At 31.6% G+C, this 57,671-nt stretch carries 52 protein-coding genes and 1 pseudogene (1 of these 53 only partly in view); 42 read left to right on the top strand and 11 right to left on the bottom strand.

All coding sequences use genetic code 11. The annotated features are described in order from the left end of the window. Nucleotides 1–78 precede the first annotated feature (78 nt). Both ACREVX_RS12710 and ACREVX_RS12705 read right to left on the bottom strand, forming a co-directional pair. Entirely contained in the window at nt 79–459 is a 381-nt protein-coding gene (locus ACREVX_RS12710; RefSeq protein ID WP_431544551.1) for a DUF4363 family protein, read from the bottom strand. Further along, a complete protein-coding gene (locus ACREVX_RS12705; RefSeq protein ID WP_431544550.1) occupies nt 456–1,145 on the bottom strand; it encodes a DUF421 domain-containing protein in 690 nt (229 codons plus the stop codon). Before ACREVX_RS12705 ends, ACREVX_RS12710 begins: the two co-directional genes overlap by 4 nt. A 127-nt stretch (nt 1,146–1,272) precedes the next feature. Between ACREVX_RS12705 and ACREVX_RS12700 the strand changes: the two genes are divergently transcribed. The 5 genes from ACREVX_RS12700 to ACREVX_RS12680 all read left to right on the top strand — a co-directional run bounded on the left by ACREVX_RS12700 (nt 1,273) and on the right by ACREVX_RS12680 (nt 6,378). Continuing rightward, the gene (locus tag ACREVX_RS12700) at nt 1,273–2,931 is read left to right on the top strand and encodes a nucleoside kinase (protein ID WP_431544549.1); all 1,659 of its coding nucleotides are present in this window, start codon (nt 1,273–1,275) and stop codon (nt 2,929–2,931) included. A 176-nt stretch (nt 2,932–3,107) separates the two neighbouring features. Further along, nucleotides 3,108–3,785 (top strand): L-serine ammonia-lyase, iron-sulfur-dependent subunit beta, encoded by a 678-nt coding sequence (gene sdaAB, locus ACREVX_RS12695; RefSeq protein WP_431544548.1) that lies wholly within the window; start codon nt 3,108–3,110, stop codon nt 3,783–3,785. A gap of 74 nt (nt 3,786–3,859) precedes the next feature. Beyond that, nucleotides 3,860–4,735 (top strand): L-serine ammonia-lyase, iron-sulfur-dependent, subunit alpha, encoded by an 876-nt coding sequence (gene sdaAA / locus ACREVX_RS12690; RefSeq protein WP_431544546.1) that lies wholly within the window; start codon nt 3,860–3,862, stop codon nt 4,733–4,735. Between the two features lie 149 nt (nt 4,736–4,884). Then, a complete protein-coding gene (gene cax / locus ACREVX_RS12685; protein WP_431544544.1) occupies nt 4,885–5,931 on the top strand; it encodes a calcium/proton exchanger in 1,047 nt (348 codons plus the stop codon). Nucleotides 5,932–6,048: 117 nt separating this feature from the next. After that, on the top strand, nt 6,049–6,378 hold the full coding sequence (locus tag ACREVX_RS12680; RefSeq protein WP_431544543.1) for a hypothetical protein: 330 nt from the start codon (nt 6,049–6,051) through the stop codon (nt 6,376–6,378). Nucleotides 6,379–6,489: 111 nt separating this feature from the next. Here the strand turns inward: ACREVX_RS12680 and ACREVX_RS12675 are convergent, their stop codons facing one another. Continuing rightward, nucleotides 6,490–6,714, bottom strand: a complete 225-nt coding sequence (locus ACREVX_RS12675) for a hypothetical protein (RefSeq protein ID WP_431544542.1) — start codon at nt 6,712–6,714, stop codon at nt 6,490–6,492. A gap of 11 nt (nt 6,715–6,725) precedes the next feature. Continuing rightward, nucleotides 6,726–7,265: a rubrerythrin gene (gene rbr, locus ACREVX_RS12670; protein ID WP_431544541.1), complete on the bottom strand. Its 540-nt coding sequence runs from the start codon at nt 7,263–7,265 to the stop codon at nt 6,726–6,728. 155 nt (nt 7,266–7,420) lie between these two features. Here rbr and hypF point away from each other — a divergent pair, with 155 nt between their 5' ends. The 4 genes from hypF to hypE all read left to right on the top strand — a co-directional run bounded on the left by hypF (nt 7,421) and on the right by hypE (nt 12,205). Continuing rightward, the gene (gene hypF, locus ACREVX_RS12665) at nt 7,421–9,697 is read left to right on the top strand and encodes a carbamoyltransferase HypF (RefSeq protein ID WP_431544540.1); all 2,277 of its coding nucleotides are present in this window, start codon (nt 7,421–7,423) and stop codon (nt 9,695–9,697) included. A gap of 137 nt (nt 9,698–9,834) precedes the next feature. Beyond that, on the top strand, nt 9,835–10,059 hold the full coding sequence (locus ACREVX_RS12660; protein ID WP_431544569.1) for a HypC/HybG/HupF family hydrogenase formation chaperone: 225 nt from the start codon (nt 9,835–9,837) through the stop codon (nt 10,057–10,059). Continuing rightward, the gene (hypD, locus tag ACREVX_RS12655) at nt 10,046–11,137 is read left to right on the top strand and encodes a hydrogenase formation protein HypD (RefSeq protein WP_431544539.1); all 1,092 of its coding nucleotides are present in this window, start codon (nt 10,046–10,048) and stop codon (nt 11,135–11,137) included. The genes ACREVX_RS12660 and hypD overlap by 14 nt, the downstream gene beginning before the upstream one ends. A 60-nt stretch (nt 11,138–11,197) precedes the next feature. Next, nucleotides 11,198–12,205, top strand: coding sequence for a hydrogenase expression/formation protein HypE (gene hypE, locus ACREVX_RS12650; protein WP_431544537.1), 1,008 nt, complete (start codon nt 11,198–11,200; stop codon nt 12,203–12,205). Nucleotides 12,206–12,208: 3 nt separating this feature from the next. Here hypE and ACREVX_RS12645 read toward each other — a convergent pair whose 3' ends face one another. Both ACREVX_RS12645 and ACREVX_RS12640 read right to left on the bottom strand, forming a co-directional pair. Further along, entirely contained in the window at nt 12,209–13,954 is a 1,746-nt protein-coding gene (locus tag ACREVX_RS12645; RefSeq protein ID WP_431544536.1) for an ABC transporter ATP-binding protein, read from the bottom strand. Beyond that, nucleotides 13,944–15,686: an ABC transporter ATP-binding protein gene (locus ACREVX_RS12640; RefSeq protein WP_431544535.1), complete on the bottom strand. Its 1,743-nt coding sequence runs from the start codon at nt 15,684–15,686 to the stop codon at nt 13,944–13,946. Before ACREVX_RS12640 ends, ACREVX_RS12645 begins: the two co-directional genes overlap by 11 nt. 235 nt (nt 15,687–15,921) lie before the next feature. Here ACREVX_RS12640 and hypA point away from each other — a divergent pair, with 235 nt between their 5' ends. From hypA to ACREVX_RS12610, 6 genes are all read left to right on the top strand, one after another. After that, nucleotides 15,922–16,263 carry a hydrogenase maturation nickel metallochaperone HypA gene (hypA, locus tag ACREVX_RS12635; protein ID WP_431544534.1) on the top strand — a complete coding sequence of 114 codons (342 nt, stop codon included), beginning with the start codon at nt 15,922–15,924 and terminating at the stop codon, nt 16,261–16,263. Between the two features lie 3 nt (nt 16,264–16,266). Continuing rightward, nucleotides 16,267–16,923 carry a hydrogenase nickel incorporation protein HypB gene (hypB, locus tag ACREVX_RS12630; RefSeq protein ID WP_431544532.1) on the top strand — a complete coding sequence of 219 codons (657 nt, stop codon included), beginning with the start codon at nt 16,267–16,269 and terminating at the stop codon, nt 16,921–16,923. Nucleotides 16,924–16,968: 45 nt separating this feature from the next. Next, on the top strand, nt 16,969–17,802 hold the full coding sequence (locus ACREVX_RS12625; protein WP_431544530.1) for a hydrogenase small subunit: 834 nt from the start codon (nt 16,969–16,971) through the stop codon (nt 17,800–17,802). 67 nt (nt 17,803–17,869) lie between these two features. Continuing rightward, nucleotides 17,870–19,270, top strand: a complete 1,401-nt coding sequence (locus tag ACREVX_RS12620; RefSeq protein ID WP_431544529.1) for a nickel-dependent hydrogenase large subunit — start codon at nt 17,870–17,872, stop codon at nt 19,268–19,270. A gap of 56 nt (nt 19,271–19,326) precedes the next feature. Continuing rightward, nucleotides 19,327–19,992 carry a hydrogenase nickel incorporation protein HypB gene (hypB, locus tag ACREVX_RS12615; RefSeq protein WP_431544527.1) on the top strand — a complete coding sequence of 222 codons (666 nt, stop codon included), beginning with the start codon at nt 19,327–19,329 and terminating at the stop codon, nt 19,990–19,992. A 50-nt stretch (nt 19,993–20,042) separates the two neighbouring features. Then, nucleotides 20,043–20,477 (top strand): hydrogenase maturation protease, encoded by a 435-nt coding sequence (locus ACREVX_RS12610; RefSeq protein WP_431544526.1) that lies wholly within the window; start codon nt 20,043–20,045, stop codon nt 20,475–20,477. A gap of 15 nt (nt 20,478–20,492) precedes the next feature. Here the strand turns inward: ACREVX_RS12610 and pssA are convergent, their stop codons facing one another. Then, nucleotides 20,493–21,005, bottom strand: coding sequence for a CDP-diacylglycerol--serine O-phosphatidyltransferase (pssA, locus tag ACREVX_RS12605; RefSeq protein WP_431544525.1), 513 nt, complete (start codon nt 21,003–21,005; stop codon nt 20,493–20,495). A gap of 260 nt (nt 21,006–21,265) precedes the next feature. Between pssA and ACREVX_RS12600 the strand changes: the two genes are divergently transcribed. From ACREVX_RS12600 to ACREVX_RS12590, 3 genes are all read left to right on the top strand, one after another. Further along, on the top strand, nt 21,266–21,697 hold the full coding sequence (locus ACREVX_RS12600; RefSeq protein WP_431544524.1) for a CBS domain-containing protein: 432 nt from the start codon (nt 21,266–21,268) through the stop codon (nt 21,695–21,697). Between the two features lie 127 nt (nt 21,698–21,824). Beyond that, nucleotides 21,825–22,712 (top strand): YegS/Rv2252/BmrU family lipid kinase, encoded by an 888-nt coding sequence (locus tag ACREVX_RS12595; RefSeq protein ID WP_431544523.1) that lies wholly within the window; start codon nt 21,825–21,827, stop codon nt 22,710–22,712. Nucleotides 22,713–22,778: 66 nt separating this feature from the next. After that, the gene (locus tag ACREVX_RS12590) at nt 22,779–23,438 is read left to right on the top strand and encodes a hypothetical protein (protein ID WP_431544522.1); all 660 of its coding nucleotides are present in this window, start codon (nt 22,779–22,781) and stop codon (nt 23,436–23,438) included. A gap of 52 nt (nt 23,439–23,490) precedes the next feature. On the opposite strand, the gene ACREVX_RS12585 is transcribed toward ACREVX_RS12590, so the two are convergent. Beyond that, nucleotides 23,491–25,479, bottom strand: coding sequence for a YgiQ family radical SAM protein (locus ACREVX_RS12585; protein WP_431544568.1), 1,989 nt, complete (start codon nt 25,477–25,479; stop codon nt 23,491–23,493). Nucleotides 25,480–25,977: 498 nt separating this feature from the next. Between ACREVX_RS12585 and ACREVX_RS12580 the strand changes: the two genes are divergently transcribed. Together ACREVX_RS12580 and sleB are read left to right on the top strand one after the other, a co-directional pair. Then, nucleotides 25,978–27,240, top strand: a complete 1,263-nt coding sequence (locus tag ACREVX_RS12580; RefSeq protein ID WP_431544521.1) for a magnesium transporter — start codon at nt 25,978–25,980, stop codon at nt 27,238–27,240. A gap of 178 nt (nt 27,241–27,418) precedes the next feature. After that, complete coding sequence (sleB, locus tag ACREVX_RS12575) at nt 27,419–28,087, top strand: spore cortex-lytic enzyme (protein ID WP_431544567.1); 669 nt, start codon at nt 27,419–27,421, stop codon at nt 28,085–28,087. Nucleotides 28,088–28,137: 50 nt separating this feature from the next. Here sleB and ACREVX_RS12570 read toward each other — a convergent pair whose 3' ends face one another. Further along, nucleotides 28,138–29,178 carry a M42 family metallopeptidase gene (locus ACREVX_RS12570; protein ID WP_431544520.1) on the bottom strand — a complete coding sequence of 347 codons (1,041 nt, stop codon included), beginning with the start codon at nt 29,176–29,178 and terminating at the stop codon, nt 28,138–28,140. 379 nt (nt 29,179–29,557) lie between these two features. Here ACREVX_RS12570 and ACREVX_RS12565 point away from each other — a divergent pair, with 379 nt between their 5' ends. The 20 genes and pseudogenes from ACREVX_RS12565 to ligA all read left to right on the top strand — a co-directional run bounded on the left by ACREVX_RS12565 (nt 29,558) and on the right by ligA (nt 53,876). Beyond that, nucleotides 29,558–30,385, top strand: coding sequence for a Cof-type HAD-IIB family hydrolase (locus ACREVX_RS12565; protein ID WP_431544519.1), 828 nt, complete (start codon nt 29,558–29,560; stop codon nt 30,383–30,385). A gap of 754 nt (nt 30,386–31,139) precedes the next feature. Then, nucleotides 31,140–32,693 carry a MutS-related protein gene (locus ACREVX_RS12560; RefSeq protein WP_431544518.1) on the top strand — a complete coding sequence of 518 codons (1,554 nt, stop codon included), beginning with the start codon at nt 31,140–31,142 and terminating at the stop codon, nt 32,691–32,693. 15 nt (nt 32,694–32,708) lie between these two features. Continuing rightward, complete coding sequence (locus ACREVX_RS12555; protein WP_431544517.1) at nt 32,709–33,176, top strand: tRNA (cytidine(34)-2'-O)-methyltransferase; 468 nt, start codon at nt 32,709–32,711, stop codon at nt 33,174–33,176. 28 nt (nt 33,177–33,204) lie between these two features. Further along, nucleotides 33,205–34,131: a thioredoxin-disulfide reductase gene (gene trxB, locus ACREVX_RS12550; protein WP_431544516.1), complete on the top strand. Its 927-nt coding sequence runs from the start codon at nt 33,205–33,207 to the stop codon at nt 34,129–34,131. A 10-nt stretch (nt 34,132–34,141) separates the two neighbouring features. Further along, nucleotides 34,142–34,369: pseudogene (locus ACREVX_RS12545) on the top strand (glycine/sarcosine/betaine reductase complex selenoprotein A); the annotation flags it as partial. Between the two features lie 133 nt (nt 34,370–34,502). After that, complete coding sequence (locus tag ACREVX_RS12540) at nt 34,503–35,609, top strand: BMP family lipoprotein (RefSeq protein WP_431544514.1); 1,107 nt, start codon at nt 34,503–34,505, stop codon at nt 35,607–35,609. A 154-nt stretch (nt 35,610–35,763) separates the two neighbouring features. Then, a complete protein-coding gene (locus ACREVX_RS12535) occupies nt 35,764–37,305 on the top strand; it encodes an ABC transporter ATP-binding protein (protein ID WP_431544566.1) in 1,542 nt (513 codons plus the stop codon). After that, on the top strand, nt 37,298–38,404 hold the full coding sequence (locus ACREVX_RS12530; protein WP_431544512.1) for an ABC transporter permease: 1,107 nt from the start codon (nt 37,298–37,300) through the stop codon (nt 38,402–38,404). Before ACREVX_RS12535 ends, ACREVX_RS12530 begins: the two co-directional genes overlap by 8 nt. Continuing rightward, nucleotides 38,397–39,329: an ABC transporter permease gene (locus tag ACREVX_RS12525; protein WP_431544511.1), complete on the top strand. Its 933-nt coding sequence runs from the start codon at nt 38,397–38,399 to the stop codon at nt 39,327–39,329. The genes ACREVX_RS12530 and ACREVX_RS12525 overlap by 8 nt, the downstream gene beginning before the upstream one ends. Nucleotides 39,330–39,453: 124 nt before the next feature. Next, nucleotides 39,454–40,824: an RNA polymerase factor sigma-54 gene (rpoN, locus tag ACREVX_RS12520; protein WP_431544565.1), complete on the top strand. Its 1,371-nt coding sequence runs from the start codon at nt 39,454–39,456 to the stop codon at nt 40,822–40,824. A gap of 144 nt (nt 40,825–40,968) precedes the next feature. Further along, on the top strand, nt 40,969–42,003 hold the full coding sequence (locus ACREVX_RS12515) for a sugar-binding transcriptional regulator (RefSeq protein ID WP_431544509.1): 1,035 nt from the start codon (nt 40,969–40,971) through the stop codon (nt 42,001–42,003). Between the two features lie 79 nt (nt 42,004–42,082). Further along, entirely contained in the window at nt 42,083–43,090 is a 1,008-nt protein-coding gene (gap, locus tag ACREVX_RS12510; RefSeq protein WP_431544508.1) for a type I glyceraldehyde-3-phosphate dehydrogenase, read from the top strand. A gap of 104 nt (nt 43,091–43,194) precedes the next feature. After that, complete coding sequence (locus tag ACREVX_RS12505; RefSeq protein ID WP_431544507.1) at nt 43,195–44,391, top strand: phosphoglycerate kinase; 1,197 nt, start codon at nt 43,195–43,197, stop codon at nt 44,389–44,391. Between the two features lie 48 nt (nt 44,392–44,439). Next, a complete protein-coding gene (gene tpiA, locus ACREVX_RS12500; protein WP_431544505.1) occupies nt 44,440–45,186 on the top strand; it encodes a triose-phosphate isomerase in 747 nt (248 codons plus the stop codon). A gap of 171 nt (nt 45,187–45,357) precedes the next feature. Then, nucleotides 45,358–46,887, top strand: a complete 1,530-nt coding sequence (gene gpmI / locus ACREVX_RS12495) for a 2,3-bisphosphoglycerate-independent phosphoglycerate mutase (protein ID WP_431544504.1) — start codon at nt 45,358–45,360, stop codon at nt 46,885–46,887. A gap of 83 nt (nt 46,888–46,970) precedes the next feature. Continuing rightward, the gene (gene eno, locus ACREVX_RS12490; RefSeq protein ID WP_431544502.1) at nt 46,971–48,266 is read left to right on the top strand and encodes a phosphopyruvate hydratase; all 1,296 of its coding nucleotides are present in this window, start codon (nt 46,971–46,973) and stop codon (nt 48,264–48,266) included. A 210-nt stretch (nt 48,267–48,476) separates the two neighbouring features. Continuing rightward, nucleotides 48,477–48,710, top strand: a complete 234-nt coding sequence (gene secG, locus ACREVX_RS12485) for a preprotein translocase subunit SecG (protein WP_431544501.1) — start codon at nt 48,477–48,479, stop codon at nt 48,708–48,710. Nucleotides 48,711–48,812: 102 nt separating this feature from the next. After that, complete coding sequence (locus tag ACREVX_RS12480; protein ID WP_431544499.1) at nt 48,813–49,118, top strand: YerC/YecD family TrpR-related protein; 306 nt, start codon at nt 48,813–48,815, stop codon at nt 49,116–49,118. A gap of 392 nt (nt 49,119–49,510) precedes the next feature. After that, complete coding sequence (gene pcrA, locus ACREVX_RS12475) at nt 49,511–51,751, top strand: DNA helicase PcrA (protein ID WP_431544498.1); 2,241 nt, start codon at nt 49,511–49,513, stop codon at nt 51,749–51,751. A gap of 133 nt (nt 51,752–51,884) precedes the next feature. Beyond that, nucleotides 51,885–53,876, top strand: a complete 1,992-nt coding sequence (gene ligA, locus ACREVX_RS12470; RefSeq protein ID WP_431544496.1) for an NAD-dependent DNA ligase LigA — start codon at nt 51,885–51,887, stop codon at nt 53,874–53,876. Between the two features lie 14 nt (nt 53,877–53,890). On the opposite strand, the gene ACREVX_RS12465 is transcribed toward ligA, so the two are convergent. Then, the gene (locus ACREVX_RS12465; RefSeq protein ID WP_431544495.1) at nt 53,891–54,160 is read right to left on the bottom strand and encodes a hypothetical protein; all 270 of its coding nucleotides are present in this window, start codon (nt 54,158–54,160) and stop codon (nt 53,891–53,893) included. Between the two features lie 221 nt (nt 54,161–54,381). Between ACREVX_RS12465 and ACREVX_RS12460 the strand changes: the two genes are divergently transcribed. Beyond that, nucleotides 54,382–55,998 (top strand): peptide ABC transporter substrate-binding protein, encoded by a 1,617-nt coding sequence (locus ACREVX_RS12460; RefSeq protein WP_431544494.1) that lies wholly within the window; start codon nt 54,382–54,384, stop codon nt 55,996–55,998. 31 nt (nt 55,999–56,029) lie between these two features. Here ACREVX_RS12460 and ACREVX_RS12455 read toward each other — a convergent pair whose 3' ends face one another. Further along, nucleotides 56,030–57,409 carry a hypothetical protein gene (locus tag ACREVX_RS12455; protein WP_431544493.1) on the bottom strand — a complete coding sequence of 460 codons (1,380 nt, stop codon included), beginning with the start codon at nt 57,407–57,409 and terminating at the stop codon, nt 56,030–56,032. A gap of 93 nt (nt 57,410–57,502) precedes the next feature. Here ACREVX_RS12455 and ACREVX_RS12450 point away from each other — a divergent pair, with 93 nt between their 5' ends. Continuing rightward, nucleotides 57,503–57,671, top strand: the 5' end (the start) of a protein-coding gene (locus ACREVX_RS12450) for an AIR synthase family protein (protein ID WP_431544492.1). The gene runs 806 nt beyond the window's last position; the window shows 169 of its 975 coding nt (coding positions 1–169); the start codon lies at nt 57,503–57,505; the stop codon falls past the right edge of the window.

Here is a 57,671-nt window from a genome sequence, read left to right as displayed (position 1 = left end):
CGATATAAGATAATTATAAGCTATAAATGGAATATATTCTACCTTTTTTCTATAAATGATACCTATAAGTATAAAATTTTAAAAAATATTACTTATAGATACTTTTTCATGAGATATTATATGAGCTACAACATATTTTAAAACATGTACTGTTGCTAGTCCTTCTGATTTATCTTTCATTTTAATATATTGAGTTAATTTTAATATCTCACTATCTACATGGTCTATGTCTTCATGATGTATAAATATAGTTAAAAATTTAGAATCTTTTTTCCACTCAGCTATATAATCTAAAGATAAATCGTATGCATCTTGATAGTCCTCTTTAATTATATAACTTTCGAGAGTAGAATTCAAATCCTGAAGATGATTACATTTATGGTTTATAATACTTACAGAACAAAATATTCCTATAATCATTAAAATAAATAAGATAATGGCTACCCAAACATTTTTCATTTATTCTTACCTCTTTCTTCCTTAAGCTGGTAATAAAACTTATTCTTAGAGTCAAGCGTTCCTATGAAAACATTGCGACTACTTGAAATTCTATGTTTTTTTAAAAGATTATCTAACCAAAGTTCATCTTTTTCTAAAAGTTCTAAGTTTTTATAATTTATATTGCCATCCATAATTAGAGGTACAGGCAAAGACTCTTGAGTTATAGCTATATTTAAATCATCTTTAGTGGCACTGCCTTGACCAGTTTTGGGCAATACTGACAACTCGCCACTAGTCTCGAGTATTGCATATTGAATATCTGATAAGTTAAAATATCCTTTTAATCTAAGTTCTTCCAGTAAATCGTTAATATTAAATCTTTGGTATTTGAGCTCTTGAATATCAATTTTACCATCTTTTATTAATATACTGGGATTGCCTGTTAATATTTTTCTTGCTCTTTCGCTTTTAAGTTCAAGGTATGACGTAGTTACTTGAAGAAATAGCAACGTAATTATAGGTATCACTGAGTGGAAAATGGGTATTCTTATATCTTCCATGGGTAAAGTTGCAAGATCTGAAATCATTAATGCAATTACAAGCTCGAAAGGTTCAAGCTCACCTATTTGTTTTTTTCCCATCATCCTCATAATAAAAATTACCGCAAAGTATAAGAAAAAAGTTCTGATTACTAAAATGAGCATAATATCACCTCTTTACTATATAATGTATATGGTTTGTTTAAATTCAGAAATTATAAGGGGTACATGATACATTTTTTGAAAATTAACGTATAATAATATTAATCACTAAAAAATAGGGGATGATTATATGAGCAGCTTCAATATAGCACTTAAAAATGGTAGACATATTTTAGCTCTAGAAGGAACTATGTTAAATGATATTATTAAAGAAAATAATTTATTAAATGGGTTACCAATAGTTTTATGTAAATTAAATAATAAATTTTATGAACTTGGCACCACTATCTCGCAGGGAGGCGATTTTGAACCAATAGATATTACAAGTAGAATCGGAATGATGACGTATGTTAGAACACTTCAATTTGTATTAATAAAAGCGATATCTGAATTGTTCCCTAAAGCTAAGATTTCTATTGAACATTCTTTAAGCAAAGGCTTATTTGGAATAATTAATAAAGATACAACACTAGATATTGATGATATATATGAAATAAAAAATAGAATGAGTGAAATAATAAAAGCAGATATTCCTATAAGGAAAATATCTTTTTCAAAAGCGGATGCTGTAGAAATTTTTATGGGATATGATATGCAAGATAAAGTTAAGCTTTTAAAATATGTTACTGCCGAGGAGATAAAACTTTATGAATTAAATGGTAGATATGACTATTTTTATGGCCCTATGGCTTACTCTACGGGGGTACTTGCGACATTTGATATAATGTATTATGAACCAGGTTTTATCTTAAGATATCCAACTAGTGAAGAACCTGAACGGATTCCTAAATTTTATAAACACGAAACACTAGCTAAAGTATTTAATGAGGCAGCACAGTGGGGCGAAATACTAGGGGTTGGAAGTGTTGGTGCATTAAATGATGAGGTAGTAAACGGTGATGTTGTTGATCTAATTAGGGTGGCTGAAGCACTTCACGAAAAGAAAATTGCATACATTGCGGATATGATTCATCAGAAAGAAAAGGTAAAATTAGTGCTTATTGCAGGTCCTTCTTCTTCAGGCAAAACTACATTTTCAAGAAGACTTGGAATTCAACTAAGAGTAAATGGATTAATGCCTACATTTATTTCGCTTGATGATTATTTTGTTAATAGAGAATTCACTCCAAGGGATGAACAAGGTGAATATGATTTTGAATCTATATATGCTTTGGATTTGAAACTTTTCAACAAGGATTTAGAATTATTGATGTTGGGTCAGGAAATAGAAATACCAAGTTTTAATTTTAAAACAGGAAAAAGAGAATGGTTTGGAAATAAAATTAAAATGCCTGAAAATGGAGTTATAATTGTAGAGGGAATACATGGACTTAATGAAATATTAACTGCCTCAATACCTTCGGAAAGTAAATTTAAAATATATATAAGCCCTCTAACGCAGCTTAATTTAGATGATCATAACAGGATTTCTACAACAGACGTAAGAATGACAAGAAGAATTGTAAGAGATTATTTATCTAGAGGATATGATGTGGAAGATACATTAAAAATGTGGCCTTCAATAAAACGTGGAGAGGAAAAAAATATTTTTATATTCCAAGAGCAGGCGGATGTAATGTTCAATTCTAGTTCTGTTTATGAACTTTGTGTGCTTAAGAAGTTTGCACTAGAAGAGCTTAAGAAAGTTAAGGAAGAAAGTCCAGTATATTATCAAGCAACTAGGTTAAGAAGTTTCTTGAATTTTTTTAAAGATGTAGACAAAGATTTAGTTCCGGATAATTCAATAATTAGAGAATTTACTGGGGGAAGTTGCTTTTATAAATATTAACATGAAATTTTCCCTTCGTTACTTGCAAATGATGCATGAAAAATTGTATAATCAAATTGAGGTACAATTAGGTAGAAAAATAATTACTAATATCTAAATACAAAAGAATAGGATATATCTCTGCGTTATAAGTATAGTAATATTTAGTAGTTGGCAGAGATGGATAAGGAGAAAAAATGAAAAACTATAGTGCTTTTGACATATTAGGCCCAATTATGGTAGGTCCATCAAGTTCCCATACAGCTGGTGCTGCAAGGCTTGCCAAAATTGCGTCTATAATTGCGGGTAAAAATATTGAATCAGTAGAATTTGTTTTACATGGGTCTTTTGCTAAAACATACAAGGGGCATGGATCAGATAGGGCATTAGTTGCTGGGATTTTGGGAATGGATCCTTGGGATGATAGACTTAAAGACTCCCTAGGAATTGCAAAAGAGCAAGGTCTTAAGGTAGAGTTTACTATGGCTGATTTAGGGGATGTTCACCCTAATACAGTAAAATTTATTATTACTAAAAAGAATGGAGTTATAGTTGAAATCGCTGGGTCCTCGGTTGGAGGAGGAAATATACTAATATATGAAGTTGATGGTAAACCAGTTGAATTCACGGGTAACTATCCAACAATTATAATTAGTCATAAAGATATCCCAGGTATGATTTCAAAAGTAAGTGCATTGTTATATGAAGAAAATGTTAACATAGCATCAATGAAGGTGTTTAGAAATAGCAGGGGGCTGAAAGCATCTATGATATTTGAGACAGATAGTATAGTGACTGATAATGTAATGGATAGAATTAAGGCTATGGAACATATTTATAATATAAGACAAATATCGCCAGTATTGCAGTCTTAGTATATATTGCAAAAAAACATGAGCTAAAACTGATAAGTGGTATAAGCTAAATAATTAATAAGGAGGCGAAAATTGTGTTTGTAGACAACGGAATAAACCTTATAGATGAATGCACGAAAAGGGATATACCTATTTGGGAATATACGATAATGTGTGAAGAAGAGGAAAGTAGTAACACGCGTAGTGAAATTATTGAAAAGATGAGAAAAAATCTTAATACAATGAGGAAAGCTGCAGAATATGGCCTTACAAATGAGACTAGATCAATAAGTGGTTTAATAGGAGGGGATTCTATTAAACTTAAAAGATATGAGGAAGCTGGAAACTCTCTTACAGGTGGCTTTATGATAAAAGCAATGGCTAGAGCGGTTTCTTGCTCAGAAGTAAACGCAGCTATGGGTAAGATAGTTGCTGCGCCTACAGCTGGGTCTTGTGGCATTATTCCAGCGGTAATTATTACGGCTGGAGAGAAGTTAGGTAAAACTGAAGATGAGTTAATTAATGCATTGTTCACCGCATCTGGTGTAGGAATTATTATAGCTAAAAATGCTACCTTGTCCGGTGCAGAAGGTGGATGTCAGGCTGAATGTGGTTCAGCTGCTGCTATGGCTGCGGCTGCTGTAGTTGAAATGATGGGTGGTACCCCTGCAATGGCATTAGATTCAGCAGCTATCGTAATAAAAAACATATTAGGACTAGTATGTGACCCTGTTGCAGGGCTGGTTGAGGTGCCTTGTGCTAAACGAAATATAGCAGGAGCCGTAAGTGCTTTAACTACGGCAGATCTTACTATGAGTGGTGTAACAAGTAGAATACCTTTTGACGATACAGTAATTGCCATGTATAAGGTGGGCAAACAATTACCTTGTGAGTTAAGGGAGACAGCTATGGGCGGTTGTGCAACTACACCTACAGGACTTAGACTTGCAAAGGAAATTTTGTCCGAATAGAAATAAATATTACAACTACAATTATAAGTATTGAGAGGGATATCCGAAGGGATGTCCCTCTTTTGTGAGTAACCGTTATATTGCTAATGAATAGAATATAAAGAAGATAAATTATGTATAGGAGGAGTGAGGATGATCTGGTGCGATAAATGAAAAAAACGTATTTTGTTATTACTTTAGTAATTGCATTGATGTTTATAAACACTTCTTCAAGTTTAGTAAACACAATAATATATTCTATAGCCATTGTTCCATTAGCTATAGTGCTTGGAGATCAAACAACTAGTATATCAGATTATATAGGGCAGAAAAAGGGAGGGCTACTAGCAGCTACTGTAGGAAATGTTCCTGAGCTTATGATGGGAATATGGTCAATAAAATATGGAATGATACCTATGGTTCAAGCGTCTTTAATAGGATCAATAGTAAATAATATGCTTTTAGGTCTTGGAATTGCAGTAGTGTTCGGTGGATTTAAGTTTAGAGAGCAAAGTTTTAATAGGATAATAGCACGAACAAATTTTAATATGTTGCTTTTAGCATTGTCATCTATGGTAATTATAGCAACTTTAAATAGCTATGCTGTGGTTAAAGAGCCAGTGCTTATATCCATAAGTGTGAAGGTTGCTTTTTTGCTAATAGGTATTTACATCTTAGGGCTAATATTTTCATTATATACTCATAACAATTTGTTTGTTGTAAGTGAACATAAAGAAGAAAAAAAGGTTACTATGGATAAAAAAGTTATTGAGAGCAGCATAACTTTAATTTGTATATCTGTATTACTTTATTTTATAAGCGATAAGCTAATTTATAATATCAGAGATTTTACAAAAGACTATAATATATCACAAGAGTTCATAGGAATAATATTAATTCCACTTTTAGGTAATATAGGTGAAAATGTTTCTACTATAATGTGTGCAATGCAAAACAAGGTAGATATGAGTTTAGAAACTGCTATAGGGTCGAGTATACAAATTTCACTTTTTGTTACCCCAGTACTAGTAATATTCTCTTGTTTTATGGGTTTGGATTTGACACTTCTGTTTCCAGTTTTTCATATAATAATGTGCAGCATTGCTGTGGGGATGTCATTTTTGGTATTCCAGGATGGAAAAACCTATTGGCTAGAGGGGAGCATTTTAATTACTACTTATATAATAATTACTTTGGCATATTATTATATTGTGTAGATGCATCTAAAATAAATAACAAGTCAGCATCTTAGTATATTGACTTGTTATTTATTTTTATGCGCCTAAGCATAATCTGTTTTATATAACAATATAATTAAACTAAAAGGTGATTATTTGGCACATAGAAGAGCAATACAAAGTTATTATAATGATATAAATAATTTAGCTGATATTTTAACTAAACTAGTTAGTTCTTATAGACTAATGATAGGTGGAGCAGATGAATTAAATAGAATTGCACTATCTAAAAAAAGTGATGTTAAAGATGCTCTTAAAAGAGCTGACAGTCTGGGAGGAATTATAGACGAGACGATAAAGGTACTAGATGATGCAAGTTATAATTATATGTCTTATTGCAGAATGAAAACCGAAATTATGAAAGACAAGATTCAAATAGAATTTATAGAAACAGAAATTGATGAGGATTTAAGGTTAAAAGATTAATTATCTCCTGTGGAGCTTCACATCTCCTCAGGAGATGCATTAACGAAAAGTATGTAAAAAAGAACTTATAGAATAAATGTTCATTCTATAAGTTCTTTTTGCACAAAAAAATTAAATGATATTTAATGTTTTATTTACGTACTCTTGATCAATTTCTTCGAAAATATTAACATGTCTGGATGTATTATAAACTTCATTTTCGTCCAAGTTGTCTTGAATGCTATATTCATCACTACGAAGAAGGTAGTCATCACCTTTGGTGATGTAATCATCTTCATCTAAAGATATTATAGGCATTGCTGATACTATATAGTGGGTTGGATAAGAAATTACCATATTAATGCCTCCTATTTGTAATCTTCGCAGTAGATTTTAAAGTAAGCCTTTGGATACATGCAAAGTGGGCAAAAATCAGGAGCTTCTTTTCCTATATGAATATATCCACAATTCATACATTGCCATTTTACATCAACATCCCGTTTAAACATCATACCTGCCTTGAGATTTTCATATATTTTCATGAATCTCATTTCATGACCTTCTTCTACTTCTTGTATTTCTTTATAGAAATCTGCAATTTCTATAAAACCTTCCAGTCTTGCTTCTTTTTCAAATTGTTTATATAATTTTGTACTTTCAAAAGCCTCGCCCTGTGCTGAGTCTTTTAAATTATCTGCAGTAGTTTTATTCATTTTAAGAAACCTATTAAAAACTTCTCTTGCATGAGCCTTTTCATTGTTTGCAGTAGCTTCAAAAATAGAAGCCACATACTCATATCCTTCTTTTTCTGCTTTCTCGGCATAAAATGTATATTTATTTCTTGCTCTTGATTCGCCAGCAAAAGTGCTAAGCAGGTTTTTTTCAGTATTACTACCCTGTAATTGCATTATTATTCCTCCATTAAGTAATTTATCTTCCTTATCATTTTATTCATTATACTTTTAATAGTTCCAAAAAAAGAATTACGTTTATTAATCCATAAGTTATATATATCAGGGACAAGATGTATATATACAATATGAGGGTAAAAGGAGAAAGAATTATGGTAAAAAAGAGATGTTTTATTGTGGTGGAAGGAATAGTTCAAGGTGTAGGATTTCGTCCATTTATATATAATCTAGCGAAGAATTTTCGGCTAAAAGGATGGGTAAATAATAATTCACAGGGAGTTTATATAGATGTTGAAGGATGCAAGGAAGATATAGATAAATTTATAAAATTTGTTAAAATTAATCCACCACCTCTTGCTAGAGTAGAAAAAATAACTGTGAAAAATGATAAAGTTTTAAATTATTGTAATTTTGAAATTAGGGAAAGTGAATTGAGTGTAGATAAAATCACTTTTATATCGCCGGATATAGCTACGTGTAGTGAATGCACAGAAGATATACTGAATTTTAATAATAGGAGGTCGGGTTACTCTTTTACTAATTGTACAAATTGTGGCCCTAGGTTTTCTATAATTAAAGAATTACCTTATGATAGGGACAAAACTACAATGAGTGAATTTAAAATGTGTAATGAATGTAATAGTGAATATTTAGATCCTACAAATAGAAGATTTCATGCGCAACCCAATGCTTGCTCTCAGTGTGGGCCTGAACTTTGGATAGAGGATGCAAGAGGTAATATATTAGATGTTAAAGACCCTATAAGTTTTGCACAAAACAAGCTTTGCGAAGGGAAACTATTTGCTATAAAAGGTCTAGGAGGGTTTCACATAGCATGTGATGGACTTAATGAAACATCTGTGAGTAAGTTAAGGGATAGAAAAAAAAGACCATTTAAGCCACTAGCAGTTATGATAAAAGATATAGCAACTGTTAATAAGTATTGTAAGGTAAACCATATAGAAGAAAAAATACTAACGGGAATAAAAAAACCAATTGTAATTTTAAATCTAAAAGAAGAATATAATTTACCCCAAAATATCGCACCTAATCAAAAGACAATAGGAGTAATGCTCCCTTATACACCTATTCATATTTTATTGTTTACACAAAAACTTGATGTTCTTATCATGACTAGCGCAAATGTTAATGGTCTACCTATAGAGTATAAAGACGATTCTGCAAGGTCAGGTCTTTCGGGTATTGTAGATTATTTTCTTATGCATAATCGTGAAATACATGTAGCAATTGATGATTCTGTATTAAAGGTTGTAGAGGGTAAACAGACAATTATAAGAAGGGCTAGGGGATATGTACCCGAACCTTTTAAGTGGAATAATAAAAGAAATATCTTAGCTTGTGGTCCAAATATGAAGAATACCTTTTGTATAAGTAAGGAAGGGTTTTTGTTTTTAAGTCAATTTAATGGTGATCTCGAAAATTTAGAAACTTATGAACACTATAAAAAAAATGTGGATTATTTTAAAAAAATATTTTCTTTTTCACCACAATATATAGCGCATGATATGCATCCAGGGTATATGTCAACTAAGTATGCGATGAGTTATGATTCGCCAAGGATTGCGGTGCAACATCATCATGCTCATATAGCTTGCAACATGTTTGAAAATAATTTAGAGCAAAAGGTTATTGGAGTCTGTTTTGATGGAACGGGATATGGTACTGACGGTAAAATATGGGGTGGAGAATTTTTGATTTGCGACCGCCATGAATTTACAAGGGTCGCTCATCTTGATTATATAAAAATGCCTGGAGGAGAAAAGGCAATTAGGCAGCCTTGGAGAATGGCAGTTTCTTATCTTTATAAGGCTTTAAGTAAGCAAAAAATCGAAAAAGAAGTTTCAGATATGATTTTTGAGTTATATGGTAATAAGGCTATCACTTTAATTAATATCTTAAATTCAAACATTAATTGCATGGAGACTTCAAGCATGGGTAGGCTTTTTGATGCTATGTCAAATATAATTGGAATTACGGATTTAGTTACTTACGAAGGGCAGGCTTCCATTGAGCTTGAAGCTATATCAGAAAAGGATATTGAAGAATCATATAACTATAAAGTAATAAAGCGGGATATGTATATTATAGAGATCTATGAAATGATAATTGAAGCCCTAAATGATAAAATGAATGGTGTATCTTCTAAAATTATCGCGTCCAAATTTCAAAATACTATTGTTAATTTAACTGAAAGTACATGCATGCGAATTAGAGAGGACTCAGGTATAAATAAAGTAGCACTTAGTGGAGGGGTTTTCCAAAATTCTTTTTTACTTAAAAAAATATGTTTTAATCTCAAAGGTCATAATTTTGAAGTTTACACGCATAAGGACCTACCTTCTAATGATGGAGGCGTAGCAATTGGGCAGATAATAGTAGCAAATGAAATAATTGAAAATGATTTATAAAATCTTGAATAGATTCTGTAAATCAAAACATTATTTATAATAAATAATCAGCTACTTAGAAGTTGCTGTTTTATTAATGTATGAAGTAAGTATCTGGGTAATATATTTAAATGAAAGAAGAAAAAGGAGGAGAAAAAATGTGTCTAGCAATTCCAGGGAAAGTTTTAAGAATAGAAGGGAATAAAGGAATAGTCGAGGTCGGGAACATGAAAAGAGAAGTCTTTATGCATCTCGTGCCAGAAGCAGTTGTTAATGAATATGTACTTGTACATGCAGGTTGTGCAATACAAATGATAGATGAAGATGAAGCAAAAATAACTTTAGATATTTTAAAGGAGCTTAGCCAAAATGAAATTTGTTGATGAATTTAGAAACAATGAATACTCAAAAAAACTGGTTGAAAAGTTAAATAATATTTCTAGTGAAAAGATGAATATTATGGAAGTTTGTGGTACACATACTATGGCTATATTTAGATATGGTATTAGGGACGTACTTCCTTCAAACATAAATTTGATATCAGGTCCAGGTTGTCCTGTGTGCGTTACACCTCAGAGTTATATAGATGCAGCAATAACTCTGAGCGTAAAAGAGGATGTGATTATTGCAACATTTGGGGATATGATGCGGATTCCTGGAAAAAAGGGTTCACTGAGCAAGGCAAAGGCAGAAGGCGTTGACGTAAGAATAGTATACTCACCAATGGATTGCCTTAATATGGCTTCACAAAACCCTTCTAAAAAGGTAGTGTTTTTATCAGTAGGTTTTGAAACTACTGCTCCTATGACTGCGGTTACTGCTGTCGAGGCTAAAAAAAATAACATAAAAAATTTATTTTTCTTTACTGCACACAAAATTGTCCCACCAGTTATGGAAGCTTTAGTTCAAGATAAAGATTTAAAAATAGACGGCTTTTTATTACCCGGGCATGTTTGTGCTATTATAGGCACGAAGCCCTTTGAATTTTTAAGTGAGGATTATAACATTCCAGGAGTAGCGACAGGGTTTGAGCCTATAGATATACTCCAAGGGTTAAATACATTAGTAAACTTAATAAGCAAAAAGAACTATAGAATTTGTAATGAATATAAAAGAATAGTTAAAACTGAGGGCAACCCTCATGCTTTAGAATATTTAGAAAAAACTTTTAATATTGTGGATAGTAGTTGGAGAGGACTTGGAATAATACCTAAAAGTGGCTTGGAATTCAATAGTGAATATGAAGACTTTGATGCACTTAAGCATTTTAAAATAGAATATGAAGAATATGATGGAAGTCCTGGCTGCAAATGTGGAGAAATACTTAAGGGGAAAATTAAACCAACAGATTGTCCACTTTATAAAAAACTCTGCACACCAGAAAACCCAGTTGGATCATGCATGGTTTCATCGGAAGGTACCTGCGCAGCATATTATAGATATAACAAAGACGCTATATAGCAGGAGGCATAACAATTGATAATTGTTATGTACTTATAAGGAATACAGGAGGGGTTACAAATGAACGACGTTATAACATTAAGTCACGGAAGCGGAGGACTACAATCTAATATATTAATTAATGATATATTTTTAAAATACTTTAATAATGATATTTTAAATCAGATGAATGATGCAGCCCAAGTAGATATAGATTTTAAAAGACTTGCTTTTACTACGGATTCTTTTGTAGTTAATCCAATATTCTTTAATGGCGGTAATATCGGTAAATTAGCAGTTTGCGGAACTGTAAATGATATAGCTGTAAGTGGTGCAAAACCCCTTTACCTAACCAGCGCTTTTATTATTGAAGAAGGCTTCTCTATTGAAAAATTAGAACAAATTGTAAAATCAATGGCAGAAGAAGCAAGTAAGGCAGGGGTGAAAATTGTAGCAGGAGACACAAAAGTTGTAGAAAAAGGTAATGTTGATGGGATTTTCATTAACACTTCTGGTATTGGTAGGATTTATGAAAATGTCAATATTAATTGTGCCAATGCAAAGGTTGGAGATGTAGTAATAGTAAATGGCACACTCGGAGACCATGGAATGACTATAATGTGTGAGCGAAATAAACTGGGGCTTGAAGGGAATTTAAAAAGTGATTGCGCCTGTCTTAATTCTTTAGTAGACTCGATGATTGAAGCATACCCGGGAATTCATGTTATTCGTGATGCTACAAGAGGCGGCGTAGCAGCAGTGCTTAATGAAATTAGTGAATCTAGCAATGTAACTATAGCCCTTGAAGAAAATAATTTACCACTTAAAGAAGAAGTAAAAGGAGCCACCGAAATGCTTGGACTTGATCCATTATATATTGCTAATGAAGGAAAACTTTGTGCTTTTGTACCAGAGGCATATGCGCAAAAGGTGCTTAATGCAATGAAAAAACATCCACTGGGCCTTGAGGCTACAATTATCGGAGAAGTTACTAGGGAACTAGGGAATAAGGTTTATTTAAACACAGTAGTAGGTGGAAAAAGACTAGTTGATATGCCATCTGGAATTCAGCTTCCAAGAATATGCTGAATTCTAGCTCCATTTCAATTTTTCAAGTTCATTGTGACTTCGATAGTAGTCATCATTTTTCAAAAGCATTTCAGGCGAGCACACATTTTTGACCATGCCATCTTCTAAAATAGCAACGGTGTCACAGTCGATCATAGATGATAACCTGTGAGTTATAGATAATATTGTGTGAGTCTGGCTTGCCTTTTGAAGTACTGATATAAAATTTCTTTCTGTAATAGAATCAAGATTTGCAGTGATTTCGTCAAGTAGTAGTATGGGGGGATCTGTAACTATTGCTCTTGCAATTGCAAGAAGCTGCTTTTGACCTTGTGAAAAAAGCGAATCGCTATTTACCTGAGTATCAATACCATTTTCGAGAGTCACTACATAATCAGTTAGGCCTACAAATTCTAGTGCATTTTCAATTTGCTGTTTTTTAATGTTCTCATCTAACAAACTAATTTGATCTGCAACTGTTCCGGTTATCATATGAAAGCTTTGGTTAACATATCCAAACATTTTACGCTTTTCAGAGTTTGATATGTTATAAACATCAATTCCATTTATGGTGACACTTCCATTAGAGGGTTTTAAAAATCCCATAGCAAGTTTGAATAATGTTGATTTTCCAACACCTGTTCTGCCTACAAAAGTAACTTTTTCCTGAGGATTTAAATGAAGGCTAATATTTTTTAAAATATCAGCATCTTTTTCATATTGAAAAGATACATCATTAAAGGATAGTCTTATATCCGCAGGGTTTGGAATAATATCTTCCGCTTTAAGCTTGCTACACGTGGTTTGGTCCTCGGGCACGTTATAAAAGTCATTTACTCTATGGATACCTGATACTGCCTGCTGAATGTTTTGAAGCTCCATACCAAGATTTTCTATAGGTGTAAATAAATTAGAGATTAACTCAATAGATGCGGCGACCATACCTAGTGATATACCCAAGTAGTTTAGCTGCCTAGAGGATAGTATTACAATAAAACCAATTACCAAAGCACGAGTAAGTTGGATGATTGGAGAGAATATAGAATCATAGAAATTTACTTTCTCTACGGTTTTGTAGTTATCTAGTAAATACTTTGAATAGTTGTTTTCCATGTAAAGCTCTTTACTGTAGGACTTAATCATCTGTACATTCTTTAAACTTTCTGAGATATGATTATTTACCTTGCCAACTATAATTCTATTTTCTGTTTGAGCCTTCAGCATTTTCTTTTGAAAAATCCGAGTAAGCGCATAAATAATAGGCAGTAACAGTAAAGTGGAGATTCCAAGCTTTGTACTGAATGTCCAGATAGAAACAACAATTCCTACAACTTTGAGGCAGTCAATCATCATTCCAATAATTCCACTTGTAAACATGGAACTTATGGCATCTACATCATTGGTAAACCTTGAAACAACTGCACCAGTTGGATTTGAGGAAAAGAACATGGCATTTATTCTCTTTAACTTTTCCATCATTTCAAGCCGAATTTCTTTGGTTATTTTTTGGCCTAAAATGGTAAGTACAGCATTTTTCATAAAATCAAAGACACCAATAAAGAGTAGTACCCCCATATAAATAAGTGCTAAGTTTAGCAGTTTATCACTGACTTTTGGTACAAGGATATGATCCACAATATATTTTAAAATTTGAGGAGGAATTAAACTTGCTATAACAACGCCACAAATAGAAAAAATCAATAATATATCAGTTTTTATGTTTTTCTTAATAACTTTAATAAGGGAACTTTTTACTAAGCTACTTCTCATAATTATCACCCCCAGTAGTTTGTAGATTATATATTGACTTATAAACCTCAGAGCTGTTCATTAGTTCATTATGCGAACCATAACCTACTGTTTTATCTTTGTTTAGAAAAACAATATGGTTAATTTGACTAAAAATAGCTAAGCGGTGTGAAATTAGTATAATTAAACTTTTTTTATAATTATTTTTAATATTTTTAATAATTTCCTCTTCTGTTTTCATATCGACTGCGGAAAATGGGTCATCTAGAATTATAATTTTGCTTTTATTTAAAAGCGTTCTTGCAAGTGATATTCTTGCTTGTTGGCCACCACTTAGGCGAGTTCCACTGTTGCCAACTAATGTGTTTTCTCCAAGAGGCATTGATGATAAATCAGCTTGGAAGCAAACATCCTTTAAAACTGAAGAAATATTTTGATCATTTCCAAGAGTTATGTTGTTATAAATGGTGTCAGTTAGTAATTGAGGATTATGACCGAGATAAGAAATCATCTGACTTCGCTCATATTCAGAGTAGTTTTTAAGTTCCTTGCCATCTATCATAACGCTACCAATATAAGGATAGAGTCCAAGCAGGGATAGCCCAAGTGTAGATTTACCAGAGGCAATGTAGCCAGTGATACCTATGATTTGTCCTTGAACTGCATCAAAGCTGATATTTTCAATTATATTGTCTTTACCATCTGGATAACGAAAACTAAAATTGTTTATTGAGATTTTTGTATTATCCATATTAATGCAGGTTGTGGTAGTTTTGCTTTGGTAAAAAGTGAGATAGGGTTTAATACGTTTCCATGATATTCGAGATTTTTGCACAGAATTAAATAAATTGGCTGCTTTACTTGCCTTAGTTGCCATAGTCGTGAACATAATAAGATAAGTAGAAAAGTTACCTACAGTCCATCCACCATTAATTACCTTCGTAGCTCCAAGGTAAATTACCGTGATTATTCCGATCATTGCAATAACATTATAAATTGGTTGCATTGAATTTTCTAGAATATTGGCTTTAATAGCTTTATTTTGCAAATCTGTAAGTTCTACATTATACCTGGCTAGATTCTGATCTTCCATGCCGTTTGCACGATAAAGCATAGCATTTTCAATGGTATCATAGGTAATACTAGCCACATAGCTGCTTTTGCTGCGATAGGCGATAGTGTACTTATAAATAATTTTTTTTAGTTTTTCAGCAAGTATCATGGCAACGGGAATAAATAGGCTAGATAGAACAGTTATTTTCACATCATAAAAAAGCATTGATATGAAATAGGAAGTCATAAGGACTCCAGTATCAAATATCTCTGTGGTAAATTTACGCATACCTTCAACGCATAGGTCAACATCAGAAATGGCCCTAGTCATTAAATCCCCCATATTTTCTTTATCTAACTTTTCGATGTTTTTATGCATTATGTTATTGTATATCATAAGCCTCATGGTAGCACTTGTACTATTGGCAAATCGTCTTATGTAAAAACGCTTAAAGTAGCGCATCAATTGAATTATGGCTATAAGAGCTACAAAAGTAATGGCCAGTTTTACTACAGAGGGTAAATCGTAACCTCTAATAATTGAATCTATTAACTTACCCTGATAAATTGGTCCAAGGATCGTTGCACTGTTAAAGGTTAAGCCGAATATAACAATAATTGCTACAACAAATTTTTCTTTTTTCCAGTAGTTAATAATTTTATTTGGATTTTTCATAGGCTTAACAGTAAGTTTAACCATAATAATTCACATCTCCTATATCTATAGGTAATAACTTCACTTCATTAATATAATTTACATATAAATAATATCAAAATATAGTAGATATATCAACTGAACATAAGGTTTTTTAATCCTATTTTAACCTTATGAATATATAATAAAAAATATGAAGAAACATGCAAAAAAACATTTTAATGAAATACTTCACATATATATTATAAAGATAGAATTATAAAATAATTAGGAGATAAATATGCATGAAGTTTCAATAATCCAGAGTGTAATTGAAATAGTAACAGACAAAGCAATTGAAAATAAATTAACTAAGGTTAATAAGGTATCCTTAAAAATAGGGGAGTTATCAGGTCTTATGGCAGAATGTTTAAACTTTGCATTTGATATATGCACAGTGGATACACTGCTTGAAGGTTCAACTTTAGAAATAGAGAAAGTCGAGGCAGTAGCTGAATGCACTGATTGCAAACACAAATTCAAAATAGATCATTTTAATAAACTTTGCCCAATTTGTAATAAGTTTTGCTTGAAAATTATAAGTGGATATGAGCTTTATGTAAATACTATAGAAGGAGATTAAAATATGAGTGAAATAAAGATAGTTATGAACATTCTTCAAAGAAATGATGAGATAACTTTAATAAATAAAAAATTACTAGATGATAAGGGTATTTATGTAATAAATTTAATGAGCTCACCTGGTTCGGGTAAGACTTCGCTGCTTGAGCGAATAATAGCTAAACTTAAAAATGATATAAATATTGCTGTAATTGAAGGAGATATTTATACTACGAAAGATGCTATGAGAATAGAGGCACAAGGAGTTCCAGTGGTCCAGATAAACACAGGAGGGGCTTGTCACCTTGATGCAGATATGATAAAAAATGCATTGAAAACATTACCTCTTGATAAAACTGATCTGCTAGTAATTGAAAATGTAGGTAACCTAGTTTGCCCTGCAGAATTTGAAATTGGCGAGGATATAAAAATTTGTGTCTTAAGTACCACAGAAGGTAATGATAAACCACTTAAATATCCACTTATGTTTGAAAAAAGTAGTGTTATTATTTTGAATAAGCTGGACTTAATAGAATTTACTGACTTTAATAAAAAAGAGTTTTATAAAGATATAAAGTCTTTAAATGCTAATGTTAAAACATTTGAAACTTCATGTGTTAAAAATCAAGGTATAGACGAAATATGTTCGTGGTTAATGAAAAAAATACAAGATAAAAAATAAAGGTTAAATAAATAGATAATATTTTAGAGCTTAGGAGGGGATATTTTGCATGAAAGAAAACTTATAAAAAATGCCATAGATGAAATCCATAGGGGTTCTACGAAAAAAATAAACTTTGTATGGATAGAGGCTAATGGGTGCATGGGAGATATAATCTCTTTTCTTAATGCAGATGAGCCGGATGTTCTTTATTTCCAAAAAGAAATGGTTGATTTAAAATTTAGCCCTAGTCTTATGCAAGACGAAGGCGAAGCTGCCTATGAAAGATTCCTAGAGGTTTTAAATACTGACTTTATATTAGGAGTAGAAGGTGCTATAACTACTATAGATGATGGTTTTTATAATATATTTGCAACCTATAAAGGCACGCGAATATCTACAGCGGAGGCTATTAAGTTAGCAGCCCAAAAGGCAAAGGCAATAATAGCTATTGGAACTTGTGCTTCATTTGGGGGGATATCGGCAGCGAGACCTAATCCAACTGAGTGCTTAAGTTTAGGAAAGTTCCTTGGACGTGACGTAATAAATATTCCGGGATGCCCTGCTAACCCTTTGTGGGTAATGGGAACTATAGCTAGTATTATTCTTCACAAGAAGGTTGAAATAGATGAAAAAGGTCGACCAATAATATTTTTTAAAGAAAGCAATCATACTAATTGCCCAAGACGCTCATATTTTGATAATAAAGTATTTGCAGGAAAACTAGGTGAAAAAGAATGCATGATAAAGGTTGGATGCAAGGGTCCTATTACAAAAGCTTATTGCCCACTTGGATTATGGAATTCGAGAATTAATTGGCCAGTAGAGGCAAATACTCCTTGTATAGGCTGTGCTAGTGAATTTTTCCCTGATGGTACTGAGCCTTTTGTTAAATATTAAATAGATTACAAACTAGAGGCTTATGATAATCAATATTTCAAATTTATCAATATGTGAGGTGATTGTGGTGACTACAAAAATAACTATAGACCCTATAACTAGAATTATGGGACCTTTAAGTATAGAAGTAGATATTAAAAAAAATAAGATAGTAGATGCTAAAAGCAGTGGTATACAGTTTAGAGGGTTTGAAAAAATGTTAGTAGGGAGGGAACCATTAGATGCTGTGTATTTTACGCAAAGAATATGTGGCATATGTTCCACAACGCATGGCCTGGTAGCAAGTTTAGCACTAGAGGATGCGTTAAAGGTAGTACCAAATGCGAATGGAGTAAAAATAAGAAATTTTGCAAATGGAGCTGAGTTTCTTCAAAACATTATTAGGCAAATTTGTATCTTTGTATTTCCGGATTATGTAGATATAACACAAGCACCGGGAAATCCAGGTTGCGATTTTAGACTTTCAAAGAATGACACAAAAAAAATAAATGAAGATTATATAAAGGCGATAGAATGTAGTCGTAAGGCTCATGAAATTATAGCGCTTATAGGAGGTAAAGTACCCCACAATCATGGCGTATTTGTTGGTGGAACCACTGCAAATATGGATGCTTCTAAAATTATAAGACTTAAATCAATACTTCATTCTATCAGTGAATTTATGTGCGAAAATATGGTTTATGACATAAATACTATAGCAAATTATTATCCTGAGTATTTTAAAATTGGCGGTGGTACAAAAAATCTATTAACCTATGGACTATTTAATGATTTTCCTAATAAAGAAATGCAGTATGTTTTGCCATCAAGTTATATTGATGGTAAACAAGCTGCTTTAGACCCAAAAGCAATAACAGAGAGCTCCACATTTTCTTGGTATAAAGATTCTAAACCTAGTGAAGTTCCATCAAATCAACCATCTGAAACAGATATTAAAAAACCGAAAGCTTATACATTTATCAAAGCACCTAGGTATAAAGGTCAGGTTATGCAGGTTGGTCCACTTGCTCGTATGATTTTATCAGGTTGCTATAGAAATAGTATATCCACTATGGATAGGCTTATGGCGAGGGTTCTAGAGGGGAAGAAGATATGTGAAAAAATGCTTATAATACTTGATGAAATAGAACCTATACCAGCAGTTCAGGAGAAATATATAATTCCAGATAGTGCATATGGAATAGGGCTTTGTGATGCTGTGCGTGGAGCTCTCGGGCACTGGATTACTATAGAAAAAGGTGTTATAAAGAATTGCGATATAGTTACACCTACTGCTTGGAACCTTTCACCAATAGATGAGCTTGGTAGACATGGGCCTCTTGAGAGTGCTCTTATTGGCACTGAAATTCAAAATATTAAAAGTCCTGTGGAGATAGGTAGAATAGTGAGGTCTTTTGATCCTTGCATATCGTGCGCTACCCATGTTAATACGCAGTACGGTGAGCCTTATTATATAAATATTAATTAAGACATTTTAAAAAGTATGTGGGCTATATTCATATACAATAAAAGGAGAATAGCAAAATGAGTTTAGCTAAAATCAATATTAATATGATAAATACTAATGAGGAAATCCATGATGAAAATAAAAATCTTTTCGATGAAGAAGGTATCTTTGTTATAAATTTAATGAGCGCTCCAGGGTCTGGTAAAACATCTATACTTGAAAAGTTAATCCCAAAGCTTAAAGATAAATTAAATATGGCGGTAATTGAAGGGGATATATATACAACTAAAGATGCACAAAGGATTGAAGTTATGGGAGTTCCAGTGGTACAAATTAATACTGTAGGGCCTTGCTATTTAGACGGAGGAATGGTAAGAGAGGCATCATTAAACTTTGATTTAAGGGAGATAGATCTTATTGTTATAGAGAATGTGGGGTGCTTAACGTCGCCTGCAGAATTTGAAATAGGTGAGGATATAAAGGTTTCTATTCTTAGTGTGGATCAAGGTAATGACAAGATTTTAAAATATCCACTGATGTTTGAAAAAAGCACAGCTATAATTCTAAATAAAATTGATTTAATTAATGTTACGAGCTTTGATAAAGAAGAATTTTACAAAGATATTAAATTAATAAATGATAAGTCTAAAATTTTTTTAGCATCATGTAGGTTAAATGAAGGAATAGATGAATTAAGTCAATGGATTTTGGATGAGGCACGAAAAAAGGTAAATAATTATTAAATAAAAATCCTGTTTATAACAGGATTTTTTTATTTAAAAGGGTGGGTAATATGGGTAAAAAAGTTATTGCTATAGGTAATAGATTAATGATGGATGATGCAGTGGCAGTTATAATTTTAGAAAAAATAGAAAATATTTTAGAGGATAATGATATAGAGGGTATTATAGGAGAAACAGATGTAGAATTTTGTTTCTCAAAATTAAATGAAGTAGATACATTTTATATTATCGATTCAACATATTATGGGAACTTGCCAGGTACTGTAACTTTTAAAAGTTTAGATGATATAAAAAAAATTGGATGGCAGAGTAAATCTATTCATTCTTTGGGTTTATTAGAGTTAATTAACATGTATAAACTCGATATTAAAGGTTATTTTATAGGAATAGAAATTGCAAATCTAGATATAAATATAGGGTTAAGCTATATCTTACAAGGAAAAATAGAATATATATCTAAAAAAATATTGAACTTTATTTTATAGATTCCAGTGCATTTATCATACTTTTTTAATTTTAAATTTACTAATCATAAGGTAAGAAAGAGCAAGCATTATAATAATAGTAAGTGGGAAATTATTAGGCGAATTTAAAGTTACTAAGGCATAAAGTGCTATAACCATTCCGGCCAAAGTGATAGGGATACCTGAGTAAACATTATTAAATTCAGAATTATTGTACCTCGCGAGTCTATATGCACCAGCTACAGGGTAAATCAAAAAACAAATATAACCTAAATAACCTAAAGATATCAAATCATGCAAATTAAACATTAGCAATGAAGGTGCAACGCCAAAAGATACTAAGTCAGCTAATGAATCTAATTCTTTTCCGATGTCACTAGATACTTTTAGAAAACGTGCTAATTGGCCATCATACCTATCCATAAGGGCAGCTAATAATATAAAGACCGCAGATAATTTATAATTAGCTTGAAAAGTCATTAATAAGGACAATAAACCGAAAACTAAATTGCCAAAAGTAAGAATATTTGGTATTGAAGACTTATTCACTAAACATCACTCCTAAAGTAATAAAATTTCATTAAAAAATTAAATATAATATTAACAGATATTTTATAAAGCATTATCCTAAGTATACATCATTTTACATCAATATTTAAGTATACAGAAATATTTTTTATTTTCTGGGGATTATAGAAAAATAATAGGCAAAATAAAAGAAATATTAATATTAATTTTTATTTTTGGATAAAATAAAAACAATAAATAATTTTTATTTAAAATTAAGAAATAAAGAGGAGGATTATAAAATGAAAGTTTCTGAAATTATGACTAAAGAAGTCATAAGTTTATCAGTAGATGATACAGTGCAGCATGCAGCTGAGCTTATGAAACAGTATAATATAGGATCAATTCCTGTAAACGCAGAAGATAGAGGGATAATAGGAATTGTAACAGATAGGGATATAATACTTAGGTGCGCAGCGGAAGGCATGGATATAAAAACGCAAACTGTTCGTGGTATTATGACTTCAAATCCAGTAGCTTGCGATGAAAATATAGATGTTAATGATGCTGTTAGAATTATGAGTGAAAGGCAGATAAGAAGATTACCAATAACTCAAAGTGATAAGTTAGTAGGAATGGTTTCACTTGGAGACTTAGTATTAGAACCAAACCTTCGAGAAGAGACAATAGATGCACTTGGGGAAATTTCCATCCCATCCCAACGTAGTATCTAATTATGTAAAAATCCACAAGAAAGTCAATCTTGTGGATTTATTTTTAAAGAGGTATAATGTACAGAATAATGCAATAATATTACATGACCGTAAATAATTATTTAAACGGGAAATAGGAGAGAATGTTATGAATAAGGTGAAATTTATTTACAATCCATATTCTGGAGAAAACACTATAGCATCAGATTTAGATACTATAATAATGATTCATCAAAAATATAAACATACAATAGTTCCATATAGAATATGCAACGAATACCCTATTTCAGATGCTTTTGAGGGTGTTGATAAAGGTTACAAATATGTCTTAATAGCTGGTGGAGATGGTACAGTAGATAGTGTAGTTAATGAGATGAAAAAAAGGAATATTGATTTACCTATAGCAATTCTTCCAACAGGTACTGCAAATGATTTTGCGAATTACATAGGAATGTCCCATGATATTGAAGAAGCTTGTAATCAAATATTAACTAGTAAAGTAAAAAAGGTGGACCTGGGTAAAATAAATGATAAATATTTTATAAATGTAGCAAGTACAGGTTTATTTACGGATATATCTCAAAATATGGATACAAATTTAAAAAATACTATAGGTAAGTTGGCGTATTATGTAAAGGGAATAGAACAATTACCTAATTTCAGAAGATTGAGAATAAAAGTTAACTCTGATGAAGTTTTTTTTAATGGAGATATGTATTTGATGTTAGTGTTTAATGGACAAACTGCAGGAAATTTAAAGTTTGCATATAATGCCAAAGTGGATGATGGACTTTTAGATGTAATTATAATTAAAGCTGGAGTTATGAAAAATATTTTAAGCATTTTTATCAAAATGCTACGAAATGAGCACATAGAAAATATAGAGGGTATTGTTTATTTTAAAACTAATAAATTAGAAATAGAATGTTTTGAAGATATTGTTACAGATATAGATGGGGAAAGAGGACCGGATTTTCCACTTACTATAGCATGTGAAAAAGCTGGATTATCTATATTAGGAACTAAAATAAAATAATATAAGCATATTTACAAGGATAAATTAATAAATATTAACAGTAACAATTTTAGGGAGAGTATATTAGTGAGTATATATTTTTTACTACTGTTAATAATGTTTTTATTATTGTATCAAGGCATAATATCTAGTATGTTTTATGCGCCTAAAAAAATTCAGATCATTAGTCTTATAGCTTTAATTATGATGAGTGCTAGATACATATCTTTAGTAATTCTGTTTGTAGTAAATAATCAGAACTACTTATATTTATTAAAATTTGGTATAAATACAAATATTTTGTGTCTACCAATATTTGGTGTTATATCAATTTTTATATTTGCCAAAAATAATAAAATTAAACTTATGAGACTTTTAGTTATCTGTAGCATTTTGTGTATAGCCTATGGAGTTGGGGTGTACAAATCATCTGCCAATATCAATATATCAAACATTTGTGGATACACTATAGAATTACAATTTAAAGATTATTATTATGTAACGCTTGTTATAGTAAATTCTATTTTTATAATTAGGGGTATAGAGCTTTTTTATAAAACTTATTCCAGCAAACTAGGCGCTTTATTTATAATAATATCTTCCTGCGTTACATTAGTATCGGTGATTTTAACTTCCGTAAATTCAGATTTTGCATGGTTATTACTAGGAGATATTTCTTGGATTATAACTGTGAATTATGGGTTAATAAAATTTAAAAAACGAAGTCATAAAAAAGCGAGGCACTAAAAAAACATATACGGCTATAGGTTAATCTATAGCCGTATATGTTTTTTTACGTTTACCCTTGTCTTGTTCTAGGGCTATGTTTTGTACTAGATTTAGGTCTGCTTTTAGCATATGATTTGGTTGATGACTTTGAAGTTGGTTTCAAATTACTATTAACATCGGTCTTCACAGAGGTTTCAGGTGAGGACTTTGAGGAGGATACTTTAGATCTCTTTCTCTTAGAAAATTTAGCATTTGACTTAATAGGTCTTGGTGGTATTAATGACTTTTTATCAAAACCAATTAAATCTTCTCTATGAGCTTTTATTAACGCTTCTTTTACAATGTTATAGTTATCTGGATTTTTAAATTGCATAAGAGCTCTTTGCATATTTTTTTCCTTTTGATCTGTTGGTACATAAACCTTCTCCCCTGTGAAAGGATTAAACCCAGTATAAAATATTGTAGTTGATAAACTGCCAGGTGTTGGGTAAAAATCTTGAACTTGTTCTGGAGTATATCCCATTTCTTTTATATATTCTGACAATTTGATTGATTCCTTAAGGTCGCAACCAGGGTGGCTTGACATAAAGTAAGGAACTAAAAATTGATTTTTATCTAAATTTTTATTTGTTTCATTATACTTTTTAACAAAACGATCAAAAATTTCTTGTTTTGATTTGCCCATCTGGTCCAGTACCTTGTCACTTATGTGTTCAGGTGCCACTTTTAATTGACCACTAATATGATGTTCACATAGTTCTTCAAAAAACTTAGGATTTTTATCATAAATTAAATAGTCATATCTTATTCCAGAACGAATGAAAACTTTTTTAATGTTTGGAATGACTCTAACTTTTCTTAATAAATCCAGATATTCAGTGTGGTCGATAATAAGATTTTTGCAGGGCGCTGGGAACATACATTGTTTATCACGGCACACACCAACTTTTTCCTGAATCTTGCAAGCCCTATGTCTAAAGTTTGCTGTAGGCCCGCCAATATCATGGATGTATCCTTTGAAATTCTTTAAAGTAGTTAGAAGCTTCGCTTCATCTATTATTGAATCTTGGCTCCTATTTTGAATAACTCTACCCTGATGAAATGTTAGGGCGCAAAACGAACAGCTACCAAAACAACCTCTATGGCTGGTTATAGAGAATTCAACTTCAATTATTGCAGGAATACCACCTTTAGCTTCATATATAGGATGGTAAGTTCTAGTGTAAGGTAAACCATAAGTTATATCCATTTCCTTTTGAGTTAAAGAAATTTGAGGAGCATTTTGAACTATATATCGATCATTATGCTTTTGAACTACTGTTTTCCCTCTTATATCATCTTGCTCTAAAGATTGCAATTTATAACTTTGGGCATAGGCCTTTTTATCTGTGGAGACTTCTTCAAAAGAAGAGACCTCTACGAAATCCTTAAGCTTACTAATGTCTTTTGTTGCATAAACTGTTCCAAGCAGACTAGTCATTTTATCTATCTTCATGCCATATTTGAAAAGATTAGCCATTTCAACTATAGTTCTTTCTCCCATACCATAAATTAATAAATCTGCTTTAGCATCAATTAATAAACTTCTTCTTACTTTATTATCCCAATAATCGTAATGCGCAAAGCGTCTAAGACTTGCTTCTATACCACCAATTACAATTGGAACATTTTTAAAAGCTTCCCTTGCTCTATTACAATACACAATTATAGCCCTATCAGGTCTATGACCTGATTCGCCACCAGGTGAATAAAGATCAGTGTGTCTCTTTTTCTTTGCAGCGGTATAATGATTAACCATAGAATCTATGTTGCCTGAATTTATTATAAACGCATATTTAGGTTTTCCAAGTCTTCTAAAATCATCCGCATTTTCCCAATTGGGCTGTGCTATAATACCAACGCTAAAGCCTTCATGTTCTAGGGTTCTTCCAATTATAGCAGTTCCAAAGGATGGATGGTCTATGTATGCATCCCCCGTAATTATTATAAAATCTAATTGAGATATATTTCTTTCTTTTAAATCATTCATGCTAATGGGTAAAAATTGCTTGTTTACTATCATATAATCCTCCTGAAAGACTAGTTGAACCTAGGTTCACTAGTTGAAATAAAGTTCAATGTTTTGCGTTAACCGTATTTATTAATATTAACATATCTACTGATAAATATGAACTATAAAAGTTTATATTTCTTGTTTATTATAGCTTGTTTATTATATATTTGTTATAAAATTTTGAAATTTAAATGTAGAAATCTAATTGAATTTCTCTTTTTTGGTTGCAATCTGAAGTTTATATAATATAATTATATAGAAAGAATTTTTTTGGTTTTAATAAAAAATACAAAATGTAAAATATACTGTTAAGCAAGGGAAAAAAATAGGTGGTGAAAATAAATGGAAAATGGCCCTCGAATTAGAAGGTCAATATTAATTCAAAAATTAAATAATATGCAGAGAGAGTTTCTTTAATAGAAATTAATATAGATAGGTAGCCATTATAAATTAGTTGGTTAAAGTTATACTTTGATATTTCTCTGCATAATGGGAGGGATATCTATGGAAAAAATTTCAGAGTTTTTTTTAAGCAAAATACTAAATCAAAATGTGTATGATGAATTCGACGACAATATCGGTAGGTTATTTGATATTTATGTTACTACTGAGCAGGGATATCCAAGAGTTATAGGGTATAAAATTAAGAAAGCAAGTGAAATTTTCAATTACGAATTTAAAACAATTGAAATATGTAAAGATGATAAAAAAATGACTATAAGAGTTAAAGGAGTCAGGGATATAATTCCTAGGAAATTTTCTTATCTTTTATCTAAACATTTGTTGAACAAACAAATAGTTGATGTGAATGGCAAGAAAGTGGTTAAAGTTAATGATCTAACTATGAATAAGGTAGGCGGAGAGATAAGGGTTGTGGCCGTAGAATCGGGTATTATTGCAGCTACTAGGAAATATAAACTTGATGGAATAATACGAGCTTTTTATGATATTTTAGGTAAAAAACCGCGAGAAAATAGTATTACATGGGAAAGTGTTCAGTCACTTGAAATGGTAGATCATAGTTTAAAATTAACGGAGCCATATGGAAAATTAACAAAACTTCATCCAGCAGATCTTGCAGATATTTTAGAGGGGTTAGATACATCCGCCAGAAATAAAATATTTGAAAGTCTTGACAAAGAAATGGCTGCACACACATTAGAAGCGTTGCAACCTGAAGTTCAAGCCGATATTTTAAGCAGTATAAATAATTTGCGAGCTCAAGAAATTTTAGATGAAATGCCTAATGATGAAATTGCAGATATTTTAGATGAAATGAAGGAAGAAGACGCAGAAAAAATTCTTATGAATTTTAACAAGGATGATGAAGCGGAAATTAGAGACCTTATGGATTATGAAGAAGAAGTTGTTGGTAGTATAATGAATAAAGATTTTATATCTTTTAAATTTAATATTACAGCTAGTGAAACCATAGAGATTCTAAGGGAGCTTCAACCAGAAGACGAAGTAATACATTATATTTATATTGTAGATGAAGATGAAAAACTTCAAGGATCCATTTCCCTAAGAAATTTAGTTCTATCGTCTCCAACGCAAAAGTTGAAAGATATTATGGATGAGAAAGTAATTAAAATAAAGGATTATCAGGATATTGAGGAAGCTGTTGAGTTAGCACTTAAATATGATTTAATATCTCTGCCTGTAGTTGATGATGAAGAAAAATTATGTGGAATAGTAATCATGAATGATATAATTGAAGAATTATTATCTCCTAGATGGAAAAGAAAACTTAAAAAAATAATATAAAGCTTATATAAGAATTATATAAATACACTGTGTTACTAAAATAGATTATAGTAGCATAGTGTATTTTTTTTGGAATTATGCGCAAACTAATATTGTTAATAGTGTTTATATTTTTATCTAAGGAGGAATACATTTGAAAATTAGAAAACACTTACTCAAAAGATGTTGCGCTATTGTTATGATAATTTTAATAACATATTTTACAGGTGAAGTTTACTTTAACATTTCAAGTAGAAACGCTATAGCGCAGGTTTATAAACATGGGTCAAGAGGTGAACAAGTTAAAGAGATTCAAACTAGATTAAAAAATTGGGGATATTATAAGTATAGCGTTGATGGAATATTTGGTTACAATACATATCTTTCTGTTAAATCCTTTCAAAGAAGCAACGGATTAACATCAGACGGGATTGTAGGTAAGTCAACACTAGCAGCCATGGGTATCCAGGATACTCCGGATTCTGGAGGAGAGACCTCTAGTAAAAATACAGCTAATAGTAAAGATGTAGATTTAGTAGCAAGGCTTATAAATGGTGAGGCAAGAGGGGAACCTTATGAAGGTCAGGTAGCTGTTGGAGCAACAATTTTAAACAGAACAAGAGATGCAAGATTTCCGTCTACAATAGCAGGAGTGATTTACCAACCAGGAGCGTTTACAGCTATAGTCGATGGACAAATCCATGCAGTAATGGCAGAAAACTCAATAAGAGCTGCAAGAGATGCATTAAATGGATGGGACCCTTCTGGAGGGGCTGTGTTCTATTTTAATCCTGCAACAAGTACTAATAAGTGGATATGGTCACGTGAATTAATAAAAGTAATTGGTAAACATAGATTTTGTAACTAATTAAATAAAAAATGGAGTAGAAAATTTTCTACTCTATTTTTTAGCGCTAATTACTCTAACATGCTATAACTTAGTATTAAGCTAAGTGTAGCTAATATTGAGTCCATATGAGTTCTTTCATATCCATGTGAAGCAAAAATACCAGCACCGATTAAAGCTGTTTTGATGTCCCATCCAGCTATTAGCGCAGCAGAGGCATCAGAACCGTAGTGAGGGTAAACATCTATTTTATAATCTATATTTTTTTGTATGCACAGAGATGTTAATTTTTTGCGCATTTCTAAATCATAAGGACCTGATGAGTCTTTAGCGCAAATACAAACACTATATTCAGATGAATTTTGAGATGGGCCAGGACAACCCATATCTACAGATATAAACTCTTTAGTTTTTTGAGGAATTGCAGCCGATGCTCCATGTCCAACTTCTTCATAATTACTAATATATATATTGGTTGTATATGGAAGCTGGATCCCACTATCTAAAATGCATTTTATAGAATAAAGTAGAATGGCAACTGAAGCTTTATCATCTAGATGCCTAGATTTTACAAAGCCTTTTTCTGTAAATAATGTTCTAGCATCAAAACAAATGAAATCACCAACATTTATACCTAGTTTTTCAACTTCTTGTTTTGATGAAATTTTTTCATCAAGAATTACTTCCATATTTTCAGCAATTCTTTTAAGCTCCCGTGCATCATTACCACTAATATGTACTGAAGGTTTTATGCTTTGAATAGTTCCCGTAAAGGTTTCACCATCAATAGTTTCTATTTCGCAGTTCTCACCTTCTATTGAGTTCATCATGTACCCACCTATAGGATCTATTGCTAAAGTGCCGCTGTCATTTATCTTTTTAACCATTGCACCAAGTGTATCTACATGAGCTGAAAATGTTCTTTGATAATCATTATTTTTACCTTTTAAGGTAGCTATAACTGCACCTTTATTAGTAATTAAATATGGTACGTTTAGGATTTTAAGCTCGCCCTTTATGTAGTCCATGATTTTGTCTGTAAACCCAGAAGGGCTCGGTATTGATAAAATATTTTTTAAATAATACTTAATTTTTTCTTCATCGTAAATCATATTATCACTCCTCATCATAGGATTATTATGAGTATAATTTTACCATGAAACAAGTCCGATTAGAACTAAAACATTTAGATTAAGGTAGTAAGAGGATATTTTATATTGCAATCTATAGACTTAATCAAATAACTTAATCGTATAGGAATAAAAGTTTTTTTGTAGTATACTTATTATTAGTAGAAAAAAAGATTGTATATTAAGAAAAAGGTAATTATAGTATTGTAGAAGTTGATACTAAGAAATAGAATAAAACATAACATAACGGTTTAATTAACGTTATGTTATGTTTTATTTGTTATAGTAAAATAAGTAGAGTAAACAATTTAATTAATAGATAAATAATGAAACCTAAAGAAGTATGAGGAGAGAAAAAAATATGGAATATAAATTAATATGTATAGATATGGATGGTACTTTATTAAATGATAAAAAAAATATTAGTGAGAGGAATATTAAAGCTATAAGGCTCGCTAATGATAAAGGTGTGCGAATAGCGGTATGTACAGGTAGAATTTTTGCTTCAGCAGAATCTTTCTCGGACTTATTAGGGGTTAAGTCACCGGTTATAGCAGCAAATGGGGCGTATATTAAGGAAAAGGATAGGGATGAAGTAGTGTATAAAGCATCAATAGGTATTACAAAATGTAGAAAATTGATATCTGTGTTTAGAAAATACAATATATACCCACACTTTTATACTAATGAGATGATTTTTACAGAAAATGTAGAATTCTCTTCACATTTTTATGAGGAGATTAATAAAACATTACCAAAGGACAAGCAAATTAAAGTAGTTCTGGTGAAAAATTGGGACGATATATTTAAAAAATATGACGCCGAAATTTTTAAAGCGATAGGAATAGATTCGGATTTAGAAAAAATTATGAAAGCAAAAATAACAATAAGAGATATGAACGAGTTTGAAGTTGTAGGTTCTCATTTTGATAATTTTGAAGTAACGGATAAGGGAGTATCAAAAGGAAATGCAGTTAAAGTTTTAGGAGATTATTATGGAATAGATAGAGAGCAAATTATTTGCATAGGAGATAGTGAAAATGATTTATCTATGATTAAATATGCGGGGCTTGGAATTGCTATGGGAAATGCAGATGAGAATGTTAAAGAGGCATCAAAATATGTTACTGATAACAATAATTGTGATGGGGTAGCTAAAGCTATCGAGAAGTTTGTGCTAGGAATGTAATAATAGGAAATTAAAAATTAATGGTTACGAGATTTTTCTTAGATTATGCTATAACGAAAATTATATATTGCTAGAAATGCATTCGCTTCGCCAAGTAATTCTAAAATTCATTTTATTACCAGTTGCTAAAAAATGCAAACTCGCTAACGCTCAAACATGCATTTTTCCTTACGCACCTGCAAATAAAATAAATTAAGAATTACTAAGGCTTGCTCAATGCATTCTGCGCAATATATAATTTCGTTAGCAAAATCTAAGAAAAACATATAATTATCAAAATGCTATGATTCCTATATGGAGTGCGGAAGTTTATCTTCGCAAAAGAAGAATTACTAAATTAAATTTAATAGTTTATCGTTTCTTGTTGCAAGTCACTCCGGAAAAACATTATACTAAGGTGTTTAAATAATAAGATGTATTTAAAAGAGGGAATTAGTAAAAAAGAGAAGACTTAAAAGCTTTAAAAGCCATTATTCAAAAGGTTTTAGCCGATAGGCTGCGGGTTTGATACGTAACAGTTTCTTTTGAAATAAAATACTTGGAATTGTAAAACTAAGTTAAAGGATTATAAGGTTGTATATTATAAAGCTAAAGAATAGATAAGTAACTTTGGTTGCTTGATAGAACTCTCATTATTTCAATAGTACAGAGAAGATATTAGATATTGGGATATAAAAACACAAATACCTTTAAATATTGGAAATATTTATTAGGTTTGAGTATAATATAATAAACACAGGAGGATTATTTTACTATGAGCAGAAAGTATTTAGGTTCAATAAGAAGTGATTACAAGAGAGAAGTTGACAAGACAAGAGATTTTAATAAGACAAGAAAATATTTTGATATGAATGAAAAAGGTGAATACACCTTAGATGATCAGACCTGGGATGATTTGAATATGGATAAGGTATATGCAAAATTGGATAGGGCTTATAGCACTCCAGGGGAAGCTGCTTTATATTCCATGCTTAGAAATCCACTACTCAATGACAAGAAGGTTAAAGAAAGAGGACGAGTAATTAAGTTATTAAAAGAGGATAATAACTTAAGGGAAAGTCTTTCGTGTATTTTTCTTGAATTGAATCGCGATTACAAGAATTACCTTTTAGATATGTTGGGGCAAGATGTTGTCGTAAATAAAGCTAAATATTATATTTATACATTCCTTGGTAAAATAATCCCGATGATTACAATTTTACTTGCTATATTTGTAGACAAAAGTTATATGCTTGCGTTACTTGGAATAAGTTCTATTAATATGCTTATAAATTCGTCGGAAGTAAAAGAGATTAAGTCTAATGGTATATTATATTTAAGAAAAAATATTGTTGCAGCTAAAAAAATTGCAAGTATAAATAACAAAGGTATTACTTATTATAAGGAGCAAATAACATCTTTGCTTAAAAATGTAAAGGGTATAGAAAGAAGTACAAAATTAATTGGGGTTATAAATATGTGGGGAGGATTTTTTGAATTTATATCTGTAATATTTCTCCTAGAAGAGAGTGCTTATTATTCTATATCAGCTAAAATAAAAGAGGAAAAACCAGTGTTAATGGATCTTTATTATATAGTTGGAGAATTAGAAGCATTAATTTCTATAGCTGGTTATAAAGAGAATTTAAAAGAGTTATATGTAGAACCTACTTTTATAAAGGAAATTACTTTAAATATAAAGGATGGTGTGCATCCACTTATAGAGAATGCTGTTGCCAACTCAATTAACATAGATAAAGGAGGGATAGTACTTACTGGCACCAATATGGCTGGTAAGTCTACTTTCTTAAGAATGCTTGGGGTAAACATAATTTTGGCTCAAACCTTTTATTTTGTTTTGGCCAAAGATTACAAGGCACCTTTTTTCAATATAGTCTCGTCTATTAGTCCTAATGATGATTTAACAAAGGGAAAGAGTTTCTATATGGCGGAGGTTGAATCAATTCTTAGGATAATTAAAGCTCTAGAAAAGGAAGTACCTGTATTTTGTCCAATTGATGAGATATTTAGAGGCACAAATCCAATAGAAAAAATATCTATGTCTGCAGAGATATTAACATATATAAATAATGGGAAAAGTGTTTCTATTGTAGCTACGCATGATAGAGAATTAGTGGATATTTTGAAAAAGAATTACGGCTTTTATTATTTTAGTGAAAAAGTTGATACTAAAAAAGGTTTAAGCTTTGACTATAAGATAAAAAAGGGTATTTCACAAACGAGAAATGCAATTAGGCTTTTAGAATATATGCATTATCCAAAAGTAATAACAAATGGAGCATATAAAAGGGCTGAGACAATAGAATAATAGGAGGATTAATTAATGAACTTAAATATAGTTTTATTTCAACCAGAAATTCCACAAAACACTGGGAATATTGGGAGAACTTGCGTACTAACTGATTGTAAACTTCACCTTATTAAACCTTTAGGCTTTAGTTTAGAGGAGAAACAACTTAAAAGGGCGGGATTAGATTATTGGCCATTTTTAGATCTAGAGATACATGAATCATATGAAGAACTTAGAGAAAAATATAAAGATTCAACCTTTTATTTTTCTACAACTAAAAGTACGAAATTTCACTCAGAGGTAGAATTTAAGGAAGGGGACTTTATAGTATTTGGAAGGGAGTCATCAGGACTTCCAGATAGTGTACGAGGCAGTGACCCAGATAGGTGCATAAAAGTTCCTATGATCAGCAGCAGTACTCGCTCACTTAATCTTTCCAATACCGTAGCTATTGTGGTATATGAAGCTCTTAGGCAAATAGGATTTAAGGATATGAAATAAAAAAGATGTAAATAAGGAGGTTTAAATTATGGAACATATTTACGATACTATAATTATTGGGGGAGGCCCGGCAGGATTATCTGCAGGACTTTATGGAGCAAGATCAAAAATGGACACTTTGGTTATTGAAAGGGCAGAGTTCGGTGGACAGGTGGCTACAACTAATGAAATAGATAACTATCCAGGCTCTATTGAAAATTGTACAGGGGCATCATTAAGCATAAGAATGAAAGAGCAAGCGGAAGAGTTTGGAACTAAGTTTGTATCAGAGGAAGTCTCGGGGGTTAAACTTGAAGGTGATATTAAAGTTGTTAAATGCATGAAAGAAAATTACAAAGCTAAAACAATAATAATTACAACAGGATCATATCCTAGACTTGGTGGGTTTAAAAACGAATTGAAGCTTAGAGGAAAAGGTATTTCTTATTGCGCAACTTGTGATGCTGACTTCTTTGAGGGCTTAGACATTGCAGTACTGGGAGGTGGAGACTCAGCTATAGCTGAAGCAATATACCTTACTAAATTTGGTGAAACGGTAACCGTAATTCACAGAAGAGATGAGCTAAGAGCTGCGAAATCTCTTCAAGAAAAGGCTTTTAGTAATCCTAAAATAAAATTTATTTGGGATACAGTAGTTGAGGAAGCTAAGGGCGAGGAAATGCTAGAAAACTTAGTACTTAAAAATATTAAAACAGGAGGAACCCGTGAATTAAAAGCAGATGGGTGTTTTGTATTTGTAGGATATCTTCCAATTTCAGAATTATTTAAAGGGAAAATAGATATGACGACTAGAGGAGATATTATTACTGATGAATTAATGAGAACTAATATACCCGGAGTGTATGCAGCTGGAGACATAAGAGAAAAGTTACTAAGACAAATAATTACAGCGACTGCAGACGGTGCAATAGCAGCAACCCATGCTGAGCATTACATTGAGGAAAAATTTAATTAAAGTGGATTAAAGCGCAGTGGTTGTGACGCAAGGAGATCAAACATCAATGGGCCCTTTATCAGGAATTGCTTTGGGACTTGTTATATACCACATGGTAGAACCTGAAATAAAGGATATTTGCCAGGCATCAGTTTATGAAGAGCAGTGCGCAGTGATGGAAATGGTTTTAGATATAGATGAAATTATTTTTGGGGTGAAATCAATTAGGGATAAGTTCTCTAGGTATGCTAGTAATTAGTATAGAGATTATAAATAATAAAAAATATATAATAAAGAGGTTTTATTAAAACAATTATAGAATAGGTACATGTAGAATAATTATGTGTGTAGTACAATAAAATTATCTAATTATTTAAGGGGGCAAAATTAATATGAATAAAAGGAAGTTAATTGCAGTACTTACATCAGTGGCAGTAGTTGCAACATTGTTTGTTGGATGCAAATCTACCAAGGAAGAAGTTAAAACAGAAACGCCAACAACGGAAGTAGCAAAAAGTGATATTATGATAGGACTTTCAACTGATGAAGGTGGATTAAACGATAAGTCGTTCAATCAATCGGCGAATGAAGGGGTTAATAAGGCTAAAGATGAATTTGGGTTTACATATAAACCACTTGAATCTAAACAAAAAGAAGAGTTTGTAGGAAATTTAGAATCATTAGTTGAAGAGGGTTCTGATTTAACATTTGCTATTGGATATCAAATGAAGGATGCAATTACAGATGTTGCTAACAATCATACCGACAAAAATTTTGCAATTGTAGATGATGTTGTGAATCTTCCAAACGTAGTATCAATTAATTTTAAGGAGCAAGAAGGTTCTTTCTTAATGGGTGTTATTGCTGGAAAAATGACTAAAACTAATAAAATTGGGTTTATTGGTGGAAAAGATACTGAGTTAATACTTAGGTTTGAAACTGGATTTGCAGCGGGTGTTAAATCAGTTAATCCAGAAGCTGCAAAAGGTCTATTAAGCTCTGATGGAAAAAGCGCAGGAACAACTGTGAAATATGCAGACAGTTTTGCAGATGCAGCAAAAGGGTATGAATTAGCTAAATCATTATATCAAGGTGGTTGCGATGTAGTTTATCATGCAGCAGGAGGTGTTGGTCTTGGTTTATTTAAAGCAACTCAAGAATTAAAGGATAATGGAAAAGTGGTTTGGGCTATTGGCGTAGATATGGATCAAGCTGTGAAAGTTCCAGAATATGCTGATGTTATACTTTCAAGCATGATCAAAAGAGTTGACACAGCAACTTATAATGAATCCAAAGCTCAAGTAGAAAATAAATTTAAAGGTGGCACAGTTATTTCACTTGGGTTAAAAGAGGAAGGCGTAGGAATAGCAGATACTTCTAGTAAAAATGTACCTCAAGCTGTATTAGATGAAGTTAAAACTTACAAAGATAAAGTTATATCTGAAGAAGTAGTTGTTCCAGCAACGAGACAAGAAGCAATGGATTTTAAAACAAAATAATTTGTAAATGAATTTCAGTATACAATAGGAGCTAGATGTAGTACATCTAGCTCTTTTTAAAAGAGTGTTAGTTTGTAATTTTTCAAGAGGAAAGCCTCTACATCTATAAGTGGTGATTCAATCTTTAAGGAGGAAAGAGCAAATGGAAAAGCAGATCGAAAAGGTAATCGAGATGAAAGCAATAACTAAAATTTTCCCTGGAACCGTTGCTAATGATAATGTAGATTTTCAGTTGTTAAAAGGCGAAACTCACGTTCTTCTTGGTGAAAACGGCGCAGGAAAAACAACCCTTATGAATATTCTATATGGTCTTTATAAACAAGAAAAAGGCGAGATTTATGTAAACGGTAACCTAGTTAATATATCTTCTCCTAATGATGCAATAAAACTAGGCATAGGAATGGTTCATCAGCATTTTATGCTTATACATAATTTCACTGTTACTCAAAATATAATATTAGGTATAGAACCAAGAAAAGGTTTTAAAATTGATATGAAAAAAGCAATACATGATGTTAAAGAAATTTCAGAGAAATATGGTTTTGCTATAGACCCTACTGCAATTATAGAAGATATTTCTGTTGGGCAACAACAAAGAGTTGAGATATTAAAGGCATTATATAGAGGAGCTCAAATTCTAATACTAGACGAGCCCACGGCGGTTTTAACGCCTAAGGAAATTAAGGAACTCGGAATTATAATAAGAAATCTTGAAAAAGAAGGAAAATCTGTAATTCTTATAACCCATAAATTAAAGGAAGTTATGAGTATGAGTGATAGAGTTACTATAATTAGGCGAGGAAAGATAACTGGATCAATAAAAACTAAAGAAACAAGTATAGACGAATTAGCCGAGCTTATGGTAGGTAGAAAAGTTAATTTAACTGTGGAAAAGAATCCAGCTGTGATTCGCGGTGAAATATTAAAAATTGAAAATCTTAACGCCAAGGATCAAAGAGGATTACCCGCAGTAAGGGATTTAAACCTAACAGTTTATGGCGGTGAAATTCTAGGAATAGCTGGAATTGATGGAAATGGTCAAACTCAGTTTCTAGAGGTTCTTACTGGACTTCGCAAACCAATGAGCGGAAGTATAACAATAAATGGTAAAAGTATATATGGCAAGTCACCAAGAGACATTATGTCAGCGGGTGTTGGACATATACCAGAAGATAGACAAAAAAGAGGACTTATATTAGATTACTCTCTAGTTGAAAATTCAATTCTTGGGATTCATAGAAATAAACCGTTTAGTAAAGGCATTGTTATGAATTACAAAGAAATTAGGAAACATTGCAATGAACTTATTGAAGAATTTGATGTTAGAACTCCGAATGAAGATGTAAACGCTGAGGCGTTATCAGGTGGTAATCAACAAAAACTTATAGCAGCTAGGGAAATTTCAAAAGATCCAGAACTTCTAATAGCGGCTCAACCTACAAGGGGGCTGGACGTTGGTGCAATTGAATATATTCACAAAAGATTAGTTGGAGAACGTGATAAAGGTAAGGCTGTTTTACTCGTATCCCTAGAACTTGATGAAATATTGTCATTATCAGATAGAATAGCTGTAATGTATGATGGGAAAATAGTAGATATCCTGGAAAGGGTTGATGCTACCGAGCAAAAACTGGGAATACTTATGGCTGGTGGAACGCTTAAAGAGGTCAGAGAAGGAGGCATAGATAATGAATAAAGAAGTAGATAAAAATAATAATTTTATACAAATGGTAAAAAACATAATTAAAGTACTTGCCTTTCCTTTTCTTTCTATAGTTATTTCTATGTTTGTTGCAGTGTTATTTGTAATGTGGGCAAAAGGGTATTCCATATTACAGTATTTTTCTGCTTTAGGTGATTTGATTGGACTTATATATAGAGGTGGGTTTGGTAACGAGAGAGTAACATTTGTTACTATCTCAGAAGTAACTCCATTAATATTTACAGGAGTTGCAAATGCTGTAGCATTTAAATGTGGGCTGTTTAATATAGGCGTTGCCGGGCAATTTATACTTGGGATGCTAGCGGGAGCAGCTGTAGGAATAATTACAGGATTAAATCCTGTAATTCATATAATTTTGATGATTCTTGCTGGATTTATAGCTGGTGGAATGTGGGGTGCTATACCTGGATATTTAAAGGCTAAAGTAGGTACTCATGAAGTTATTAATACTATTATGATGAATTATATAGCTATGGCACTTGCCAATTTTCTTGTATTAAGAACTGGATTTGGAGTGGCAGGTAAATCAAGTACTCCAAACATACAAAAGAGCGCGCAGCTTCATAGGTTTGTTGCTGGAAGTGGTGCTAATGTTAGTATATTTTTAGCTATTGCAGTAGCTATATTCATATTTTGGTTATTATGGAAAACTACCGTTGGTTACGAAATAAGAGCGGTAGGTATAAATCCACACGCTGCAGAGTATGGTGGAATTAATGTAGCAAAAAACATTGTGCTAGCTATGGTGATTTCTGGAGCAATAGCAGGAGTTGGTGGGGCGACCCATGTTGCAGGTGTACTTCATAATGTAAAAGACTTTATGGCACTTCCGTCTTATGGCTTTGATGGTATTGCGGTTGCGCTGCTTGCTAAAAGTAATCCTATTGGATGTATAGCTTCAGCTTTATTGTTTGGAACTTTAAATAGTAGTTCTAGAACTCTTCAGCTCAATGGAATACCAAAAGAGATAGTTTATTTAATTCAGGCTATAATTATTATATTTGTAGCAACAGATTATATTGTTAAGTACTTCTCTGAAAAGAAAAAGAAGGAGGTGATTGCAAATGAGTAGTATTATTTTGATTAATTTGGTTGGGCAAACTTTAAGAATAGCTACGCCTCTAATTTTCGCGGCCCTTGGTGGTATATTTTCTGAAAAATCAGGTGTAGTAAACATTGGACTTGAAGGCATGATGGCTATAGGAGCTTTCTTTGCAGTATATGGTAGTTACGTTACGGGAAGCCCTGTAGTAGGTATAATTTATGGCATGATAGCTGGGGGCGTTTTGGGGCTAATACATGCCGTTTTAAGTATACATTTACGCGCAGACCAAGTAATTTCAGGTACAGCCATAAATCTCTTTGCAACTGCTCTTTCTAGCTTCTTAATATTTAAGTTATTTGATGGTAAAGGTGGTCAAACTGATATAGTTGCAGGGTTATCATATAACATACCAGATTTTATTAAAAATTTACCATTGATAGGTAAGTTAATATCACAGCTAAATTGGTTTGTTATATTGGCTATTGTTTTAGTATTTATATCCCATTATGTATTATATAAAACGCCTTTAGGACTTCGAATTAGAGCTGTGGGAGAACATCCAAAGGCTGCTGATACATTAGGAATAAATGTTTATAAAATAAGATACTTATGTGTCATCTTATCAGGAATGCTTGCGGGCATTGGCGGGGCGGCTTTGTCTCTTGGAATAACTCCGCTTTACAGAGAAGGAATGGTGTCAGGACGTGGATTTATAGCCTTAGCAGCTGTTATATTCGGGAATTGGAAGCCTTTTGGAGCGTTTGGTGCTAGTTTATTGTTTGCGTTTGGTAGTGCATTTGATATATTTGCTCAAGGACTTAGCATAAATCTTCCTTCAGAAGTATATACAGTTATTCCATATGTACTTACTATGGTTGCTCTTGCAGGGTTTGTTGGGAAAACAACAGGACCATTAGCTAGTGGTAAGCCATACGATAAGGGATCAAGGTAAGATATTAAAAATAAAAAATCTTAGCATATGCTAAGGTTTTTTGTTTTAACCTAATGCATAATATATCAGTGATATGTTATAATATTTATAATGTGATTTATGTGAGGTGATAGATAATATGAACATTAATTTTGGATTAAATCTGGTTCAAGAACAAAAATTGATAATGACGCAAGAAATGCAGATGTCTATTAAACTCCTTCAAATGTCAGCATATGAGTTAGGACAATATGTTAGTAAAGAGATGCAAGAGAATCCAGTGCTTGAGGAAAGAGAGTTACAAAACAATAAAAATGCTACAAACGATGTAAATGATTACAAAGAGATAATTAAGTATCTAGATAAGGATGGTTATAAGGGAACGAATTATGTAAATAAAAGTGAAGGTGATGAGGTATCTCCTTTTTATTACATTGCACAGGAAAAATCTCTTAAGGATTATCTTAAGGAACAGATAGGCGAATTAAATCAACACCTCGATATTATTAACATATGTAAATATCTAGTTGAGAATTTGGATAACAAGGGTTATTTATCTGAAAATCTATCTCAGATATGCAAGGAACTCGCAATATCAAATGAAAAGGCAGAAGATGCACTTAAAGTTTTTCAAGGTTTAGATCCTGAAGGTATAGGAGCTAGGGATTTAAGAGAATGTCTAGCAATTCAATTACATAATTTGGGATATGATGATGAAAATATCTATAAAGTAATCTATAATTATTTAGAGTTATTAGCAGAAAATAAATATAATGATATAGCTAAAGAATTAAAGGTTAAAACTTACGAGGTACAAGAATATGCAGATATAATAAAAAAATTAGAACCTAAGCCGTCAAGGGGATTTTATACCGGTGAGAGTGTTAAATATGTTGTCCCTGATGCATACATTAATAAAATTGACGGTGAATATTTTATTTATATGAATGAAGATGTGCTTCCAAAACTTAATATAAATAGTATGTATAAGGAAATTATTAAAAACGAAAATGATGTAGAGGCTGTAGAATATGTTAAAGAGAAACTTAATAGCGCAATGTTTCTTATTAAAAGTATCCAGCAAAGAAAGAACACAGTGTATAGAGTTCTAGAAGAAATTTTGTCCGTTCAAAAAGAATATTTTGAAGTTGGCGAAGAATATTTAAAACCAATGACGCTTAAGATAATTGCTAATAATTTAGAAATGCATGAATCCACAATAAGTCGTGCGATTAGAGAAAAATATGTTAGTATAAACAATGGAAAAATAATTAAGATAAAAGATTTTTTCACTAATGGAATAGTATCTGCGTCAGGTGGAGAGGATATATCAACAATTAATATTAAAAAAGTTATTAAGATTATAGTGGATACGGAAGACCCTAAAAAACCTCTATCAGACCAAATAATTTGTAACAGATTAAATATTGAAGGTATGCATATTTCAAGAAGAACTGTAGCAAAATATAGAGAAGAGATGGAAATTAAAAGCTCAAGTAAAAGGAAAAGATTTTAATAATATGCTTATTTGTCGATTCGTTAACATAATGTTAACAATTTCTTTGAAATACTAATTTGTAAAAAGTTAGTATTTCATCTATAATGTACGTGGGAGCAAAAAATATGTGCTGGGACTTATCAAGTCCAGAAAGGTGTTCAAGTGGAGAAAATAATAAAATTGCAGCAAAAGATAGTGCCTGAATTAATAGATCTTCTTGAAAAACGGCATGATATATTAAGGATGATATGTTATAATCAACCTATAGGACGAAGGATTTTAGCAGATCATATGTGCATAAGTGAAAGAATAATAAGGAATGAAATAAATTTTCTAAAATCTCAAAACTTAATTGAAGTTAACGCACTAGGAATGTTTATTACAAGAGATGGAGAAGAAGTTATAAATCAGCTAAAAGAATTTATTCATGAAATCAAAGGTTTGTCTGAAATTGAAAAATTTATTGAGAAACATTTGAAGCTTGCTCAAGTTATAGTTGTTCCCGGAGATGTAGAAATTGATAAAAGCGTCCTTAAAGAACTTGGGAAAGCAGCAGCCGGTTATGCTATGGATGTTATTCGTGAAAATAGTGTTATTGCATTAACAGGTGGATCAACAGTCAAGGAAGTTGTAGATAGTTTTTTGCCAAATAAGAAATACAATAATAGTTTGGTTCTTCCAGCTAGAGGCGGAATGGCTAGAAATGTAGATATTCAAGCTAATACCTTAGTTGCAAGACTAGCAGATAAAATTGGTGGGAATTATGAATTACTTCATGTACCTGACAATTTGAGTAATGCAGCACTAGAAACTATATTAAAAGAAAAAAACATAAAAAACATAATTGAAAAGATTAGAAACGCAGATATACTTATTTATGGAATAGGTGTCGCGACTGAGATGGCATTAAAAAGAGGGCTACCGCAAAATGTGATAGCTGAACTTGAAGAAGTAGGTGCTGTAGGGGAAGCGTTTGGTGAATACTATAATGAAGTAGGGGAAAAAATTTATACTGTACCTACTATTGTGGTTAAGAACGAGGATGAGAAAAGCAATAAGATTTTGATTGCAGTAGCGGCCGGGAAAAGTAAGGCTAAAGCCATCATAGCAACTGAAATCAACTGCTCCAGTACTGTTTTAGTAATTGATGAAGCAGCTGCAGTAGAAATAGTAAATATTTTAGAGAAAATAGAGTAAACTATATAATGATTTTATTAAATAGAGAATTATATATTTACATATAATCAGTTAAAAAAATTTAGGAGGTTTTGTCAATATGGTAAAAGTAGGTATTAATGGATTTGGAAGAATAGGAAGAAACGTATTTAACGCACTTGTAAAAAATTACGGAGCAGAGTTAGAGGTAGTAGGAATTAATGATTTAACTAGTGCCGCAACATTAGCACACCTTTTAAAATATGATTCTCTTTATGGAAAATTCCCTGGAACTGTTGAAGCTAAAGAAAATTCAATAGTTGTTAATGGTAAGGAAATTAAAATATTTGCAGAAAAAGAACCAAAAAACATAGATTGGAGTTCACTTGGAGTAGAAATAGTATTAGAATCAACAGGATTCTTTACAGATGCTACTAAAGCAAGCGAGCATTTAGGAGTAAGTGTTAAAAAAGTTCTTATATCAGCTCCTGCTAAAAATGAAGATATAACAATAGTTTTAGGAGTTAACGAAGAAAAATATGATTCAACAAAACATAATGTAATTTCTAATGCATCATGTACTACTAACTGTTTAGCACCATTTGCTAAAATTTTAGATAAAGAATTTGGAATAGTTAAGGGCTTAATGACTACAATTCATTCATATACTGGAGATCAAAAATTATTAGATGCTCCTCATAAAGATATGAGACGTGCAAGAGCTGCTACACTATCAATGATTCCAACTACAACTGGAGCTGCTAAAGCAGTTGCATTAGTTTTACCACAATTAAAAGGAAAATTAAATGGTTTCTCTTTAAGAGTTCCAACTCCTACTGTTTCATGTACAGATTTAGTATGTGAAGTTTCAAGAGATGTTACTGTAGAAGAAGTAAATGCAGCATTCAAAAAAGCATCTGAAAATGAAATGAAGGGTATTCTTGGATTCTGTGAAGAACCATTAGTTTCAATTGATTTCAAAGGGGACGAAAGATCTTCTATAGTTGATGCAATGTCAACTATGGTTATTGAAGGAAATATGGTTAAAGTTGTTTCATGGTACGATAATGAAGCAGGTTATTCAAATAGATTATCTGATTTAACTAAATTTGTTGCAGATAGACTATAAAATCTGATTTTAAGATATTGTAAGTATAGTAAAAGGTCTGGTTTTATAGTTATTCTATGGAATCAGACCTTTTTTATTATGAGACAAACGAGAGGAGAATGTGTATGCAATTCAATAAGAAAACAATCGAAGATATAGAGGTTAAAGGTAAAAATGTATTAGTGAGATGTGATTTTAATGTACCACTAATAGATGGGGTAATTACAGATGTAAATAGATTAGTAGGTGCTATGCCTACAATAGAATATTTAGTTAAAAATGGAGCAAAAGTTATTTTATGCTCCCATCTTGGAAAACCTGCTGGAGAAGCAAAACCTGAACTTTCACTAGCACCGGTTGCTAAAAAACTAAGCGAGATGTTGAAAAAAGAAGTACTTTTTGCTGCTGACCCAAATGTAGTTAGTGATAGTGTGAAATCTGGCGTTGCAAAAATGAAAGATGGAGATGTTGTTCTTCTTGAAAATACAAGATATAGAAAAGAAGAAACTAAAAATAAAGAAAACTTTTCTAAAGAATTAGCTTCACTTGCAGATATATTTGTAAATGATGCATTTGGAACAGCACACAGAGCCCATTGCTCAACTGTTGGTGTAACTGAGTTTGTTAAAACTTCAGTATGCGGATATCTAATTCAAAAAGAATTGAAATTCTTAGGTGACGCAGTAGATCATCCTGTTAGACCATTTGTTGCAATTTTAGGTGGAGCAAAAGTATCTGATAAAATCGCTGTTATTGACAATTTACTTGATAAAGTAAACACTTTAATAATCGGTGGAGGAATGGCTTATACATTCTTAAAAGCTGGTGGATACAAAGTGGGAACTTCTTTAGTCGAAGAAGATAAAGTTGAATATGCTAAAGACATGATGCAAAAGGCAGAGGCAAAAGGCGTTAAATTTTTATTGCCAGTAGATCATATTACTGCTGATAAATTTTCAGCTGATGCAGAGCCAGTAGTTACAGAAGATCAAAATATTAAAGAGGGTTATATGGGACTAGATATTGGACCTAAAACTCAAGAAATATACAAAGGTGCTATATCTACAGCTAAAACTATAGTTTGGAATGGACCAATGGGAGTATTTGAATTTGCGAATTTTGCAAAAGGAACAATTGCTGTAGCTAAGGCTATGTCGGTAGTTGATGGAACTACTGTAATAGGTGGTGGAGACAGCGCAGCTGCTGTTAACCAATTAGGATTCGGCGATAAAATGACCCACATATCTACAGGTGGTGGAGCATCACTTGAATTCCTAGAAGGCAAATTGCTACCAGGAATTGAAGCCCTTACAAATAAATAGTAAATAAATAATTATTATTAATAACAAAATATATTGGAGGTTTTTTTGATGAGAAAAGGTATAATTGCAGGAAATTTTAAAATGAATAAAACCGTAGCTGAATCTGTAACTTTAATTGAAGAAATGATACCATTAGTTAAAGATGCAAAATGTGATGTTGTAGTTTGTCCTACATTATTAGCACTACAGGCAGTAATAAAAGCAGCTAAGGGTTCAAACATAAAAGTAGGAGCTCAAAACATGCATTATGAAGAAAATGGTGCGTTTACAGGTGAGGTTGCACCAGCAATGCTTCAGGAACTAGGCGTTGATTATATTATAATTGGTCATAGTGAAAGAAGACAATATTTCAATGAGACTGATGAGACTGTAAATAAAAAAATTAAAGCTGCTTATAAACATAACATTAGTCCTATATTCTGTATTGGTGAAACTCTTGCTGATAGAGAAGGAAATGTTACTGAAAAAGTTTTAGAAAACCAAGTAAAATTAGGACTTGATGGACTTACAAAAGAACAAGTAGAAAAGTTAGTTCTTGCATATGAACCAATTTGGGCTATAGGTACAGGTAAGACAGCAACTGCTGATCAAGCAAATGATACAATTGCATTTATAAGAGCAACTGTTGGTGGAATGTTTGGAAAAGATGTTGCAGAAAAACTTAGAATTCAATATGGTGGTTCAGTTAAACCTTCAACTATAAAAGAACAAATGGGAAAATCAGATATTGATGGTGGATTAATTGGTGGAGCTAGCCTTAAAGCAGAAGACTTCGCTGGAATAGTAAATTACTAAGACTTTTTAGAAAACAAATGAAATAATGTGGCAAGCTACAAAGTAGATAAAGCTACGAAGTAGATAAAGCTACGAAGTAGATAAAGCTACATTATTTCCTAATTATGAATACAAATATTAATGCAAATTAATGTCATTGATATTATAAATAAATGGTGGGGGGGAACAAAAATGTCAAAGAAGCCAGTAATGCTAATGATTTTAGATGGATTTGGATTATCAAGTAACATTGATGGAAATGCAGTAGTTGCAGCGAGTAAACCAAACTATGACAAGCTGATAGAAAACTATCCAAGTACAAAATTGACTGCAAGTGGCCTAGAGGTAGGATTACCAGAGGGTCAAATGGGAAATTCAGAAGTTGGACATTTAAACATTGGTGCAGGTAGAATAATATATCAAGCACTTACAAAAATAACAAAAGAAATTAAGGAAGGAGACTTCTTTAAAAATAGGGCTTTTAATGAAGCTATGGATAAAGCTATTAAAGCAAATTCTTCAATACATCTTTTAGGATTATTGTCTGACGGAGGAGTTCACTCTCATATTGATCATTTAAAAGCTTTAATAAAGCTTGCTAAAGATAAAGGCGCTAAAAAAGTATATGTTCATGCTTTTTTAGATGGTAGAGATGTGCAACCCGGTTCAGCATTAGGGTATATAGAAGAAATAGAAGAATATATGGAAGGGATTGGTCTTGGAAAAATCGCAACTATAGCTGGTAGATATTATGCTATGGATAGAGATAAAAGATGGGAAAGAGTTGAGCTTGCATATAATGCTATGGTTTTATCTAAGGGTGAAGAAAACACTTCAGCTCTAGATGCAATGCGTTCAGCTATGCATGATAATAAGACGGATGAATTTGTTCTCCCAACTGTTATAATGGAAAATAACAAACCTGTTGCAGCCATTAGCAATAACGACACTGTAATCTGTTTTAACTTTAGACCAGACAGAGCTCGTGAGCTCACAAGAGCAATAAATGATAAAACATTCGAAGGGTTTATTAGAGAAACTTTGACTCTTAACTATGTATGTACTACACAATATGATATATCTATAGAAAATGTTGATGTAGCATATACACCTGAGAGTTATACTAATACACTTGGTGAATATGTTAGCAAGATGGGTAAAAAACAATTAAGAATAGCTGAAACTGAAAAATATGCTCATGTTACATTCTTCTTTAATGGAGGAGTTGAGGCTCCAAATCTTAATGAAGACAGAGCCTTAATCCCATCACCAAAAGTTGCAACGTATGATATGCAACCAGAAATGAGTGCATATGAGGTTACAAGTGAACTGTTAAAGAGACTTGAAACTGATGAATACGACATGATAATATTAAATTATGCTAATCCAGATATGGTAGGTCATACAGGAGTTTTTGATGCTGCTAAAAAGGCTATAGAAACAGTAGATGAATGTCTTGGAAAAATAGTAGATGCAGTTCTGGCTAAAGATGGTAGCATATTCATAACAGCAGATCATGGAAACTCTGAGCAAATGATTGATTATTCCTCTGGCAAACCAATGACAGCACATACTACAAATTTAGTTCCTTTCACATATGTTTCAAATCATAGCACGCAGCTACGCGATGCTGGGATACTTGCAGATATTGCTCCAACTATGCTAAGCGTTATGGGGCTTGATGTTCCAAGTGAAATGACAGGAAAATGTTTAATAAAATAAATAAATTTTTATTCGATTTTAGGATTATCTTAATTTAATTTAGGCAACAATATAATAGAAAAAAACTTTGGAGGTTAGATAATATGAAAAACTTTATTGAAATAATTGATATTTATGCAAGACAGATTTTAGATTCAAGAGCATTTCCAACTGTTGAGGTTGAAGTAACACTTGAAGATGGAACTATAGCAAGAGCATCAGTGCCATCAGGTGCATCTACTGGTATATTCGAAGCTGTAGAGTTAAGAGATGGAGATAAAGATGTATATAACGGCAAGGGAGTTTTAAATGCTGTTGATAATGTAAATAATATTATAGCTGAAGAAATCGTTGGAATGAATGTATATGACCAAATAGCAATTGACAATGCAATGATAGCACTTGACGGAACACCTAACAAAGCAAAACTAGGCGCCAATGCAATTCTTGGAGTATCACTTGCATGCGCTAGAGCTGCTGCTGAGTCACTAGGGCTTGGATTATACCAATATATTGGCGGAGTAAACGCTAAAGTTTTACCAGTTCCAATGATGAATATTATAAATGGTGGAAGCCATGCTGACAACAATGTAGACTTACAAGAGTTTATGGTTATGCCAGTAGGAGCAACTTCTTTCAAAGAAGCATTAAGAATGAGTGCAGAAGTGTACCATGCATTAAAAGCATTATTAAAAGTTAAAGGACTTGCTACTGGTGTTGGTGATGAGGGTGGATTCGCTCCAGATTTATCATCAAATGAAGAAGCTATAAAAATCATAATTGAAGCTATAGAAAAAGCTGGATATGTTCCAGGAAAAGATATTTTTATAGCACTTGATCCAGCGGCTTCCGAATTCTTCGAAGATGGTAAATATAATTTAGCTTCAGAAGGAAGAATACTTACTCCAGAACAAATGGCTGACTACTATGTAGAACTAGTTAACAAATATCCAATTATCTCTATTGAAGATGGTATGGCTGAAGAAGATTGGGAAGGATGGAAATACTTAACTGATAAAATAGGCGATAAAGTTCAATTAGTTGGAGATGACTTATTTGTAACTAACACTGATAGATTAAAAATGGGAATTGAAAAGAAAACTGCAAATTCAATTCTTATAAAATTAAACCAGATAGGCACACTTACTGAAACATTAAATGCTATAGAAATGGCAGAACGTGCAGGATATACTGCAGTAGTTTCTCATAGATCAGGAGAAACTGAGGATACTTCAATAGCTGATTTAGTTGTAGCTATGAATGCAGGACAAATTAAAACTGGTGCTCCAGCTAGAAGTGAAAGAGTTTGTAAATATAATCAGCTTCTAAGAATAGAAGAAGAACTAGATGAAATGGCTGAATATAGAGGACTCAAAGCATTCTACAATATAAACAGATAATTAGTTTTAAATAAGAGTATAGTTGCTTTAGACTATACTCTTATATTTTACTTGTGTTTATGTGGATTTTTAGAAAAAATTGTGTTAAAATTAATTTAAAAATAAAACTCTAGCAGTATATTGTGGGTACAGTCCATAATTGTATTCCATAACACGTTGCATTAGAGTATGATAAGATAATTCAACATTCAACGAACAGGGGGTGTACACATGCAAAGTTTTCTAATAGTTTTATTAGTTATAGTTTCGATTGTTATAATTGTATCTGTTATGATGCAACCTAGTAAATCAGATGGATTAAGTGGACTTGTAGGAGGCGGAGGTTCTGATACTTTTTTTGCTAAAAACAAAACAAAAACTGCAGAATCAGTTTTAGCAAAAATTACAGCAGTTTCAGGAGTTTTGTTTGCTGTAATAATACTTTTAATGAATTTTATTAACTAATATAATTTTTCAGTCTCAGCAGTTTATTTAGATGATTTTTAATAAACTGCATTTTTTATATATTTTTGGAATTTAGTCTACGATTATTAGAGGTGAAGAATAATGAGTGAATATAGTTCTAAATTAGAAAGTGAACATATGAATTTTCTTTTTGAAGGAATTTTAAGCCTAAAAACAAAGGAAGAATGTTATAGATTTTTTGAGGATATATCAACAATTAATGAAATTAAAGCATTTGAGCAAAGACTTCAAGTAGCAAAAATGCTTGTAGATAAAAAGACATATTTGGATATAGCAGCAGCTACAGGGGCTAGTACTGCTACGATAAGTAGAATAAACAGAGCGTTAAACTATGGTAGTGATGGATACAAACTTATACTAGAGCGTCTAGAATCAAAAGATAAGTAGACTTTTTTAACTATATTTCATCGACCCAGGAGATGATTTAATATGCGAGAAGCTATGCCTAGAAGAGACGGTTAACATATATTTACTCAGTTAAATTAGCAATGATTCGCGCCATAGGCGATGAAATATTGTTAAAGAGTGAACATAAATTAACCGTCTATATTTTTTAGTGGGTATGTTCGTAAAGACTGTGATATAATTAGGTGTATGTTTATATCATAAATCTATAATATTATATAAAGATGGTAGAAGCTTATACCATAAACGTAAACTCATGATTACGAATATATTCTCGTTAAGGGGTTTATCTATTAACGTAAAGTAGTAAAATATGTCGCACTAAAGTAATGCTAGAGAATCTAGTATTAATATAATATATAAGGAGTGGTTCCATGGATTTAAAGAGTTTATTAAACAAAGAGCAATGCGAGGCTGCAATAACAGTTGATGGGCCGCTACTGATACTAGCAGGTGCAGGATCAGGTAAAACCAGAGTTTTGACTTACAGAATTGCACATATGATTGAGGATTTAGCTATATACCCATCTCAAATTTTATCCATAACTTTTACTAATAAAGCAGCTGGTGAAATGAAGGACAGAGTTAGATCTTTAGTAGGTAACATAGCCGATAATATGTGGATTTCTACTTTTCACTCTAGTTGCGTTAGAATTTTAAGACGAGAAATAGATAAGATAGGATATAATAAGAATTTTACTATATACGATAGTTATGATCAAAAAAGTTTGATCAAGCAGTGTATGAAGGAACTTCAGATAAATGAAAAAGATCTAACAGATTCAGAAATATTAGGCAAAATTTCAAGCGCTAAAAATGAACTTATTTCTCCAGATAAATTTAAAAAAGAGAACGAAAGCGATTATAGGAAAAATAAAATAGCTGACGTTTATGTTTTGTATCAAAAAAGATTAAAAGCGAATAACGCTCTAGATTTTGATGATTTGATTTTTAAGGCTGTTGAACTCTTAAAAAACAATAAGGATATTCTTGACTTTTACCATTCGAAATTTAAATATATTATGGTGGATGAGTATCAAGATACTAATAAAGCTCAATATGAACTTATAAAACTTTTAGTAGATAAAACTGAGAACATATGCGTAGTTGGAGATGATGACCAATGTATTTATGCTTGGAGAGGCGCTGATGTAACAAATATATTGGATTTTGAAAAAGATTATCCAAAGGCAAAAGTAGTAAAACTTGAGCAAAATTATAGATCTTGCGGAAATATACTAAAAGCTGCTAATGAAGTTATAATAAATAATTCCCAAAGAAAAGATAAAGCGCTAAGGACGCAGAAAGATTGTGGCGAAAAAATTAATTTATATAGAGCATATACAGATAGAGACGAGGCAAATTTTGTAGCAAGCCAGATCAAGAAAATTATGAAAGACGAAAATAGGAGTTATAAAGATTTTTCTATTTTATATAGGATGAATTCTCAATCACGTATTTTTGAGGAAAGTTTCCGTAAAAATTTAATCCCATATAGAATAGTCGGAGGTCTTAAGTTCTACGATAGAAAAGAAATAAAGGATATAATGGCGTATTTAAAGCTTATTAATAATCCACTTGATGATATTGCACTAAAAAGAATTATAAATGTACCTAAAAGAAATATAGGTGATGCAACTATTCAAAAGGTTCAAGAATTCGCAACTGAAATAGAACAATGCTTGTATAGTGCTGTTTTAGATGTAGACTTTATCCCAAGTCTTACAACTAGAAATAAGTCATCTATAAATAAGTTTGTGAGCCTAATGAACAGTTTTATGGCTAAAAACGAAGAGATATCTGTATCCGAGCTAATTAAGACTATAATTGCTGATACAGGCTATTTAAAGCAATTAGAAAATTCTAAGGAACCAGAAGATGAGTCGAGAGTAGAAAATATAAAGGAACTAGTATCAGATGCTGTAGAATTTGAAAAAACTTCAGAGGACAAATCCCTCTTATCATTTTTAGAAGGGGTAAGTTTAGGTTCAACAACTGAGGATCCTAATGAAATAGTTGATACTGTAGGCATGATGACAGTACATAGTGCAAAGGGGCTGGAATTTCCAGTAGTATTTATGGTAGGTATGGAAAATGGGATATTCCCAGGCATGTCTTCTTTAAACAATTTTACTGAGATGGAAGAATCAAGACGTTTATGTTATGTTGCTATAACAAGAGCGGAAGAAAAACTTTATATAACTTCGGCTGAGAGTAGAATGATATTTGGAAGAAATGTTGGGTATCAACCATCTGACTTTATAAGTGAAATTTCTCCGGATTTAAAAGAAATTATAGGAGGAGATAGAAACAGGACAGTGCCAGTGCTCAAGAGGAAAAACGCTAAGAATTCTCAAAAATATAATCCTCATGGCCTTCTTAGTCATACGAATCCTACGCAAGACCATTCAACCAGCACGCAGAGCAGTACCCCTGAGCAAGAAATTATTAAAAGCGAAGCTACTGTTGGTAGAAAAGTTAGGCATACTAAATTTGGAGTAGGCACAATAGTTTCAACTTCAAACTCTAATGGTGACACACTAATTGCCATAGCTTTTGACAACATGGGAATAAAGAAGTTGATATTAGATAAAGCACCACTTGAAATTTTATAAGTAATATGTAATTAAGCAATCATGTATGTTGCAAAGACATTTTGGACAAAATGACTAGTATGAATGCTGGTCATTTTATTTAATATGTCTTAAAGTTGTCTGCTGCGATGAGGAAAGGGTGTAATATATAAATATGGATGATAAAAGAATAAGGATGCTTAAATTGGTAGAGGAACTTAATATATATGCAAATGCTTATTATGTGCAGGACAATCATCTAGTATCGGATAAAGAATATGATGAAAAATATGATGAGCTTATAGGTATAGAAAAAGAACTAGGCGAAATACTTCCATTATCCCCATCTCAAAGGATAGGTGGAGGAGTGTTGCCAGGCTTTTCTAAATATACTCACAAGGCTAAGCTTTGGAGTTTAGATAAAGCTCAAAGTTTAAAAGAAATAGAAGAGTGGCACAATAGAAACATAAAAGTCATGAATGAATATAATTTAAATCATCAGGTTCAGCTTGATCATCTTACGTATGTATTAACTAAAAAGTTTGATGGTCTTACAGTAAATGCTACTTATAACGAAGAGGGATATTTGATTAAAGCAGCTAGTAGGGGGACAGGAGTTATAGGAGAAGATATTACTGCCCAGGCAAAAACAATAAAAACTCTTCCTCTTCAAATTGAATATGATGCAGTAATTGAGGTCCACGGCGAAGCTATTATGACAAAACGTGCGTTTGAAAAGTATAACGAAACTTCGGCTACACCTCTTAAAAATCTTAGGAATGGAGCAGCTGGAGCACTTAGAAACTTAAATGTGCGTGAGACATCAAGAAGGGGGCTTTCTGCATTTTTCTATGATGTAGGATATAACGAAGGAACCCCTTTTAAAACATACATTGAAATGATGGATTTTATAAAAAGGAAACACATACCCATAGATGAGTATATCGCTCAGTGTGAAACTTTAGAAGAAATTGAAAAAGAAATAGTACATATTGAGGCTATTAGAGCGGATTTAGAATATGATATTGATGGTGTTGTTATAGCTATAAATGACATAAGGACTAGAGAAGTACTTGGTTACACAATTAAATTTCCTAAATGGGCTATTGCTTATAAATTTGAAGCGGAGGAAGCGACTACAACCTTATTAGATGTTGTGTGGAATGTAGGGCGTAGTGGTAGAGTTGCTCCTACGGCGATACTTGCACCAGTAGGACTTGCTGGTGCAACTGTTAAAAGAGCTACTTTAAATAATATTGATGATATTAATAGAAAAGGTGTAAAAATTGGATGCGATGTTTTTGTACGTAGATCTAATGATGTTATTCCGGAAATAATGGGTGTAGTGGATAGTACTATCGAAAAGGGTATAGATATAATTGTGCCTGAAATTTGCCCAAGTTGTGGTAGTGAGCTTGTTCGAGATGGAGTACATTATTTTTGTGATAATACGTTATCTTGCATGCCTCAAATGGTGAAAAGTATAGTACATTATGGTAGCCGTGAAGCTATGAATATTGGTGGATTTAGCGAGAAAACGGCCCAGCAATTATTTGAAAAATTAGGGGTTAAAGCTATATCAGAATTATATAAACTAGAAAAAGATAAACTTTTAGTTTTAGAGAAATTCGGAGAGAAAAAGGCTGGAAATCTAATTAACTCCATAGAAAATAGTAAAAATTGTTCTTTGGATTCATTTATATATGCTTTAGGAATACCTAATGTAGGAAAGAAAACAGCTAAAGATTTGGCTAATAGATTTAAAAATTTAGAAAACATAAAGGGTTCAGTTTATGAGGATTTAATAAATGTTCAAGACATAGGAGATATTGTAGCGCGAAGCATAATGGAATTTTTCAGTCAAGATAAAATAATAGAGAGTATATCTGAATTATTAGAACTTGGAGTTAATCCGATTTTTGAAGAAACTTTGACTTTAGAAAATATATTTATGAATAAGACAATGGTAGTTACAGGTACTCTAGCTTCTTATAGTAGAATTGAGATTAAAGAAAAATTAGAAGCTTTAGGAGTAAATATTGCTGGTACTGTTAGTAAAAAAACAGATTATGTTTTAGTAGGTGAAGATCCAGGATCAAAATACGATAAGGCAATATTACTTGGCGTCAAGGTCCTAAATGAGGAAGAGTTTGAACAAATGCTGTAAAAAATAAAAAGACGTCAGATGGCGTCTTTTTTTATGTTAACATCTAATGGTTCATTTTCAGTTGTTTTAGTAATGTCGATTGGATTAGGCTTACATTTTGAATATTCTTTATTTTCATGATTCGGTGATAATTTAGACGTATTTTGTATAAGTTTTTCCATTAAGTAATTTTTATATGTTAGCTGGTTATATATTTTAATTAATAAAATAAAACCCCATATTCCAATAAACATAAAAACTAACATTGAAAGTATAGCGATTATTTGAATAGTTGTAATTAACATAGAGAAAGCCTCCTATATACATATCAAATATATATAAATTGTAAATAGATATGCACTTATTATAACATAATGAAACAATAAAAGTTAACAGAAATAACTTGTATAAAAAAAATATTTTGATTATTTAATATGTTAAAAGTTAATACTTCTAATAAGGCACATGATAAAAAGTGAAATACCTAATTATTATTTATAGGGGTGTGACTTAGACGGAGGTAAATATGAAAAAGTTATTATGTTTAATGTTAATTTTTATGACAATGCTTGCCAGTGGATGTATTCAAAAAAAAGCAGTACCTTCAACAGCGAAGAAATATTTAGTTTATAACTTAGGAAGTTTGCCAAAAGATTTGTTAATGATAGATAGTGATGATGTTAGACAAAAGGATTTATTATTAGTTTTGTTTGAAGGGTTAGTTAAAGAGGATAAAGATGGAGAAATAGTGCCTGCTATGGCAGAAAACATTGAAACTTCAGAAGATAAAATTCAGTATACATTTACCTTAAGAAAAGATCTTCATTATAGCGATGGAACAGATATAAATGCTAATGATTTTAAAAGACTCTTTTATAACATTCTATCAAAAAAAGATAACGCTTTTGCAAAGCAATTATATTGTATATTTGGAGCGGAGGATTTTAATGCTGGACAAATAGATTTTGAGAACATTGGAATTTTTGCAAAGGATGATTTAACTTTAGTAATAAGATTAAATAGCCCTAATGAGTATTTCACAAAAATTCTTTGTAATCCAGTTTTTACTTTAAGGGAAGAAAGCGCTAATATGAAAAACTGGCAAACTAGTTATGGTGAAATTCAATATAGTGGTCCATATGTTATAAAAGATGTAAATAAACATGGAGAAATTGATTTAGTGAAAAATCAAAAATATTGGGGAGCTAGCTCGATTGTTAGCGATGAGATGTTATTTACTTCTATAAAAGATGAAGAAAAAGCTTTAGCCAATTTTGAAACTATGGAGCAGCAAAACACTTCAAAGATTGATGTATTTGTAAGTCCACCAATAAGTGAACTTACTTCTCTTGTTGCAGAAAATAAAACTGAGATTATACCGTCTCAGAGCATGTATTATTTAAACTTTAACTTGAAAAATAAAAAGGGGTTAGATAAATCAGATGCATTAGACATTAATTTTCGAAATGCAATTGGTGCTATAATAGATAGAGAATTAATTATAGAAACTGTATCTACGGACTTGGCAGTTCCAACAATAAATTATACAAGTGGCGATAGTTTTGACAACACTAGTTCTAAATTGATTTTTGATACATTCCTTAATAAGGCTAAGGGATTAGAACTTAAAAACATTAGCAATTATAAGAAAAATCGTAAATTAGATTTGGTATATGAAAGTGAAAATTTTGATATGAAGATATCTAATGAAATAGCTAAAAATATAAAAGAATATTTAGGGGTAAAAGTAATTTGTACTGGTTATAAAAAAGATGAGCTCCAAAAAGTGATTGCAAATGGAAATTACGACATGGTCTTTTTAAAAGATGATGTAGAAGACGGAGATATTTATAGTTTTTTTTCAAAATGGACAGCTTATTCAAAAGACAATGTTTATGGATATATCAATTCAAATTATGATCAAACTATAGCAGAGGCAATGAGTGAAAATAATGATAAAAATAAGGTAACAATTTATAAGCAGGCACAAGAAATATTAGCAAAAGACTTGCCATGTATACCTATATATATAGCTAACACGGTTATATGCAAGAAAGAAAACATTAAAGGAATCTATACCACTAAAAGTGGGAATCTGGTATTTGACTATGCCTATAAAGATAATGAAACTACCTCAAAATAAAAGATGAAGTAGTCTCACATTAAATAAAAATTTATTGGTTGCGGAAAAATAATATTAAGAAAAATATAAACATATTTTTGTTGCTATCAAACGATAACTTACTTTGTTTAAAACTTTCCTTTCGTTTATTGTACACTACGTTTTTAATAAATATAGAAGCTAATTCATTATTTTCAGGTGTTGGAACTTGTGGCATTTTAAAATCATCATCTTGAATCAAATCTTCTGATTTTAGTGAGTAATTTCTGTAATGTTCTATATTATCTAGTGATGGTGCATCAGGCCAACTTAAAACCAAACCAGAATTTAAAATTTGATTTTTAAATATATCCTCAAGCATGTGAGAATTATCCTCTATATTATTAAAATCAGAATATAAGATTAAACTGTACATGTAGAGTATAAGTTCATCTGGGGTATAAAGTATTTCTTTATCAACACTTTCTTTTATCACGATACCTTTATCACTATCATATAATTTCGAAAGTTTTTCGAATAAATCGTCGCTAGTATCTTTAAACTTAAGCATAGAAGTATTATTATACATAAGAGTACAATTTATAAATAGCATGCACGCATGATCTAGTTTAGCATTTATAATTAAATTTGGTTTAGCGTTATATTGCTCGATAAGAAGATCTAAAAAATCTAGCAATAAAGTTTGACATTTTTCAAGGCCGGAGTATTTGTAAAAAATGTTTAAGGCAAAGCATATTTTATTGAGTTCCTCGAATGAAACATTGTAGATTTCTTCCTTATATTGGGCAAACATATCTAATATATCTAGAGAAAATTTTTCGTATTCGTGTTCATGCTCACATTTATCATCAGAAGAATATTTGTAGTAAGCAGCCATCATAAAAGCTTGATCAGAAAATTTAAATTTATTATTTTTATCTTCAAAATTGAATTCTTGATGCATTGGATCAGTTAAATCTTTTTTATCAACAAATAGTCCATCTTTATTTCGAAAGTGAGAAGCATAAAACTCTAATTGTTCTTTGCATAATTTAAGATGTAGGGAGCTTAATGCATATTTATTATCATCAACGTCTCTAAAGCTACTGTAATAGTCTACGAGTTCTAATAATGATAAGGTCATGAATGCATTACTACTAATAGTTATTTCTTTTTTTGCTTTGGTTTCATTCCATTTTAATGTTCCTTCTCTTAACTTTAATTTAGCATCAGTTTTTTTGTAAATACATAAAAGTGGAGAATTTAAATTAATTGTGTTAATATCAGTCTTAGAAAAAGATTTAGTTCTTAAATCGTTGCTAGGGATATATATTCCACATTTAGAGTCAAAAACTATATCCTTTAATGATTCTTTTGATAAGTAGAAAAATTGATTTTTTATGTTGTTTTTGTTTAATGTATTAATTCTTAAAAAAGGTCCTAGAAAATTCAAAATATCACCGCCATATATTAATCCTTATATAGATAGTATGATTAAACTTACTAGAATGTGCTAGTTTTATAAAAATAAAGGGGAAGAATTTAAATGAAAGTTGGAAAACTTAATTGGGATGACTTAAAACAAATAATTGACAATAATAAAAGTGTTGTTAGAAGTGATGTTAGAATCAGAAGTGGAATAGGAGAAGACTGTAGTGTTATAAATTTTGGTGAATATGAGTGTGTCATATCTACTGACCCAATAACTGGGGCTG

The sequence above is a fragment of the Clostridium sp. genome (assembly GCF_050717545.1).
GTDB lineage: Bacteria > Bacillota > Clostridia > Clostridiales > Clostridiaceae > Clostridium_AD.
This window is presented reverse-complemented; position numbering and strand designations above follow the sequence as displayed.

Coding starts and splice junctions, on each gene's coding strand:
- ACREVX_RS12700 (WP_431544549.1), top strand. CDS start 1,273: ATGAGCAGCTTCAATATAGCACTTAAAAATGGTAGACATATTTTAGCT.
- cax (WP_431544544.1), top strand. CDS start 4,885: ATGAAAAAAACGTATTTTGTTATTACTTTAGTAATTGCATTGATGTTT.
- rbr (WP_431544541.1), bottom strand. CDS start 7,265: ATGCAATTACAGGGTAGTAATACTGAAAAAAACCTGCTTAGCACTTTT.
- hypB (WP_431544527.1), top strand. CDS start 19,327: ATGAGTTTAGCTAAAATCAATATTAATATGATAAATACTAATGAGGAA.
- hypD (WP_431544539.1), top strand. CDS start 10,046: ATGAAATTTGTTGATGAATTTAGAAACAATGAATACTCAAAAAAACTG.
- ACREVX_RS12555 (WP_431544517.1), top strand. CDS start 32,709: ATGAACTTAAATATAGTTTTATTTCAACCAGAAATTCCACAAAACACT.
- ACREVX_RS12460 (WP_431544494.1), top strand. CDS start 54,382: ATGAAAAAGTTATTATGTTTAATGTTAATTTTTATGACAATGCTTGCC.
- ACREVX_RS12710 (WP_431544551.1), bottom strand. CDS start 459: ATGAAAAATGTTTGGGTAGCCATTATCTTATTTATTTTAATGATTATA.
- ACREVX_RS12540 (WP_431544514.1), top strand. CDS start 34,503: ATGAATAAAAGGAAGTTAATTGCAGTACTTACATCAGTGGCAGTAGTT.
- ACREVX_RS12580 (WP_431544521.1), top strand. CDS start 25,978: ATGGAAAAAATTTCAGAGTTTTTTTTAAGCAAAATACTAAATCAAAAT.
- hypF (WP_431544540.1), top strand. CDS start 7,421: ATGGTAAAAAAGAGATGTTTTATTGTGGTGGAAGGAATAGTTCAAGGT.
- eno (WP_431544502.1), top strand. CDS start 46,971: ATGAAAAACTTTATTGAAATAATTGATATTTATGCAAGACAGATTTTA.
- ACREVX_RS12465 (WP_431544495.1), bottom strand. CDS start 54,160: ATGTTAATTACAACTATTCAAATAATCGCTATACTTTCAATGTTAGTT.
- sdaAB (WP_431544548.1), top strand. CDS start 3,108: ATGAAAAACTATAGTGCTTTTGACATATTAGGCCCAATTATGGTAGGT.
- ACREVX_RS12645 (WP_431544536.1), bottom strand. CDS start 13,954: ATGAGAAGTAGCTTAGTAAAAAGTTCCCTTATTAAAGTTATTAAGAAA.
- ACREVX_RS12570 (WP_431544520.1), bottom strand. CDS start 29,178: ATGATTTACGATGAAGAAAAAATTAAGTATTATTTAAAAAATATTTTA.
- ACREVX_RS12600 (WP_431544524.1), top strand. CDS start 21,266: ATGAAAGTTTCTGAAATTATGACTAAAGAAGTCATAAGTTTATCAGTA.
- tpiA (WP_431544505.1), top strand. CDS start 44,440: ATGAGAAAAGGTATAATTGCAGGAAATTTTAAAATGAATAAAACCGTA.
- ACREVX_RS12610 (WP_431544526.1), top strand. CDS start 20,043: ATGGGTAAAAAAGTTATTGCTATAGGTAATAGATTAATGATGGATGAT.
- pcrA (WP_431544498.1), top strand. CDS start 49,511: ATGGATTTAAAGAGTTTATTAAACAAAGAGCAATGCGAGGCTGCAATA.
- trxB (WP_431544516.1), top strand. CDS start 33,205: ATGGAACATATTTACGATACTATAATTATTGGGGGAGGCCCGGCAGGA.
- ACREVX_RS12595 (WP_431544523.1), top strand. CDS start 21,825: ATGAATAAGGTGAAATTTATTTACAATCCATATTCTGGAGAAAACACT.
- secG (WP_431544501.1), top strand. CDS start 48,477: ATGCAAAGTTTTCTAATAGTTTTATTAGTTATAGTTTCGATTGTTATA.
- ACREVX_RS12505 (WP_431544507.1), top strand. CDS start 43,195: ATGCAATTCAATAAGAAAACAATCGAAGATATAGAGGTTAAAGGTAAA.
- hypA (WP_431544534.1), top strand. CDS start 15,922: ATGCATGAAGTTTCAATAATCCAGAGTGTAATTGAAATAGTAACAGAC.
- ACREVX_RS12640 (WP_431544535.1), bottom strand. CDS start 15,686: ATGGTTAAACTTACTGTTAAGCCTATGAAAAATCCAAATAAAATTATT.
- hypE (WP_431544537.1), top strand. CDS start 11,198: ATGAACGACGTTATAACATTAAGTCACGGAAGCGGAGGACTACAATCT.
- ACREVX_RS12530 (WP_431544512.1), top strand. CDS start 37,298: ATGAATAAAGAAGTAGATAAAAATAATAATTTTATACAAATGGTAAAA.
- gap (WP_431544508.1), top strand. CDS start 42,083: ATGGTAAAAGTAGGTATTAATGGATTTGGAAGAATAGGAAGAAACGTA.
- ACREVX_RS12560 (WP_431544518.1), top strand. CDS start 31,140: ATGAGCAGAAAGTATTTAGGTTCAATAAGAAGTGATTACAAGAGAGAA.
- ACREVX_RS12480 (WP_431544499.1), top strand. CDS start 48,813: ATGAGTGAATATAGTTCTAAATTAGAAAGTGAACATATGAATTTTCTT.
- ligA (WP_431544496.1), top strand. CDS start 51,885: ATGGATGATAAAAGAATAAGGATGCTTAAATTGGTAGAGGAACTTAAT.
- ACREVX_RS12675 (WP_431544542.1), bottom strand. CDS start 6,714: ATGGTAATTTCTTATCCAACCCACTATATAGTATCAGCAATGCCTATA.
- sleB (WP_431544567.1), top strand. CDS start 27,419: ATGATAATTTTAATAACATATTTTACAGGTGAAGTTTACTTTAACATT.
- hypB (WP_431544532.1), top strand. CDS start 16,267: ATGAGTGAAATAAAGATAGTTATGAACATTCTTCAAAGAAATGATGAG.
- ACREVX_RS12705 (WP_431544550.1), bottom strand. CDS start 1,145: ATGCTCATTTTAGTAATCAGAACTTTTTTCTTATACTTTGCGGTAATT.
- ACREVX_RS12660 (WP_431544569.1), top strand. CDS start 9,835: ATGTGTCTAGCAATTCCAGGGAAAGTTTTAAGAATAGAAGGGAATAAA.
- gpmI (WP_431544504.1), top strand. CDS start 45,358: ATGTCAAAGAAGCCAGTAATGCTAATGATTTTAGATGGATTTGGATTA.
- ACREVX_RS12525 (WP_431544511.1), top strand. CDS start 38,397: ATGAGTAGTATTATTTTGATTAATTTGGTTGGGCAAACTTTAAGAATA.
- ACREVX_RS12565 (WP_431544519.1), top strand. CDS start 29,558: ATGGAATATAAATTAATATGTATAGATATGGATGGTACTTTATTAAAT.